This window comes from Streptacidiphilus sp. EB103A, from assembly GCF_041261405.1.
Lineage (GTDB): Bacteria > Actinomycetota > Actinomycetes > Streptomycetales > Streptomycetaceae > Streptacidiphilus.
On the sequence record NZ_JBGCAQ010000014.1, the window covers coordinates 230,685 to 275,317 of the forward strand.

Annotated in this window: 48 protein-coding genes (1 of these 48 only partly in view); 20 read left to right on the forward strand and 28 right to left on the reverse strand. The window is 69.1% G+C overall.

Going from position 1 to position 44,633, the window contains the following annotated elements:
- Positions 1-451, forward strand: the 3' portion of a protein-coding gene (locus tag ABH941_RS23890) for a methyltransferase domain-containing protein (protein ID WP_370131498.1). Its footprint begins 359 nt before the window's first position; 451 of the gene's 810 nt are visible here — the last part of the coding sequence; the start codon falls outside the window, past its left edge; the stop codon is at positions 449-451.
- Between the two features lie 88 nt (positions 452-539).
- Entirely contained in the window at positions 540-1,457 is a 918-nt protein-coding gene (hemC, locus tag ABH941_RS23895) for a hydroxymethylbilane synthase (protein WP_370131499.1), read from the forward strand.
- A 126-nt stretch (positions 1,458-1,583) separates the two neighbouring features.
- Here the strand turns inward: hemC and fxlM are convergent, their stop codons facing one another.
- Both fxlM and ABH941_RS23905 read right to left on the reverse strand, forming a co-directional pair.
- The gene (fxlM, locus tag ABH941_RS23900; RefSeq protein WP_370131500.1) at positions 1,584-2,813 is read right to left on the reverse strand and encodes a methyltransferase, FxLD system; all 1,230 of its coding nucleotides are present in this window, start codon (positions 2,811-2,813) and stop codon (positions 1,584-1,586) included.
- A 391-nt stretch (positions 2,814-3,204) separates the two neighbouring features.
- Entirely contained in the window at positions 3,205-4,959 is a 1,755-nt protein-coding gene (locus tag ABH941_RS23905) for a hypothetical protein (RefSeq protein ID WP_370131501.1), read from the reverse strand.
- A gap of 452 nt (positions 4,960-5,411) precedes the next feature.
- Between ABH941_RS23905 and ABH941_RS23910 the strand changes: the two genes are divergently transcribed.
- Positions 5,412-5,867 carry a hypothetical protein gene (locus tag ABH941_RS23910; RefSeq protein ID WP_370131502.1) on the forward strand — a complete coding sequence of 152 codons (456 nt, stop codon included), beginning with the start codon at positions 5,412-5,414 and terminating at the stop codon, positions 5,865-5,867.
- A 144-nt stretch (positions 5,868-6,011) separates the two neighbouring features.
- On the opposite strand, the gene ABH941_RS23915 is transcribed toward ABH941_RS23910, so the two are convergent.
- Positions 6,012-6,749, reverse strand: a complete 738-nt coding sequence (locus tag ABH941_RS23915; protein WP_370131503.1) for an HAD family hydrolase — start codon at positions 6,747-6,749, stop codon at positions 6,012-6,014.
- 138 nt (positions 6,750-6,887) lie between these two features.
- On the opposite strand from ABH941_RS23915, the gene ABH941_RS23920 reads away from it, so the two are divergent.
- On the forward strand, positions 6,888-7,196 hold the full coding sequence (locus ABH941_RS23920) for a hypothetical protein (protein ID WP_370131504.1): 309 nt from the start codon (positions 6,888-6,890) through the stop codon (positions 7,194-7,196).
- Between the two features lie 134 nt (positions 7,197-7,330).
- Here ABH941_RS23920 and ABH941_RS23925 read toward each other — a convergent pair whose 3' ends face one another.
- The gene (locus ABH941_RS23925; RefSeq protein ID WP_370131505.1) at positions 7,331-7,924 is read right to left on the reverse strand and encodes a PhzF family phenazine biosynthesis protein; all 594 of its coding nucleotides are present in this window, start codon (positions 7,922-7,924) and stop codon (positions 7,331-7,333) included.
- 1 nt (position 7,925) lies between these two features.
- On the opposite strand from ABH941_RS23925, the gene ABH941_RS23930 reads away from it, so the two are divergent.
- A complete protein-coding gene (locus ABH941_RS23930; RefSeq protein ID WP_370131506.1) occupies positions 7,926-8,267 on the forward strand; it encodes a hypothetical protein in 342 nt (113 codons plus the stop codon).
- A gap of 77 nt (positions 8,268-8,344) precedes the next feature.
- Here the strand turns inward: ABH941_RS23930 and ABH941_RS23935 are convergent, their stop codons facing one another.
- Entirely contained in the window at positions 8,345-9,742 is a 1,398-nt protein-coding gene (locus ABH941_RS23935) for a sporulation protein (RefSeq protein WP_370131507.1), read from the reverse strand.
- Positions 9,743-9,953: 211 nt separating this feature from the next.
- Between ABH941_RS23935 and ABH941_RS23940 the strand changes: the two genes are divergently transcribed.
- From ABH941_RS23940 to ABH941_RS23955, 4 genes are all read left to right on the forward strand, one after another.
- Positions 9,954-11,723 carry an asparagine synthetase B gene (locus ABH941_RS23940; RefSeq protein ID WP_370131508.1) on the forward strand — a complete coding sequence of 590 codons (1,770 nt, stop codon included), beginning with the start codon at positions 9,954-9,956 and terminating at the stop codon, positions 11,721-11,723.
- Between the two features lie 28 nt (positions 11,724-11,751).
- On the forward strand, positions 11,752-12,249 hold the full coding sequence (locus ABH941_RS23945) for an NUDIX domain-containing protein (protein WP_370131509.1): 498 nt from the start codon (positions 11,752-11,754) through the stop codon (positions 12,247-12,249).
- A gap of 65 nt (positions 12,250-12,314) precedes the next feature.
- On the forward strand, positions 12,315-13,634 hold the full coding sequence (locus ABH941_RS23950; RefSeq protein WP_370131510.1) for a UDP-glucose/GDP-mannose dehydrogenase family protein: 1,320 nt from the start codon (positions 12,315-12,317) through the stop codon (positions 13,632-13,634).
- A 120-nt stretch (positions 13,635-13,754) separates the two neighbouring features.
- Positions 13,755-14,192, forward strand: coding sequence for a hypothetical protein (locus tag ABH941_RS23955; RefSeq protein ID WP_370131511.1), 438 nt, complete (start codon positions 13,755-13,757; stop codon positions 14,190-14,192).
- Between the two features lie 616 nt (positions 14,193-14,808).
- Here the strand turns inward: ABH941_RS23955 and ABH941_RS23960 are convergent.
- The 7 genes from ABH941_RS23960 to ABH941_RS23990 form a co-directional block, all read right to left on the reverse strand.
- Positions 14,809-15,498, reverse strand: a complete 690-nt coding sequence (locus ABH941_RS23960) for a hypothetical protein (protein WP_370131512.1) — start codon at positions 15,496-15,498, stop codon at positions 14,809-14,811.
- The gene (locus ABH941_RS23965; protein WP_370131513.1) at positions 15,401-16,054 is read right to left on the reverse strand and encodes a hypothetical protein; all 654 of its coding nucleotides are present in this window, start codon (positions 16,052-16,054) and stop codon (positions 15,401-15,403) included. The genes ABH941_RS23960 and ABH941_RS23965 overlap by 98 nt, the downstream gene beginning before the upstream one ends.
- 14 nt (positions 16,055-16,068) lie before the next feature.
- On the reverse strand, positions 16,069-16,479 hold the full coding sequence (locus ABH941_RS23970) for a hypothetical protein (protein WP_370131514.1): 411 nt from the start codon (positions 16,477-16,479) through the stop codon (positions 16,069-16,071).
- A 189-nt stretch (positions 16,480-16,668) separates the two neighbouring features.
- Positions 16,669-17,211, reverse strand: a complete 543-nt coding sequence (locus tag ABH941_RS23975; protein WP_370131549.1) for a hypothetical protein — start codon at positions 17,209-17,211, stop codon at positions 16,669-16,671.
- The gene (locus ABH941_RS23980) at positions 17,144-18,043 is read right to left on the reverse strand and encodes a PhzF family phenazine biosynthesis protein (protein ID WP_370131548.1); all 900 of its coding nucleotides are present in this window, start codon (positions 18,041-18,043) and stop codon (positions 17,144-17,146) included. Before ABH941_RS23980 ends, ABH941_RS23975 begins: the two co-directional genes overlap by 68 nt.
- Positions 18,044-18,186: 143 nt before the next feature.
- The gene (locus ABH941_RS23985) at positions 18,187-18,432 is read right to left on the reverse strand and encodes a PhzF family phenazine biosynthesis protein (protein WP_370131516.1); all 246 of its coding nucleotides are present in this window, start codon (positions 18,430-18,432) and stop codon (positions 18,187-18,189) included.
- 66 nt (positions 18,433-18,498) lie between these two features.
- Positions 18,499-19,071 (reverse strand): hypothetical protein, encoded by a 573-nt coding sequence (locus tag ABH941_RS23990; RefSeq protein ID WP_370131518.1) that lies wholly within the window; start codon positions 19,069-19,071, stop codon positions 18,499-18,501.
- Positions 19,072-19,273: 202 nt separating this feature from the next.
- On the opposite strand from ABH941_RS23990, the gene ABH941_RS23995 reads away from it, so the two are divergent.
- The 3 genes from ABH941_RS23995 (at position 19,274) to ABH941_RS24005 (ending at position 23,345) form a co-directional block, all read left to right on the forward strand.
- Positions 19,274-20,335 (forward strand): XRE family transcriptional regulator, encoded by a 1,062-nt coding sequence (locus ABH941_RS23995; protein ID WP_370131519.1) that lies wholly within the window; start codon positions 19,274-19,276, stop codon positions 20,333-20,335.
- A gap of 366 nt (positions 20,336-20,701) precedes the next feature.
- Positions 20,702-22,429, forward strand: a complete 1,728-nt coding sequence (locus tag ABH941_RS24000) for a hypothetical protein (protein ID WP_370131520.1) — start codon at positions 20,702-20,704, stop codon at positions 22,427-22,429.
- 118 nt (positions 22,430-22,547) lie between these two features.
- Entirely contained in the window at positions 22,548-23,345 is a 798-nt protein-coding gene (locus tag ABH941_RS24005; protein ID WP_370131521.1) for a class I SAM-dependent methyltransferase, read from the forward strand.
- 106 nt (positions 23,346-23,451) lie between these two features.
- Here ABH941_RS24005 and ABH941_RS24010 read toward each other — a convergent pair whose 3' ends face one another.
- The 6 genes from ABH941_RS24010 to ABH941_RS24035 all read right to left on the reverse strand — a co-directional run bounded on the left by ABH941_RS24010 (position 23,452) and on the right by ABH941_RS24035 (position 27,723).
- Positions 23,452-24,333 carry a protein phosphatase 2C domain-containing protein gene (locus ABH941_RS24010; RefSeq protein ID WP_370131522.1) on the reverse strand — a complete coding sequence of 294 codons (882 nt, stop codon included), beginning with the start codon at positions 24,331-24,333 and terminating at the stop codon, positions 23,452-23,454.
- Positions 24,334-24,415: 82 nt separating this feature from the next.
- Positions 24,416-25,195: a 7-carboxy-7-deazaguanine synthase QueE gene (locus tag ABH941_RS24015; RefSeq protein WP_370131523.1), complete on the reverse strand. Its 780-nt coding sequence runs from the start codon at positions 25,193-25,195 to the stop codon at positions 24,416-24,418.
- Complete coding sequence (locus tag ABH941_RS24020; RefSeq protein ID WP_370131524.1) at positions 25,192-25,509, reverse strand: hypothetical protein; 318 nt, start codon at positions 25,507-25,509, stop codon at positions 25,192-25,194. Before ABH941_RS24020 ends, ABH941_RS24015 begins: the two co-directional genes overlap by 4 nt.
- A gap of 509 nt (positions 25,510-26,018) precedes the next feature.
- Entirely contained in the window at positions 26,019-26,408 is a 390-nt protein-coding gene (locus tag ABH941_RS24025) for a hypothetical protein (protein ID WP_370131525.1), read from the reverse strand.
- Between the two features lie 124 nt (positions 26,409-26,532).
- Positions 26,533-27,039, reverse strand: a complete 507-nt coding sequence (locus ABH941_RS24030; RefSeq protein WP_370131526.1) for an AAA family ATPase — start codon at positions 27,037-27,039, stop codon at positions 26,533-26,535.
- 189 nt (positions 27,040-27,228) lie between these two features.
- On the reverse strand, positions 27,229-27,723 hold the full coding sequence (locus tag ABH941_RS24035; RefSeq protein WP_370131527.1) for an ATP-binding protein: 495 nt from the start codon (positions 27,721-27,723) through the stop codon (positions 27,229-27,231).
- Between the two features lie 838 nt (positions 27,724-28,561).
- On the opposite strand from ABH941_RS24035, the gene ABH941_RS24040 reads away from it, so the two are divergent.
- The gene (locus tag ABH941_RS24040) at positions 28,562-29,569 is read left to right on the forward strand and encodes a hypothetical protein (RefSeq protein ID WP_370131528.1); all 1,008 of its coding nucleotides are present in this window, start codon (positions 28,562-28,564) and stop codon (positions 29,567-29,569) included.
- A gap of 25 nt (positions 29,570-29,594) precedes the next feature.
- Positions 29,595-30,155 (forward strand): GNAT family N-acetyltransferase, encoded by a 561-nt coding sequence (locus tag ABH941_RS24045; RefSeq protein WP_370131529.1) that lies wholly within the window; start codon positions 29,595-29,597, stop codon positions 30,153-30,155.
- Positions 30,156-30,404: 249 nt separating this feature from the next.
- Here ABH941_RS24045 and ABH941_RS24050 read toward each other — a convergent pair whose 3' ends face one another.
- The gene (locus tag ABH941_RS24050) at positions 30,405-31,250 is read right to left on the reverse strand and encodes a hypothetical protein (protein WP_370131530.1); all 846 of its coding nucleotides are present in this window, start codon (positions 31,248-31,250) and stop codon (positions 30,405-30,407) included.
- 415 nt (positions 31,251-31,665) lie between these two features.
- On the opposite strand from ABH941_RS24050, the gene ABH941_RS24055 reads away from it, so the two are divergent.
- The 3 genes from ABH941_RS24055 (at position 31,666) to ABH941_RS24065 (ending at position 33,018) form a co-directional block, all read left to right on the forward strand.
- Positions 31,666-32,301, forward strand: coding sequence for a 2'-5' RNA ligase family protein (locus tag ABH941_RS24055; protein ID WP_370131531.1), 636 nt, complete (start codon positions 31,666-31,668; stop codon positions 32,299-32,301).
- A 152-nt stretch (positions 32,302-32,453) separates the two neighbouring features.
- Positions 32,454-32,714 carry a hypothetical protein gene (locus ABH941_RS24060; RefSeq protein ID WP_370131532.1) on the forward strand — a complete coding sequence of 87 codons (261 nt, stop codon included), beginning with the start codon at positions 32,454-32,456 and terminating at the stop codon, positions 32,712-32,714.
- A complete protein-coding gene (locus tag ABH941_RS24065; protein ID WP_370131533.1) occupies positions 32,707-33,018 on the forward strand; it encodes a hypothetical protein in 312 nt (103 codons plus the stop codon). The genes ABH941_RS24060 and ABH941_RS24065 overlap by 8 nt, the downstream gene beginning before the upstream one ends.
- Here the strand turns inward: ABH941_RS24065 and ABH941_RS24070 are convergent.
- From ABH941_RS24070 to gltX, 5 genes are all read right to left on the reverse strand, one after another.
- Positions 32,955-33,965 (reverse strand): tetratricopeptide repeat protein, encoded by a 1,011-nt coding sequence (locus ABH941_RS24070; RefSeq protein ID WP_370131534.1) that lies wholly within the window; start codon positions 33,963-33,965, stop codon positions 32,955-32,957. The two genes, ABH941_RS24065 and ABH941_RS24070, sit on opposite strands and share 64 nt — an antisense overlap.
- Before the next feature lie 14 nt (positions 33,966-33,979).
- Entirely contained in the window at positions 33,980-34,270 is a 291-nt protein-coding gene (locus tag ABH941_RS24075) for a helix-turn-helix domain-containing protein (protein ID WP_370131535.1), read from the reverse strand.
- A gap of 356 nt (positions 34,271-34,626) precedes the next feature.
- Positions 34,627-35,613 carry a phosphotransferase family protein gene (locus ABH941_RS24080; protein WP_370131536.1) on the reverse strand — a complete coding sequence of 329 codons (987 nt, stop codon included), beginning with the start codon at positions 35,611-35,613 and terminating at the stop codon, positions 34,627-34,629.
- 369 nt (positions 35,614-35,982) lie between these two features.
- The gene (locus tag ABH941_RS24085) at positions 35,983-37,005 is read right to left on the reverse strand and encodes an aminoacyl--tRNA ligase-related protein (protein WP_370131537.1); all 1,023 of its coding nucleotides are present in this window, start codon (positions 37,003-37,005) and stop codon (positions 35,983-35,985) included.
- A gap of 622 nt (positions 37,006-37,627) precedes the next feature.
- A complete protein-coding gene (gene gltX / locus ABH941_RS24090; RefSeq protein ID WP_370131538.1) occupies positions 37,628-38,992 on the reverse strand; it encodes a glutamate--tRNA ligase in 1,365 nt (454 codons plus the stop codon).
- A 371-nt stretch (positions 38,993-39,363) separates the two neighbouring features.
- Between gltX and argS the strand changes: the two genes are divergently transcribed.
- Positions 39,364-41,136 (forward strand): arginine--tRNA ligase, encoded by a 1,773-nt coding sequence (argS, locus tag ABH941_RS24095; RefSeq protein ID WP_370131539.1) that lies wholly within the window; start codon positions 39,364-39,366, stop codon positions 41,134-41,136.
- 102 nt (positions 41,137-41,238) lie between these two features.
- Here argS and ABH941_RS24100 read toward each other — a convergent pair whose 3' ends face one another.
- The 4 genes from ABH941_RS24100 to ABH941_RS24115 all read right to left on the reverse strand — a co-directional run bounded on the left by ABH941_RS24100 (position 41,239) and on the right by ABH941_RS24115 (position 43,056).
- Positions 41,239-41,694 carry an NUDIX domain-containing protein gene (locus ABH941_RS24100; protein ID WP_370131540.1) on the reverse strand — a complete coding sequence of 152 codons (456 nt, stop codon included), beginning with the start codon at positions 41,692-41,694 and terminating at the stop codon, positions 41,239-41,241.
- Positions 41,695-41,698: 4 nt separating this feature from the next.
- Positions 41,699-42,070, reverse strand: a complete 372-nt coding sequence (locus tag ABH941_RS24105; RefSeq protein ID WP_370131541.1) for a hypothetical protein — start codon at positions 42,068-42,070, stop codon at positions 41,699-41,701.
- 93 nt (positions 42,071-42,163) lie between these two features.
- Positions 42,164-42,784, reverse strand: a complete 621-nt coding sequence (locus ABH941_RS24110) for a restriction endonuclease (RefSeq protein WP_370131542.1) — start codon at positions 42,782-42,784, stop codon at positions 42,164-42,166.
- 62 nt (positions 42,785-42,846) lie between these two features.
- Positions 42,847-43,056 carry a hypothetical protein gene (locus ABH941_RS24115; RefSeq protein WP_370131543.1) on the reverse strand — a complete coding sequence of 70 codons (210 nt, stop codon included), beginning with the start codon at positions 43,054-43,056 and terminating at the stop codon, positions 42,847-42,849.
- A 454-nt stretch (positions 43,057-43,510) separates the two neighbouring features.
- On the opposite strand from ABH941_RS24115, the gene ABH941_RS24120 reads away from it, so the two are divergent.
- Positions 43,511-43,681: a hypothetical protein gene (locus tag ABH941_RS24120; protein ID WP_370131544.1), complete on the forward strand. Its 171-nt coding sequence runs from the start codon at positions 43,511-43,513 to the stop codon at positions 43,679-43,681.
- A 126-nt stretch (positions 43,682-43,807) separates the two neighbouring features.
- Positions 43,808-44,596, forward strand: a complete 789-nt coding sequence (locus ABH941_RS24125) for a phosphotransferase enzyme family protein (RefSeq protein WP_370131545.1) — start codon at positions 43,808-43,810, stop codon at positions 44,594-44,596.
- Positions 44,597-44,633: the final 37 nt, after the last annotated feature.

Here is a 44,633-nt window from a genome sequence, read left to right on the forward strand (position 1 = left end):
GCAGCACCTGCCCGACCCGGCCGCCGCCCTGCAGGAGATGATCCGCGTCGTACGGCCCGGCGGCCGCCTCGCCCTGGCCGACCCGGACTACGACACCCAGGTCCTGGACATCACCGACCAGCACCTCGCCCGCCGCGTCCTGCGCTACCGCGCCGACCACCTCCTGCGCAACGGCACCCTCGCCCACCAGCACGCCGGGCTCATGGCAGCCCGCGCCATGAGCGACATCACCGTCGAACCCCACACCCTGATCGTGCGCGACCCCCGCGCAGCGGACAACGTGATGGGCCTGCGAACCTGGGCCCAGCACGCCGCCGAGCACGGCCACCTCACCCCCGCCGACGTCGACCGCTTCACCACCCAGCTCGACGCGGCAGTCGCCGGGCACCGCTTCCTCTACTCGGTCACCCTGTTCCTCACCGCCGGCACCGTGACCGGCCCGGGCCGGTGAGGCCGTCCCGACACGCTGTTGGCAAGACCGCAGCAGAGCCGGCGCTAGCGTGGTCGAAAACAGGGCGTCAGATACCGGAGGATCGGCCGTGATCGTAGTTGTCGTCGGCAGCAGGGGATCAGACCTGGCCTGCGCCCAGGTACAAGAGGTCCTGACAGCACTGAAGACGCTGCGCCCCGACGTCCGCTTCCGCCACCAGATCATCGTCGAAGCCGGTGACAGCGACACCTCCTCCTCCCTGTCGGCGGTCTCCCAGGCCAACGGCGGCGCCGCTTTCGCCAACGCCCAGGAGGAAGCGCTTCTGCGTGGTCGCGTCGACCTGGTGGTCCACTCGCTCAAGGACCTCCCCACCACAGCGACCCGGGGACTGACCCTGCTCCCGCCGCCCACCCGCGCGGAAGTCCGCGACGCCCTGTGCGGATCCACCCTCGCCGCCCTGCCGGCCGGAGCCCGGGTCGGTACCAGCGCCCAACGCCGGATCGCCCAGCTGCTCCGAGCCCGACCCGACGTGCAACCGGTGCCCATTCGCGGCAACGTGCCGCCGCGCCTTGCCAAGATGGAATCGCAGAACCTGGATGCCGTTCTCCTCGCGGCAGCCGGACTGCAGCGCCTGGACCTGCAGGACCGCATCGGAGAACTGCTCTCGCTGGACACCTTCTTGCCGGCCCCGGGCCAGGGGGCCCTGGGCATCCAGATCCGATCCGAGGACACCACGACCCGCGACGTCCTCGACGGCTACGGCGACGCCAAGACCTTCGCCGAGGTCCGCGCCGAACGAGGCATGCTCCACGAGCTCCACGGCGGCTGCGCGGTACCGATCGGCGCCTACGCGATCCACCGGGACGGATCGCTGCTGCTGCGCGGCCAAGTGACCTCCCTGGATGGACGGATCCAGGTCGCCGGGCAGGTAGTGGGAACCCCGGAGGAGCCGGAGAAGCTGGGCCATCAGCTGGCCCGGCAACTCCTCGACGCCGGAGCGGAGGACATCCTCGCCGCGATCCGCTGACGCTGCTGAATCCCTTCGACCATGGGGGAGCGCCAGCTCTGCCGCAGGTGGCACACCGATCGCCACTATGGCTGCCGCGCCGGGGCGCCGTCCTCACCCCAGGGCCGGTGGCGGTAGCCCCTTCGATCAGTGCTCCGACCAGACCACCGTGATGCGGTGACCGGACCGTTCCGCGATGACTCGGCCGGGTACGTGCGAGGCGGGACCCTGCGCGCGATACACCTCGATGCGGTGCCGCCCGCGATCTCGCAGCTCCGCGGACCAGAACCTGATCCGGGAGGCGACCTCCTCGGCGAAGCCCAGCCCACTGGGCCCGTGGGACACCACCGCGATCTCGTACGGCTCCCCATCACCGCCCAGACCTCGACGGTTGGCGAGATACCCCAGATCCGCACCGCGTTGGAAGCCGGGCCCACCCCATCCGAGCAGCGGCTGGAGCGTCTTCGCGGCGGCTCCGGCCGTCACATTGATCTTGGTGAACCCGGGAACAGCGGAGTCGGCCATCAGCCGGAGGTGAAGGTCCTCCCATCCGGGGCCGTCATCGACGACCACACCGGTCCACACCACCTCGCGCGGCACCGCCAGCGCCTGGTCGAGTATGCCCGGGTCCACCGCACGCTCGTCCTCCAGCACCAGGGTCACCGCGCCGTCGCTACTGGAGACTCTGCGGACCGGCCGGGCCCCAGGACCGGTCACCGGGACGAAGCCGCACGTCTCGACCGACCGGCTGACCCAATGGTCACCCGACCGCTCCAGAGCCACTGACATCGGCCACGGAAGCCGCAAGGGCACGACCAGACGCCCTCCGGGTGCGAGCTGCGCCAACCATTCCTCGGCGATGTCGAACGCGCCGGCCGTGATGACGATGCGATCGAACGGCGCCCGGTCCGGCGCTCCGGCACGCCCGTCGCCGCAGCGCACCAGGACATGCCCGAACCCGGCGGCCTCCAGCAGCCGCCGGGCGCGGTCTGCGATCTCCCGGTCGATCTCCACGGTCGTCACCTGCCCGCTGGAGCCAACGAGTTCAGCTACCACGGCAGCGTTGTAGCCGACCGATCCGACCTCGAGCACCTGGTCCCCAGGGCGGACTTCCAACTGCTCCAGCATCGCCGCGACGACTACCGGGGCGGAGGCAGAACTGACGGTGTTCCCCTGGGCATCGGACTTGAGCCTGACAGCATGATAGGGATCATGCGCTTGCTCGGCCGTCGCCTCCGGGACGAACGGGTGCCGCGGCGTTCGACGCATCGCCTCAACAAAGCCCGGAGTGCGGAGGACCTTGTGCCGCTGAAGAACGTCGACCATCTGCGAGCGCAGGTGGAGATCGGAGGCGGAGGCGGCCACGACGGAGTCCATGCGGGAAGTCTCCCAGCCCGGCATGCCACGGGAGGCACGAACCGTACCGCCGACACGAGGACAGAGTCCGCACCTCTGCCGCCCGCCCCGCCCCGGACCCGGGCTCACGCCCGCAGACTCTCGGAGGCCACAGCCGCGCGGCTCCCCGTACAGCTGACAGGCCCCTCGCGGAGACCTTCGCTGAAAGCCACAGCCCGGTAGGCACAGCACCCGTCAGAACACGCATCGCTCTGCGGATGAGAGGGAGGCCATGGCCAAGCCGGTGGCGAAGACCGCCCTCAGGAACAGCAGGGCGGAAGGGTCACGAGGCCAGGACCGACGGCACCCCGCCCCTCGCCTGGCGAGGGGGTTGGGAGGTGCCTGCGGGCACCGCCGTCCTCGCGGTCCTCTGCTACTTCCGCTTGCGCTTCGAGGTTCGCCGCGGTTGTTGCCGCACCACATTGCTGCGGTCGGGGCGCGGCGCCCCGGTCGAGGGTGTGGCGCCTCCCACGATCACGGACAGCCGCTCACGCAGGGCGCTGGCCTGGGCAGCGGAGGTGACGTCCGCCGGGGCCTCCAGCAGATGTTGCTTGAGGACAGCGAGGACGTCGATCTCCCATACGGCCCGCTCGAACGCTCCCTTGGCCAGAGGGCTCTGCTCGGGGGCGTAGAGCTGATCGAGGAACGCCAGCGCTTCCTCGTCCCTGATCTCCGTGATCATTTCACGGTCGGGGATGAGCAGGGCTCTCGCTTCGCTCTCCTTGATCTCGCTGATCAGGGCGAGGCGGGCGGCCTCCCGCGAGCGGTAGACCCTCGGATGACACGCCAGCCAACCGGCAGTGGCCGCGAAGGCCAGCAGTCCGGCCGGGCCATGAACAGTAGCGGGCGCGAACTCGGCACCGCCTGCGCGGTCGCCCTTCATGGACCGCAGCACCTTCTGTGCGGCACCGCGGTGCTCGGCGGGCGCGTACCGGGCGACCAGGTCGGCCGCACCCTCAGACGCCTCCTTGTCGGTAATGAAGGCACCGTGCAGTTCGGCCCGATAGAAGTAGGCATTGGCCTTGGCCATTACCTGCTCGCAGGGGAACTGGAAGCGCGGGAGCGAGTAGGGGAGCCGTCCAGGGTCGTCGTCCCACGATTGGATCCGGGCCAGGACCGCGGCGAGCGCAGGCCGCTCACCGTCGATGAACGCCAGCACGGCACGCAGGGCCAGGGCGTACATCCGGCCGGTCCGCTCCACCATCTGCGGCGGCAGATGCTCCATCAAACCCGCCACGGTGGCGCGCACCTCCTCCTGCTCGCTGCTCAACACCACCGTGCTGGTGCGCTCGGCGACCCGGTCCGCCCTGCGGGAGGGCAGGCTGCGGGTCGTGCCGATCATCGCGGCCATCTCGAGCAGGAGCGAGGTCTGCTGATCGAGCGTCCGCTCGTCGAACGTGCGCTGCACGCGGCGCATCTGCTTGGGGACACCGCCGTGCACAGCTTCGACAGCATCATGCGGCAGCCCGGAGACGGGAAGATCGTTCGCGCCGGCCGGCACCTTGAAGTGGCTGAGGTAGCGGGGCGACATCATGGAGGCGGCCACCCGGGCCCACAGTTGCCACAGCTCGGCGCCGCACCCTTCCGTCTCCACGAGGCGCCTGATGCGCTCCAACACGGCTTCTCCGGCCTGGGCGTCCGTCATCACGCAGATCGTCCATGCCGCGCTACTGACCCAGGAGGCGTCGGCCTGCTCGGCGAGGCGAGCGTGATTGCCGTCCTCCTCCAGGAGCTCGTCCAGACCGCCCGCTTGGCGCAGGTACCCCGCGACCACCGGTGCCCAACTGGCCAGCAGGGACGCCCGCTCGAACTCCGTCAGAGCTGAGGCCCAGCGGGTGCATGCGGTCTGCAGCTCCTGCGGTCCGGCGGCAACAGCGCTGCCGGCCAACTCCTGGACCGCTCGCGGGCCCCCGGGGTCGGCGTCGAAGGCGGCGAGCAGGCCCGAGCAGTCACCGGTCGCCGCCGTCGTGATCTGCATCCACGCGGCCAGGAGCTGCGCCGTCCCGGCCGCATCGTGGGCCACACCGCCCTCGGCCAGCAACGCAGCCGAAGACCATGCCTCCAGCGAGTGGATCACGGTGTCGGTCAGCTGACGCGCGTCGCCGTACTGGGCAAGTCGAAGCAACATAAGCGGTTGTCGTTCCCCCGGGAGTGGTTCCACGGCCGGTCCATCGGATGGCCGCGGATCGGACGGTGCGACGGGGCTGCCGCACCAGGCTTGATTCCCTGCTGCCAGGGAATCCATACGCGCCGCCGTTGCCCTGTCCACCATCGGTGAGACGCTCCGACCTGACTGACGAGCGCGGGGAGCTCGCGTCGAGAGCGGAAGGCAGACTGAAAATCATGACAGTGACGGCTCACCGCAGCCTCCCACAGGGCCGACGCCGGCGGGCAGGGTACCCATGCACTCGAGTCACTCGGGGCACGCGCACCCCGCTTCCGCGTCGGGGCGGCTGCCTCGGGCGAAATGCGCACAGCGTTCCCTGGCCGTTCCCGTTCCCACACGCAGGAGCTTGCAGGTCCCCTAGCCTGGCGGTGATCGCGGCCGACCACGGACGGACACTGGAGAGGAACCCGCCGATGGACAACGACAATGCGCGGAAGACGCAGAACAGCCAGACCGGGCGGGCCGTGCAGAGCCGCAGCCCGTACGGCACCGGACAGGACGCGGACCAGGACCAGGACAGGCTTCAGATCGACACCTCCGGCTTGGAGCCCGCCGCCGTACTCGTCGCGCTCTACCGGTACGCGACGATCGGCGGCGTCCTGTGGCAGAACGGTCTGCCAGTAGCGCACGTCACCGAACTGACAGTCCAGGAAGCCCGCGATCTCTTCGCCGACGCCGCCGAGAGCCCGGACAACGGACCCCTGCAGGCAGTCAGCAGCGACGGGTGGTGGGTCGACTACCTCAAGGGCGTCCCGATCAAGTCGACCTTCTACCCCGACACCGTCGACGCCACCGGCTTCGACAGGGAGTACAAAGCGGGAAACGCGAGAGCGGCCATCGAGCAACTGAAGGCCGGCGTGTACGAGTAGCCCTGGAGCAGACCCACCGCACCGGTGCCCTTGGCCTCATCCGGATGACCGCTCTTGGAGGTGCCCCGGGAGGCGTGGGCCAAGATCCGTACAGTCGGCTTCCCCGCAGATGCTGCGATCCTGGCCGCTCCGGGGGAGCTGCGGTCAGTGTTCGGAAGGCGCCCCGGGGCAGCTGACCGCCCTGGCGACTGCCGGCGCGAGTCCCTGCGGGCGCTCGTGGATGGGAAGCGGGTCGACCAGGATCGTGCGGATGCCCAGAACCTGGCCGCCGACATCCGCCACTGGGCTGTCGCCGACCATCAGCGTCTTTTCAGGGTCCACCCCGATCCGACGGCAAGCGATCTCGAAAAGCCGTGGATCCGGCTTGCGCACCCCCGCCTCGTAGGAGAAGACGCAGTCGTCCAAGAGGTCGAGCAGCCCGGCACCGGACAGGACGGGCCGTAGATCCCAACCGATGTTGCTGACGACACAGGTCCGCAGTCCGGCCTCACGCAGCAGTCCCAGGGCTGAGACCGCGTCAGGGTAAGGCAACCACGATGAAGGACGCATGTGCCACTCGTAGAGTGCGTCGGCGGCTTTCGGCCAGGGCAGCCCACCGCAGGCGTCGATCAGTCCGAGGTAGACCTCCCGGTGAACATCCGGGGCGAGAGAGCGATGCCACCAGGCCGCCAGACGAGCACCCGTCAGGTCAGCCGGCCGACGTCCGCCCGGCAGGCGGGCACTGTGTGCTGCCCGGCGCGCCCAGGCGTGCCGTTCCGACTCCGGCACGTCGAGGCCCGCCTCGGCTAGCGACTCGTTCACCCACTGCTCGGCGCCGGCCAGGACCTCCAGCGTGCCCGCGAAGTCCAACAGCACGCCCTCGAAGCTCAGTTCCATGGCCATGACGGGATCGTAGGTCTGTGCGGAGTATCGCGGGGCAGATCGGCAGCAGCCGGCCAAGACCCGGATCCAGCGTCGCGGAGACCTGTGCTGCAGCACGCGCTCTGGCGCCCGCCACCGCGATGCGGCAGGCTGTCGCCCATGGTTGAGGGGATCCTGCTGTTCGCGGCCTGCGCTGTAGCCCTGTTCGCCCTGGTCCGCCGCTTCGGCTATCCGCGACGGCTCGATGACCAAACCCTGAGGCTGATGCTGGCCGCTGCCTGTCTGCTCGGCGCCGCAGCCGGCGTTATCGCCGGATCGGCCCGGATGGCCTCACCGCCGACCTGTGCGTTCATCTACCTGATCTTCATCTGGTTCCTGTGTCGCGGCGGCGACCCGGTCGGCCTTGCCCACCGACTCCTTCGCCTCAGGCCCGAGCAGCGGACGGTCTCGCTGACCAAGAAGCCCTGAGCGGTGCGGATGCCTGTCGGCAGGGACCGCACACCGAGCCCCGACCCCTCATGAAGCGCACCCACCTGAGAACCGGTCCTGAGTCCAGGCATCCCTGCCGTGCTGTCCGGCGCCCGTTCCCAGAAGCATCCGGATCAAGCGGTTCTGCCGCCGCCCTCCAACGGCCGCACCGGAGCGGTCAGATTCAGTTGCCCAGAACCGACCAGGCACACTCCGCCGCCGACACGAATCGAGCGGATCTCGTTATGTGTCGCCGCCGCCTCGGCGTACAGAATGGAGGGCCTGCCCACAGCCTCGCCCTGGCTGAGTGTGATCTGCGCACCGGAGGCGAGGAGCTGATGGCGCGCCAAGTGCGCGGCGAGCGGAACGGCCGCAGACCCGCACGCGGGATCCTCGGGCAGCCTGTCGTAGGGCGAGAACATCCGCGTGACCGCCGTCCTGTCACCGGTCAGCGCGAACACATTGATCCGAGCTCGACCAGGGCCGGCTGCCCGGCCGAGTGCTGGGAAGTCTGTCAGGATCGCGCGGACCGCCTCGGGAGACTCAGCCATCACGAACAAGTGGGGGATGCCGGCGTCGTACAGCATGGGGAGCACGCTGGACGGCAGTCCCAGGACAGCAAGGAGTTCCTTGGCCTGGTCCCCCGGGGCGAGGGACGTTCTCGGCAGCGGCTGATCCATCCACGCGGTGAACCGGCTCTCGGCCCGGCGCCGGATGGACACCGGCACGATGCCGACGTTCGTCTCGATCCGCAGAGCGGCCGCCCTGGCGGCCGAGGCCGGCGTCCATCGAATGGCCCTGCTCAAACGGCACGCCGGCCTCAAGAACGAGTTCTACGAACGCGTCCGTACGGAAACGGCCCAGACCCCGGAAGCCGAACAGCGGCTGAGGCAAACCGTGGTGGAGCTGAAGAAGACCGTCGCCAACCAGAGGAAGGAGATCCTGGAACTGCGCGAGGCGCTCTGCCAGCTCACCCTCGCGAGCGCGGTCCTCCTCGTACAGCAACCCGCCCCGGTGCAGTCTTCGGAGCCTTCAGAGAACATCGTTCCGATCCGACCGCCCAAGCCCTGAGACCTGCACGTCCGAAGTTGCCTCCCCGGGGCACCCGATCGGGGGAGCTCTTGGGAGGCGAGAGGATTGACAAGTGATCAGGCAGCCATCCCGAGGTCCTTGTGGGTGCGGTGGAGAAAGTCGCGGACGGCGGGTTCGCGACGCCAGGGGGCCAGGGCGGTATTGAACTCACGGACGTAGTCCAGGGCGCGGGTGGACTTGACGGCGGCGAGGATGTCGACGGCCTGGTTGCCGAGCTTCAACCCGTGGTCCAGATCCTTGGCTTGCAGATGGGCGGCGCCGACGATGGCCAGGCGCATGCCCACCGAGCGGGTGAAGACGCCGGGGGCCATGGCGGTGGCCTGCGCGTTCCAGGCCAGGGCGGCTTTGGGGTTCTTCAGGTCGCGGAAGACCTCGGCGGCGTCGGCGGACAGCCGGGCGTGGTTGTAGAAGTCAATCCATCCGGGTTCCTCACTGCCGGGCCGGGCCTGGCCAAGGAGGGTCTCGGAGGCGGCCAGGGCCTTGGAGGCGGCGCGCGGGTTGCCGTCGCGGGCGTGGGCGCGGGCCTCGATGAGCTTGGTGAACGCCAGCACCCGGGGGGCGGCGGTGTCCTTGGCCCGCTCGAAGGCGCCCTGGGTCATGTCGATGGCCTCGCCGGCGAAGCCCCGCAGCAGGGCCTGCATCGCCATGGTGGTCAGGACATAGCAGCCGAGCTGGACATCCCCGCCGGCCCGCGCGAGGCGGAGGGCCTGGATGAAGTGGCGTTGGGCGGCGTCGTGCTGGCCGACGTCGAACGCGGTCCAGCCGGCCAGGCGGGAGAGCTCGGAGGTGACGGAGAACAGCTCGCGGCCGATGTCGTCGCTGAAGCTGCCGCCCAGCAGCGGGGCCGCGCGTTTCCGCAGGCAGTCGGTGACGGAGCTGGCCTTCCAGTTCCCGCCGCCGTATTTCGAGTCCCAGTGCCGCGCGTGGTCAGCGGCCGAGCGCAGTTCGTCCAGGTCGGTGCGGCCGACCCGTAATCCGCCGCGGTGGTCGGCGGTGGTGTCGGCGGGACTGACCAGCCAGCGGGTCACCGGCGTGGTGAACGCGGTGATGGCGAAGGTGGATCCGGTCAGGAAGTCGCGGCGGTTCACGGAACTCCAGAGCGAGGTGGCGACGCGCACGGCGTCAGCGGGGTCTCGCGGGAAATCCAACCCCACTGAGGCGTCCGGTGTCTCGCTCTCGCTCATACCGATCTCGGAACAGTCCACCGGTCGGCCCAGCCGTTCACCGATGGTCTGCGCGATCAGCTTGGGCACCGGCCACTTGGGGGTCATACCGCGCTGGCGCCAGTTGCCGACCGAGGTATGCGAGTAGTCGGCGTCCAAGCCGGCCGCCCGCGCGAGCTGGTTCACGCGGTGGGCCAGCGCGTTTCTGCTGGCCCCGCGGGCTTCGCATGCCTCGACGAGCCTGGTCAGGTCTAGGTTCGGCGGCTTCTTGCGGCGGGCGGTCGACGCCACAATGTCCCCCTCAAGCTGGTTGTTCTCGCAGCGAGTTACCGAGGGTATTGCCTCCGCAGCGGCGCGTGAACCGCCTTCACAAGCTGCAAGCCCCCTTGCAAGCCCTGCCCGCACGATCGCCGGCACGGTTCCCTGAAGGTCCAGGTCGTGTCCGGGACGGCACCCTCCTCCCGGACACGGCCGCTGACCTTCACACTTGGGGGTGAACCAGATGTGCGGAATCGCAGGACTGGCCGGACCGGACGCAACCCGTCACGAGGCCACCGTCGCCGCCATGGGACGCGCACAGCACCACCGGGGACCTGACGGCACCGCCCACGCCCGCGCCGCCGACGGGCGGGCAGTGCTGGCGATGAACACCCTGCGGATCGTCTCGCAGACCGTGACGCCGGGGCCCTACTGCGACTCGGTCACCGGGCTGCTGGTCACCTTCAACGGCGAGATCTACAACTACCTGCAGCTGGCGAAGGCATGGGGCATCGAGCTGGCGGCCGGGGAGAGCGACGCGCACCTGCTGCTGCGGGCCTGGGCCAAGATCGGCCCCTCCTGCCTGGAAGGGCTGGACGGGATGTTCGCCCTGGCCGTCCATGATCCGCGCACCGGGACCCTGTTCCTGGCGCGGGACCGACTCGGCGAGAAGCCGCTCTACTGGCGCCTGGACGGCGGCCGGCTCGCGTTCGCCTCCGAGGTCAGCACCCTGACCGGCTACGGGTCCGCGCCGGTGGTGATGCGCCCGGAGATGACCGCGATCGAGACCTGCACCGGCGTCGACACACCCTTCCAGGGCATCCAGCTGCTGGCCCCGGCGACCCTGCTGACGTTCGACGTCGCGACGGGGTCGATCGACCAGCGCCTCTGGTGGGACCTGGCCGCCGGCACTGCGCTGGACAGCGCGGACTACCGGCCGGCGCTGGCGAAGTTCTCCGTCGCCCTGGCCGAGCACCTGCCGCTGCGAGCCCCCGGCGTCGACTTCGCGCTCCTGCTGTCGGGCGGCCTTGACTCGGCGATGCTGGCCTACGTGATGCGTCCTCAGGTCTGCGTCACCGTCCGCTACCCCGGCCAGGACCGCCTGGACGAGTCCGCCGTCGCGGCGCTGGTCGCCAAGGACATCGGCGCGGAACTCGTGGTCGTCGAGCCCACGGCGGCCGACTTCCGGGCCGAGCTGCCGGCGATCATGTCGGCCCTGGACTACCCGATGGGCAACGCGTCCACGTTCTCCGAGCACATGGCCTACAAGAAGGTCGCCGAACTGGGCCTGCGGGTCGTGGTCGGCGGCCTGGGGCCGGACGAGCTGCTGATGGGCTACGTCCGCCATGCGCTGGTGCTGTTCGGCCCGGAGGCGGTGCTAGCCGCCGGGCTGGAGTCCTACCGGCCGCTGGCAGCCAAGCTGATCCGGGCCGCCGGACGGCCGCTGGACCCGGTAGAGGCGATCACCCGGCTGATCCTGCGCGGCCCCGACACCGACGGGCAGGTCCGCTGCCTGGTCGCCGGCGCCCTCGCCCGGGCGGGCGGGGACCTGGCCCGCGGGCTGACCCTGGCGGACCTGGCCACCTCCTGGCGTCCGCTGGTGCTGACCAGCGACAAGCTCGCGGCCGCGTTCGGCCTGGAACGCCGATCCCCCTACCTGGCCCGCGAGATCGTCGAACTCGCCTACCGGCTCCCGACCGCCCACAAGATCACCGATCCGGCGGCGGGCAAGCGGATCCTGCGCGACACCGCCCGCACCCTCGGCCTTCCCCCCGAGGTCTGGGCGGCCCGCGACAAGCTCGGCTTCGCCTCCCCGGTCCCAGCCTGGCTCGGCGGCGAGTTCAAGGACTGGGCCGACCAGCAGATCACCCGGGCACTGACCGCCCGCCCCGACCCGGTGCGGCCCCTGTTGCAAGCAGGGCTCGCCCAGGGCGGGCGGTTCGACCGGAGCCGGATGCTCGCGGTGATGGCAGCCGCCTCCTTTTCCCCCGAACCGGTGAGGGCAGCCGCATGACCACCACGCGGGCCTCTACGTTGGGCCGGTGCACGAGTACCCAGCCACTTCAGCCCCTGCCAGCACCTCGCGGAACCAATCCGCAGGTTCAGGCACTTCGGACACTGCCCCGGCGCGCTGGCCGCGCCCTCAGGGAGCGGTCGCGATCATCACCAATGGTAGCGGCGAGCTGCTGCTGCACCTGCGCGACGACATCGAGGGCATCGCCTGGCCGGGCCACTGGTCCCTGCTCGGCGGCGGCTGCGACCCCGGCGAGGGGACCGCCGAGGCCATCACCCGCGAGCTCGAGGAGGAAGCCGGCCTGGAGGTCGACTGCCTTCGCCGCCTGTTCGAGACCGTCGACCAGGACGGCTCCGGGCAGCTGATCACGTTCTTCTCCGCCCACTGGGACGGCGACGAACAGGCACTGCCGCTGACGGAGGGCGTCAAGCTGCAGTTCTTCGCCCCCGACCACCTGCCCGCCCTGACTATCCCGCCGTACATCCGCGACGGCATCCACCGCCACCTGCGCACCCGGCACACCTGACCGCCCCGTCCTCGGGGAGAGGGAAGCCAGCAGGCCGGACCACCCCTTCGGAAGGAAACACGCACGTGAAGCTCACCGTCGTCGGCTGCGGCTACCTGGGCGCCACCCACGCCGCCTGCATGGCCGAGCTCGGCCACGAGGTCCTGGGCATGGACACCGACCTCGACAAGGTCAACTCCCTCCAGGACGGCCGGGCCCCCTTCTTCGAACAGGGCCTGGACGACCTGCTGGCCAAACACACCGCATCGGGCCGGCTGCAGTTCACCGCCTCCTACGCCGAGGCCGCCGACTACGCCGACGTCCACTTCATCGGCGTCGGCACCCCGCAGATGCCCGGCGAGAACGCCTACGACCTGACAGCCCTGTTCACCGCAGTGCGCCGCCTGGTCGGCCGCATCGACCGCCCCACCCTGATCGTCGGCAAGTCCACCGTCCCCGTCGGCACCTCCAACCGCCTGACCGACCTGATCCACGAACACGCCCCCACCCCCGAGCTGGTCAAGCTGGCCTGGAACCCCGAGTTCCTGCGCGAGTCCCACGCCATCGACGACACCCTGCGGCCCGACCGCCTCGTCTTCGGGTTCCAGGACGGCGACACCACCAGCCCCGCAATCCTCACCGAGGTCTACCAGCAGCTGCTGGACGCCAAAGTCCCGCTGATCAGCACCGACATGGCCACCGCCGAGCTGGCGAAGTCCGCCGCGAACGCCTTCCTCGCCACGAAGATCTCCTTCATCAACGCCATGGCCGAGGTCTGCGAAGCCTCCGGAGCCGACGTCCACCAGCTCGCCGAGGCGCTGCGGATGGACCCGCGGGTCGGCCCCGGCGGCATGCGCCCGGGCCTCGGGTTCGGTGGCGGCTGCCTGCCCAAGGACATCCGCGGCTTCATGGCCCGCGCTGGCGAACTGGGTGCCGACCAGGCGCTGACCTTCCTGCGCGAGGTCGACGCGATCAACAAGCGCCGCCGCACCCGCATGGTCGACCTCGCCCGCGAGGAGTGCGACAGCACCCTGCGCGGCAAGCGCATCACCGTCTGGGGCGCCGCGTTCAAGCCCGGCACCGACGACATCCGCGACTCGCCCGCCCTCGACGTCGCCGAACACCTGTTCCGACTGGGCGCGGACGTCACCGTCCACGACTTCCAGGCCCTGGACAACGCCGTCAAGGCCCACCCGCAGCTGACCTACGTCCCCGATCCGGTCGAGGCTTGCGAGGGCGCGGACCTGCTGCTGCACCTGACCGAGTGTCCCCAGTACGCCTCCATCGACCCCGCCGCCCTGACCGCTCGGGTGAACGCCGCTTGCGTCCTGGACGGCCGCGACGGCCTGGACCCCGCCCAGTGGCGCGAGGCCGGCTGGACCTACCGCGCCCTGGGACGCCCCTGAACGACCCCACAGTCTCCCTCCCGGGGCCTCGCCGAGGCCCCGGGAGGGCAGCGCGACCGGCTCCACGGAGGGTGCACCAGCGGTGGAGCCGCTGACCGTCCATGCGAGAGGCAGCAACCCGTGACCGCACAGATGGAACGCACCCGCTCCCAGGAGCTCGTCTCCGAGGAACTGTTCACCAGCATCGTCGACCAGGTCGCCCGCGACTCCGGCGTCGAGCACGACCGCGCCGTCCGCCAGGTCGGCGAAGCCCTGAAGTACTTGCAGCTGGTCGCCGACAACCCCGGTGCCGGCTACGCGGTCTCGCCCGAGGTCGACCACGGCTGGCACGGCTTCATCCTCCACACCCGCGCCTACCAGCAGTTCTGCAAGGAACTGACCAGCGGATCCTTCATCCACCACGACCCCACCCCCAACTACGGCACCCCCAAGAAGGTCGGCGAGACCGTCGCGGCCATGTGCGCCTCGGGCATGCGCGTCGACCACGAGATCTGGGACGGAACCTCGTCCTGCTCGTGCTGCAAGCCCGCCACCCCCTGCAGCAGCAGCATCGCCTGAGCACTGGCCCGAGCAATGCCGGATAGGTCAGCGGGTCGGTCCGCGCCTGGACCGACCCGTGTGACTCGTGAGATATCCGGTGGTTGAGCACTCGGTTTGGCGGACGACGTGCTCAGCGCCCGGGGCACCACAATGTCGAGACTCTCAGCCGCCCCGCCCCGGCCGCCCAGCAGCCGAACAGCGCAAACCCGCAGCCGTCTACGGGCGTGAGTAGTTCCGGTACAGGAATTCACGATGAGAAGGATCATGGTCCGGACCGGCCAGGACACCGACTGCCATCGTCACCCCAATGCCGCGCCGGTCGTTGCAAGGACGAACCCCTGCGCTGCGTATGGCGCCCCGAACGAAGGACACCTTGTGGATGTAGAAGGACATCTTGTAGATGTAGAGCAGTGGAACCGGCTCTACCCGGTCGGCACAACGGTTGCGGCCTATCCTGGCGCACGCCACGAGGACCCTGCCTACCGCTGCGGCGGTGTCCGGCTCGACACTCGTACCCGGGCCAGGGCCTGGCAGGCCCACGGCCGCGCGGTGGTCATGGTTGAAGGGCACTCCGCGTGGATCGCTCTGAGCCACGTCGACCCTGAGACCATGCTCTCCACCGACGACCCCGCGATCACCGTGTCTGTTGCTTGAGCGCTTCGTAGCGTGCTCGGGCCTTGATGAACTCGGCGTCGGTGCCGCCGGCGTCTGGGTGGGCCGCGGCCATTGCCGCCTTCGCCTCCTTGAGCGAGGCCGCTGGTTCCGGTGGGCGGATGCCGGAACTCAGTGAGGGCTCTTCGGCGTAGAGGTGGAACTCGGGTGACCACCAGCCGGCGGAGCGGTTGTAGACCTCTCCGTCCGATTCGAGCTGCTGGCGGTCGACGTAGCCCAGCAGCGGCGCGCTCTCCCCGACGGCTTCGCGGCGCACGTAGTAGATCCGCTTCGCGGTGGTCTTCGCGATGCGGAACGCGACGATCTTCTGCGGCTGGTCGCTGTTGTCGTCGCAGCCGCGGTGAAACACCCCGTAGAGGTAGCGGACCACCCCGGCCCCGGTGCCCGAGCCGGAGGTGAGCTTGCGCTTGGCGGTGTTGACCTCCTTGAGTAGGTCGGTCGCCAGGCTGTGCCGGCAGTAGACGTCGGCAGGCTCGCCGGAGGTCAGCTCGTCGGCGGCTTTCCGGGCCCGGTCCAGGGCGGAGACCTCGGTGTCGGCCCAGTCGTACCGCCGCTCACCGTCGATCTGGGACGCCGCCCAGAACCAGCGGTGCCCGCTGCGGCACCGGCCCCAGAAGACCAGCGCTCTCTCGGCGGTGGGCGAGGTGGTCACGCGCCCTCACCCCGGGGAACCAGGCGTAGGTGGGGACCATCGCCGGGTTCGGGGGCGATGAGCTCGCTGGCGAGGTGCTGGGCCATCGCCATCTTCGGCAGCTTGAACTGCCCGGCGATGGCAAGCAGTTCCTGGACCAGGCGCTCGTCCTGCCGGGGATCTCCTGGCCTGGGTAGTTGGCCCGTTCCAGCAACTGCTCGACGAACGTCTGCAGAGTGAAGTGGGCGGGTCGCCGGTCGACGGTCCCGCCGGTCGGCGTGGCGTCGGCGAGGGCCTGGGCGAGGCTGCCGTCGCGGCGGGCGGCCACCGCGAGGGCGGCCCAGGCCCGGAGCGCGTAGCCGCGCATCAGGCACAGCTCGCGGTCGCGAAGGGTCAGGAAGCGCTCGTGGACGTCCATCATGGAGGCGATGGAGGCACGGACCTCGGTGACGGCCGGGCCGTCCGCCCACATCACCTGCCAGCAGCGGCCACCGGCCCATTCCATCCCGAAGTCGGTCTTGGTGTCCTGCGAGAGCCACAGGGCGAGCTGCCGGGCCTCGGTGCTGCGGTTGCTCATCGCATGGCCTCCGATCAGTGCTGGTGGCGGGCCAGGTCGTCGGCCCGGTGCAGGGCCTGCGTGTAGTAGGAGAACTCGTCCTCGGTCAGGCGGCGCACCGCGTAGCCGGCGCACTGGCTGCACCAGCCCGAGCCGGAGTACGGCAGGTAACCCGGGTCCTGCTGGTGCAGCGGCAGGAACTCGGCCAGGGTGAGCAGTTCGTGGCTCTCGGTGGAGAACTCGTGCTGGTACTGGCAGGTGCCGTGCGATTTGCCGCGCCACTGTCCGGCGCACTGCCCGTGCGGGTCGGTGGCGTAGACCTGGAGGTCGGCGAGCGGGCCAAAACGGCTGGTTGCCCACGGGCCTGCTGGTGTAGCCGCTGGGGTTGTCCACCCAGGGGCTGCCGTCCGAGCTGGTGTGGAAGGCCCACAGTCCGAAACTGGCACCGGAGGCCAGCAGCGCGGTCACCAATGGGTCGTAGCGGTGGCTGCTGTCGATCAGGCGCACATCGCCGTCCGAACCGACCGCGGCGAACCGGGCCCGGCCGTTCTCGCTCAGGCGGCCGATCTGCTCGGCGGCCCCGGCGCGGGTGAGTCGGCGCCGGGCTTCGCGGGTTTCGTGGTCGAGTCCCTCGATCACGGGCGGCTTCCTTCCAGGTCGGCTTCGGTCACGGCCAGTCGCTCGGAGATCAGTTCGCCGCGCTGCCGGGTCTCCTCAGCAGTCAACGACTGGACCGGTCGGCGGATCACGGTCCGCACGGGCCTCGGCAGCGGGACGTCCCCGAGGTCGGTCTGGTCCTCGGCGTCGGCCAGGGCGCGGTAGACGGAGGCCAGCGAGGGGTTGCGGCCCGCGTTCTTGCCGGTCTTGATGACCAGCTTCTTCCTGATCTCGGGGACCGGGGTGCCCTTCGCCTGCAGGGCGCGGGCGAAGGTGAGCATGTCGTCGTCGAAGACCTTCGGCCGGCCGCCGTGGTTGCCGCTGGCAGCGGCGGTCTGCTGGCCCTCCAGGGTCTTCTCCCGGATGTAGTTGCGGTCCAGCTGGGCGGCGACCGCCAGGATCGCGAAGAACATCGAGCCCATGCCGTTGGGGTCGTAGACCCCGGTCAGCGGTCTAGGAGCGGGGGCGGGTGGCAGACGCGGGAAGAAGAAGTTCGCCTCCCCCGATGAGGCAGACCCCACCGCCGACCTTGACCGAGGTGATTTCGTCGAAGGTGCCTTCCGCGTTGGCGTATAGCGTGGAGGGCCTGCCGACTTGGCGGCCCTGGGACAGGGTGATCTCCTGGCCAGAGCGAACCAGGCCATGGCGGACAAGGTGGGCGGCCAGGGGCCCGGCAGCGGATCCGCAAGCGGGATCCTCGGGCACATAGTCGTAGGGTGAAAACATCCTGGTGGTGAACGAAATCCCTTCCCCGGCGAAGCAGTTGATCCTGTTCGTCCCCGCAATCTCACCCAGCAGCTGGAAATTGGGGACGATGGCCTCCACCTCGGCGATCGAGTCGGCCATCAGGTACAGGTGCGGGATCCCGGCGTTGTACACGGTCGCGGGCAGCACGCTGCGGCTGACCCCGAGCGCCTTGAGCAGCGCCTCGGTGGAATCTTCGGGAAACGGACTGATCCTTGGCAGAGGCTGATCCATCCAGGCGTCGTAGTGCCCGGAATCCTGCTGTTCCACCCGAACGGGAACCACGCCCACGTTGGTCTCCAAACGCAGCGCGCGTACCCCCGTACGGTCGTCCTGCGCGGCGAGCACACAGGCGGTGCCGAGAAGTGGGTGCCCAGCAAAATCGATTTCGGTCACACTAGACAGCAGACGTACGCGTGCGTCGCCTCCCGCGCGGGATGGCAGAACGAAAACCGTCTCGGATAGGTTCATCTCGCGCGCGATGGCCTGCATTTCGTCAATGCTGAGTGCCTCCCCGCCGCCGGTGAAGACGGCGAGCTGGTTGCCGGCCAGGGGTACCTCGGTGAAGACGTCGGCCAGTCGATAGGGAAGTCGTTGAGTCGCGTTCATCGTTGCCACGGATTCCTTCCGGGTGAGATCAGCGCCGAGGGACAAGGAGCACACTGCCAGTGTGGTGAGCGCCACGGGACGCAAGCCGGGAACTCCTAACAGCCCACGCGGCGGCCTCCGCGAGGGGCGCCGGTGTACGCCCGTCAGACTGAACACATCGACTTGACAGGGAAGGTCACGGTGGACCACATCTTGACGCGGGCGTCGCCTCCGTCCAGCGCGGGCAGCAGGAAGACGGTCTCGGAGAGGTTCATCTCCAGGGCGATGGCCTGAATCAAGTCGTCATCGGGTGCGGGCCCCTCGTCGGTCAGGAACACCGCCAACTGGTTTCCGCTCAGTACGGTTTCGGCGTCGGTGAAGACATCAGCAAGGGCGTAGGGCAGGCGCACGGAGTGCCTCCAGAGGGTCACGATCAGGACGTCAGATGGACAGTCAGCGGCCGTAGCAGGCCTCCGTCAGTACTCCGTGTCCCCGGTCACGGCGGCCGTCATGGTGGACCTCACCGCGCCGAGGTGAGCCCAGAGCGGTCGGAGTTCGTCCCACAGGCTGAGCGCGTTGCCCTCCCGCTCCCAGTGGGCCGCGTCTTCGTAGCGCAGACGGCCCTCAGCCAGGTCGTCAGTGACGTTCAATCGCCTCGCTGTGCGGGCGATCATGTCTGCTGTCGGCTCCGGCGGAGCAGCATCGTGCCAGGCGGTGAGGAGCCGCTGTGCGTGGGGCAGGAGGGGTTGCGCGCTGCCCAGCCACAGCTCGGCCAGCTCCACTATCGGCGACCCGGGTAGCCGGGCCCGCCCGCAGGGCAGCAGGTCGACTTCCAGGAGTTCGACCGTCCGAGTCAGTGCGTGGAAGCTTTCGGTGTGGAGCCGGTCCCACCAGTTCGCCCCTCGGGGGAAGCCGGCACCCTCCTGTTCGACTTCGCCCATCCGGCGAAGGAAGGTGCTGCCGAACGCAACCTCGTCGGCTGTGGGCAGCCACTGCCGGCGGTTCAGTGATCGTGCGATGTCGTTCAGCCGGTCCGCGGTGACGGTCATGAACGACACCGTAGGAGGAACGAGCAGCGTCGGGCTGAAGAACGCGCGATTCTTGTCGGCGGCCGGAGGAGCATTCCCTCCGGATCCGGCACATGGCGGAGAGTGCGTCAGCGGGAGCGGATCGGTCAACCGATCGGAGTATCCGCGCGCTTTCCTTGGATGCCCACCCTCGATGTGGGTAGTCCCGTACAGGATGAGAGGGGTGGGCCTGGTGCTGGTGCGCCGAAGGACGTTACTCGCGGGCCTGGCGGCGACGGCCGCCATCACGGCAGGCTCGGAGCTGCTGGGTGGCACTGCCGCGCGAGCAGACGACAGCCCGTTCGCCGGGTTGCTGGTGGCGCGGATCCGCAGCGCTCTACTCGGCCCCTGCGGTATCACTGCCGCTGTGCCAACCGCAGGACTGGAGGGCGAGTTCACCCGCGCCCTGGCAGACTTCGACGCCTGCCGCTACGCGGGCCTCGCGGTCCGTCTGCCCCGGCTGATCAGCGCCGGACAATCGATCACCACCGGCAGCAGGACGTCAGGCGACCTTGTACTCCTGGCCAGGACTTACCTGCTGACCACCCGAACACTGGTCAAGGTGGACGAGAACACGGGACTCGGCTGGGTGTCGGCGGAGCGTGCCCGTCAGTGTGCAGAGGCTGGCGGAGACCCGCTCCTTGCCGGCGAATCCGCACGCCAGCTGGCCGTCCTCGCGCGGAGAGCCGGACAGCACTCGGAGGCACTGTCCATCGCACTGTCCGCCGCGGACCAGCCCGATCTTCGCGCCGTTGGCCGGTCTGGAGCCGCCGCCCGCGGTCTGCTGATCCTGTCGGCGTCCTACACGCTGGCACGACAGGGCGACCGAGCCGGCATGCGGGAGCTGACAAACGAAGCCGCGGCGATCGCCCGGGAGCTCGGCGGCACGGTCCTGCTGCGCGGCCACGGCGGGTTCAGCCCGCTGACCGTGGACCTCCATCGAATCGGGGCGGAGGTACATGGCGGCGATCCGCTGGCGGCGCTCGCCGCCGCCCGGTCCATCCCCCTGGCGGCGCTGCCCAGCATCGAGCGCCGCTCCCGCGCCCTTGGCGACATCGCCATCACCTACGAGCGGCTGGGCCGCCGAAGCGATTGTCTACGCACGCTGCTGGCCGCCGAGAGACTCGCCCCTCAGGAGGCCCACACCCGGCCGGCAACCAAGGCCCTGATCTACAGCCTGCTGAGGTCCGGACCCACGTCAACGGACCTGCGGGGCCTCGCTCGACGCAGTGGCGTAATCAGCTGAGGGCCCTGGGTAGCCTGGCAGGACGGGAAGTCGACCGCAGGCGGGATGATGGCTGACGCAGTGCCCCCAAGCCCAGACCCCTGGCAGACCGGCAGGATCTGCACCAAGACGGCGGAGCGTCCGGTTCCGCAAGGGTCGGCCGACCGGCTTGACTGTCAAGACCACCCGGGCATCCAGGGGGCACTACATTCGGGGTGATCACGATGCAGGACGTCAGGTCCCGCGCGGTGGAGCAACCACGGACCCCGGAAGGTACCCGAGCTCCCGTACTCTCCGCGGGGACCGACCGGTGAGCAATCTGCATGACAGGGAAGAGCACTGCCGGGAAGAACGCCCGGCCCGTCAGGAACGAGGCCCAGTACCGGCATGACCGAGCATTCGCTGGCCGACGCAGCCGCTACCCTGCGATCCACGACCCTGACCCTCCTGCGGTCTCCACTCAGCCGGGAGTGCTGGTCCTTCGTCTACGAGCGCGGACATCGATTCACCATGCCGGCGAAGTGGGCGGCGCTGCCGCGCCATCAGCAGATCGAGCAGCTCCTGAAAGCCGAGGACCGCCGCATCGCCAGCGGCACCACGTTCGCCCTCGACAGTGCAGCGGCGCAGGCCGTCAGTGCCGTCGCCCACAACCTGGACTTGCCACTGCCCTTCAGCGCCGAGATCCTCCCCGCGCCGTCGGGCATGATCGTGGCCGCGGATCCGTTGGTCGACCTGGCCTCGGGCACCATGGTGGCCATCAGCTGGGGGCCGCCCATGGACGGGTTCGGCGCCGGGGTGCACCTGACATGGTGGGGGCACGCGAACGCCCAGGATTTCCCCGGTGCCCCGACCGGCCGGGAGGTGATCCTGATGCCCGACTTCGACATGCATCTGCCCTTCGCCCCGCTCGTCGACGCCCGGCTGTGGCATCGCGAGGTCTCCAGCGGAGCCCTGTACTCGCAGGTGCCGCTCCGCGCGGTCGTCGCCGCCTGGTACGCCCTGACCACACCCGGAATCGAAACGGTCGAGCACCGGCCGGCGGCCGTGCACGGCCGCGCCTTGGCCGCGCAGAAGGCCAAGAGCCGCGGTGTGCGGATCGCGACTGCCGCGACCACCGGGGCCGCTGAGGCAGCCATCGTGGCACGCGCCGCGGACTTCGCGGCCCAGCTCCTGACCCCGTCCCCGGACGCTGACAGCCTCACCGGCTTCAACGAGGCCACACCCACCCCGCACACCGCGCCCCACGGTGTCTTCGCGCCCGAACACGACCACCAACTCGACGCGGAGGGACGCCGAACCGCGTTCCTCTACCGGACCGGTGCCGAGCACTGGCACCGGCTAGAACAGGAGGCCGCCCAAACGTACCCGGGCATCTTCGCCCAGTTGGAGGAGCTGAGGGCGCTCGAGCACGGCCAGTGGCGTTCCTGGTGTTGGGTCCCGGGCGAGCGGGTATCGGCGTGGCTGGTCCAGGCGCACGGGGCGACCGTGCGCCGCGCGGTGTGGGACGGGCCGCGGATCGCCGCGCTGGGCGCCTGGCGCAGCGGAGGGCGACACGCCCTGCTGGCCAATCCAACAGCGGAGCCGCACGGCCCGTCGACTCCGGTCCCCGCCGGGCTGCTGGCCGCAATGCCGGCCTGCGGGCTGGGGCTGATCCTGCCGGCAGGTCAGCGAATACGCCTCGCTCTCACCTGCCTGGACGACGGCCTGGCCGGGCGACAGGATCCGGATGACTACGCGGCTGCGAGCAGCGGCCAGTTGGTCGTGGTGTCCGACGAGGGTGAGCGGGCCCGCGGGCTGCGCGAGCTGACGAAGTACTCGATCTTCCTGACCGGGCAGACCCTGCAAGGTGCGGTGAAGGCCACTCAGCAGTACTTCGACCGCGCTGCCGTCCGCAACGGGCAAGCCCCGCAACCGGCCGACGACGCGGGGTGCGCGGAGCACGCCGTCGAGATCGGCTCCTTCACCGGGCCGTTGACGGCCATCTGCGCCTCCGGCGCCGTCCCCGCGGACGTCGGGGCGCTCACGGGGCGCAAGGAACCGGCGCCCTGGCCGCCGGAGCCGAGCCTACTCGCGGAGGTGCAGCTGTGGCGGCTGGCAGGAACCAGCGCGGCATAGCCACGCTCGCGAGCCGTCGCCCCGAGACGCCCCTCTTCGTGAAGCCGTGAACGGGCTCCTGCCGGGGCTGGCCTTGGCGTAGGCTCCGACGATCTGTGGGATGCGCGAGAGGGGCGACGTGAGCACGAAGTTCGCATCGGGTGAGGAACAGTGGCGGGCTCGGCTGGGAACGCTTCGCCAGGTCGTTCGACAGGAGGTGGTAGCCAGGCAGCTCGCGGTCCACCTTCCGGACGCGCCGGCGCTGCGGGTTCTCGACGTGGGCTGCGGCCAGGGAACACAAGCTCTGTACCTCGCGCGCCGTGGCCACGAGGTGGTGGGGTTGGACTCCTCCGTCCAGCTTCTTGGAGACCTGCGCAGGGCTCTGGAGTCCGAGGCTCCCGAGGTCCGTGAGCGTGTCCGGGTGCTCCAGGGAGACATCGGGAATCTCGCGGACCTGTTCGCGCCAGCCAGCTTCGATGCCGTGCTGTGTCAAGGCGTTCTCATGTACTTCGATGATCCACGTCCGGTCCTGACAGCTATCGCGCAGGTGACTGCACCCGGCGGGATCGTGTCGCTGCTGGTGCGCAACGGCAATGCCCTGGCGATGCGGCCGGGCCTGATCGGCGACTGGGACAGCGTTGAACAGGTCTTCGGGGGAACCGCCTACCTCAACCGCATCGGGGTGAGGGCCCGCGCCGACCGCCTGGAAGACCTGACGGCAATGCTCACGGAGGAAGGCCTTCCGGTGCGTGAATGGTACGGCGTTCGGGTCTTCACCGACGCCGCCCCCTCCGAGGCACCGGTACCTCACGAAGAGGAACTGAGCCGATTGCTGGCGTTCGAGGAGCAGGCCGGACGCACTGAGCCGTACCGCCGCGTGGGCGCCCTTCTGCATCTGATCGCCGTACGGCAGGACGGTGGAATGCCGAGCTGCTGAGGTCAGCCAGCACTGGCCTGATGGATGATCAACCCGGTCCGCGCTGCCGAAGATCACCTCGGCGAGCCTCGACACCTCCACGCCCTGCGCAGCGAACCGGAGTCGGTCAGGCGGAGGGCGATGCCAGGCCCCAGAAGACCAGGGCCTTGTCGTCGTGCGGCTTGTACCTGGGATAGAGCACTGCGTTCGGATCCTGGGCCTCCTCCTGATGCACGGAATCGACGACGGACGCGGGGCCGTGACTGCGGCATGCCTCGGCCAGGGACTCCCAGGTGAACATGCCGTACTCATCGACCGCGCAGGAGACGCCGTCGGTGGCGACCAGCACCGCACCGAGCTGATTGCGGTCCCACGAGTGCACCACGGCGTGGCGGCCCGCTTCGGGAATCGCCTCGGCGATCCAGTAGCCGCCCTCACGGTTGACCCACTGCATTTGGTGGGCGCGCAGGTCCTGCAGCAGCCGGCGATGACCGGCATCGAACCCGCCTCCGGATCGCAGCCGCTCCTGGTACTCCTTGAACGCCGCCTGTTGGCCAACCAGCGCGTGGAGCCGACTATCGGTCACCGCGTGCACGACACCCGACAGGTCCTGCGTCACCACCGGACTGTCCCCGAGTACGAGAGCGTCCACGCCGTCCCCGGTCGCCCGCACGATGGCCACCGTCGCCGCCGGCGAGGCCCCTGGAACCAGGCCGTGCCCCTGGACGACCTGGTCGATGGCTACCTCGAGGATCGAAGCGAGCGGAGCGAACGGGTCGCGGACAAGACCTTTCGCGAGGTGCTCGCCCAGGACCTGGACGTACCAGCGGCCGCGCGGTTCCTCGTCGGACACGGTACTGACCCCGTCCAGCACGATCACCGCGTGGTGCCCGACGATCCCGATGAGGTCTTCCGAGGGGCGCTGCACCGAACCTGCCCGCTCTCCCGTCAGAATGGTCGGCGTTCCCTCTGCGTACAGATCCAGCCCGGTGTTGAATTCCTGTGCCATGGCGTCCTCCTGCGGGTGGGTGGGCCTGCGGCCCTGTTCGGGGTGCGTGGATGCGCTGGGGGCGAGGAGCCGACGGGAACGGTCAGCGGATGTTGCTGATCAGGTGCAGTCGGGTACTGACGTTGAAGCCCAGTGCCGTGGCCGCCTTGGTGACCTCGGGCTGGCGAGCCAGAAGCGTGGCCGCGTCGCCGGCTTCGGGCATCATCCACACCCAGTCCGGATCCAGCTGGTGGTCCTGGACGAACCGCGCGGCCTCCTGCACCTGCTCGCGCCCTGCGACGACGAATTTGAAGCAGGCCCGCCCCGCGGCGCAGCGTTCGGCGAACGCAGCGATCACCGGTGGGCGGACGCGGCGCTGCAGCGGGTCGCCACCGCCCATCGCGGAAAGTTTCGGCGAGGCGCTGTAGTGCACGACGTGCCGGTCGGTGCCCTCGGTGGGAATGATCGTGGCGTTGGTCTCGATGTGCACCTTGATGCCCCGTCGGGTGAGCTGCTCCAGCATGGTGACGAACGCGCCGGTCCGCTGCCACAGCAGCGGTTCCCCGCCGGAGATGACGACCATGCGGATGTGCGCGGGGATGGAGTCCATGATCTCGGTGACGGGAGTCTCGGGATTCAGCGCGGGAATGTCGTAGCGGGCGCTGTTCCACGTCCGGCCGGTGTCGCACGGCGGGCAGTGAAGGTTGCAGTAGCCGAGCCGGATGAACGCGCAGGCCCGGCCCGTGAAGGGACCCTCGCCCTGGGCGACTTCGTGCCAGAAGATCTCGTTGACCGGCAGCAGCGTTTCCCGCCTCCTCGCGCGGGCCCTGTGGGGATCGGTGGGCGTCCCGGTGCGGGTGTCGGGACTGGGTGCGGCGGTCACGGCCGATACCCCGCCCACACGCCCGGCTCCGGGCTCACGCGTACCTCCGTCAATCCGGACAGGAGCCGGGCGCCCCCGGTGTACAGGTGCAGGGCCAGGTTCTCGATGGAGGGCGCGCTCCCAAGGACTTCGTCCAGGAAGGAGCCGGTCAACTCGTCTTCGATCCAGGCATGGACCGCCTGCTCCTGATCGGCTTCATCGAGACGGGGCGGGTCGGGGACGTACCTGAGAACGGCCGTGAACGTCTCCTGCGGACTGCCCTGGCGGCGTCTGGCGGTGAAGGAGACCTCTTGCTCCTGATGAAGCCCGATCATGTTGGTGTCCCTTCCACTGGCCAGCGAGGCTATGCCGACGCGCCTCGGGCCGGACTCTCATGCCCGGCCGCAGCGGCGTCAGTCGTGCAGTTGCAAAGATCCTGGCAGGTCCACTCGACCTGCGGGTGATGTCGAGCAAAGCCCCCAACAGTCCGGTCCCGGCGCGGTGTTCGCCGGTGCCGAACGCAGGACATGGTCGGCAGTCACGCAGCTGGACGCCCGGGCCGACGCTCCGGTGGCCACCGGCGGGACGCGACTGTGATGGTCGATGACCCGGGGCCGACGGGGACCTCAGTACCAGTCGGGATCCGTAGGCGTTGATCCTAGATGGGCACTCCGTCCTGCGGTGATGCCTTAGTTGAGCACACGTGGACTCGGTGGCCTGGGCCCGTGGTGATCATTTTCAAGGGATGCTTGCGGAGGGTGCGGGATAGGCGGCGGCGAAGCCACCGCGAGACGGTCAGGTGGCAGGCGGCGCCGGCCCTGGATATCGAGGTGGGCGCGGGCGGTCAGTCGTCAGTGTCGACGTCGGGGTGCGTGAAACGCAGGGGCTTGCCCAGCGACCGGGCGTAGGCGATTTCGGCTCGGGTGCTGGCTCCGATGTAGTCGCCGACTACGAGCACTTCATCAGCGAGCCGGACCTTCGCCCGGTGCAGATCGTCGAGTTGAACCTTCAGCGCCTCGGCGTCGACGGGACCGGACCAAAGCTCCTGTGGCGACTTCATGTCAAAGCCCGGTTTGACGACAATCCTTCCAGCTTTGGTCTCCCGCACATCGGCCTCGATCATCTCGGCCATGAAGCGAGTGGAGCCGCAGATCACGACGATACGCGGGAGGCTCAACAGCTTCTTCGCCTCTGCGAGCTTCTCGTCGGGGGTAAGCAGTTGCGGGTATGACACTGGTTCCTCCTGGACGGAGCAGATCCATCTACACGGGTGGCAGCAGCCCGCCGGGTTTGAAATTGCCGAATTGCCCTAAATTGCCGATCTAGTGCTGAGATGTGGGCTCGATTGCTGAACTAAATCAGTCCCCTACAGGATCCACCGTCTCCTCGCCCTCGTCGTGTGGAACCTCAAATCGGCGATAAAAGTCGTCAAGGGCCGCCTCAGAAACCGCCAGGGAATTGGCGTCCTGGCGCAGGTTCCGCTCCGCCAGCCGACGCAGCAGTTCCTCGCGGGGAACGGGGAAGTAGAGCAACCGCCAACTGCCACCGACCTCCTCGACCAGCTTCTTCCACTCGTCGCGGTCGCGCCGGAGCCACAGCCCGTGATCCAGCACCACGTCACGACCTTGCCCGACAAGCTCGGCCAGGAGTTGGCGGACCTCTGCAACCGCCCCGGCCTCCCGCTCGAAGTAGGAGGCCTCGGGATAGTCGACCCCATAGCGGCCGTGATCCCGCACAACGATCTCATCGACGGACAGCCGAACCAGGCCCGACTGCTCCAGCCGCCGTCTGGCATACGTGGTCTTTCCCGACCCAGTCAGGCCCACCAGCAGGTATGCCACCCCGGCACGCCCGTTCTGATCCACGCGTACTCCTTCGACTCGATCCTGCCTACCGTGACTGTCCCGGGGAACCAGCCTGCCATGCCGGTGGCATCGGGACCGGATCATCGGCCCCCTTCCCGCGGGTCGCATCGGCGCGGGGGCTGCCCTTCGGCGGGGAGGGCACAGGTCAGGCCTTGCCGCGCCGGCCCCTCAGCCCGCGCGGCAAGGAGTTCAAGCCGCCCGTAGTGCGCCGACGTAGATCCTCGGGCGTGCCTTGCGGATCAGGGCGCCGATTACCTCGGCCCGGCACCGCTGGCGTGTCGGAACCGGCTGCGCGGGGAGCCGGCAGGTCGCCCACACCGCCTTGCCGCGGGGCGTGCTGTGGACGCCCCAGCTCGCCGCGTAGGCGTTCACGAGGAACATTCCTCGCCCAGACTCGTCGTCGGGCTCGGCTTCCCGCAGAGCCGGGGTGACGCTGGAGCCGTCCAGGACCTCGACGTACACCTCCTCGCTCCGCGCGCACATGGCGATCGTGAGGAAATCTCCACTGCCGTGCAGGATCGCATTGGTAACCAGCTCGCTGACCAGAAGCGCGAAGGTCGACGCCACCTCCTCGTCGAACTGGAAGCCCCAGGTTCGCAGTTGAGCCACTGTGCCATGTCGCGCCGCGGCGACGGTGGCGGGGGTGGACGCCATGAACCAGCGGGCACCGAACCCGGACGTCATGACGCCTCCTCGCATCCGTCGTCGCCCTCGAACTCCGGGGACCACAGCGGGCTGTCCTCGAACTGCGGCGGCAACAGCCGGGCCGACTGCTGGGCAGGAGCGACGTCCGGGACCTCCGGAACCGCAGCCCAGCGGCGCGTGCCGGAGGCTGCTCCGGCCCGGGGGACGCCTCCGCCAAACGTGCGGCGAGGCAGAGCCTGGGCGGAAGGAGGAGCATATGGGGGCGATGTGGACACGACGGGTCTCCTGGCGGACGGCAGCGGCTGGTGCCGCTGCCCGGCCCGAACGGGGGGTCAGGCCGGGCAGCGGGTCTGTGGTCGGCCGACTCACTCAGCAGGGCAGTGTGCACACGACACGCCGTCAACCGACCCATACACCATCGCCGTCCGACGCCGGCCGAACCAGGGCATGAAGCGGCCATAGACCGGCCACAGACCGGCCGGGGAACTCCGAAGACGGTAGATTTCCCGCCACCTGCTGCACACCGCGCCCGCTTGAGCCCTACGGTGAGTCACATGAGCAGTCAGCAGGGGGAACGGTGAGGACTCCAGGCAACGAAAAGCTGTTCGCGGCGACGGTCGCGAAAGGATGGTTCTCCCAGGAGGCCGCAGCCGACGGCATCAGCGAAGCCGGCCGCGCAGCCTTACGTGACCCAGAATTCACCATCGGGGTGCGCACTTACCGCCGTTGGGAGTCCGACAAGCCCGCGTGGCCGAGACCTCCCCACGCCACGGCGTTACGTGAGGCCTTCGGTCGGGGCCCGGAACACCTCGGCTTCCAAGCACCGGGAGGCATCGAATTTGACGTGGGCTCAGGGGTCGTGCAGATCATCGACCCCGTGAACCGTCGTCAAGCCCTAACCGCCGGCGCGGCCGTCCTCGGCCTGCCCTGGCTCGCCCCGACCTCCGCGTCCGCCGCCCCGGCCCGCGCGCTGGATACCCGCGTCGGCCGCGACGAGATCGACGAGCTACAGGCCACAGCCACCGACCTGGATGCCCTCGATCAGCAGTTCGGCGGCGACCGGCTGTGGCGCGTCGCGCGCTCGCACCTACTGCGGATCCACCAGCTGATAGACCACGGCACCTACACCGAGGACGTCGGGCAGGAACTGCACGTCATCGCCGGTCAGCTCACGACCTCCCTGGGCTGGTACTCGTACGATGCGGGCCGCGCTGTGGAAGCCCGGATGTACTTCTCCGAGGCTCTGAACGCGGCGATGCTCACCGGCGACGAGGCCCTGGCCACGCGCACCCTGTCCAACATGGCCAGGCAGGCCGTGGACCTGGGCAAACCCCGCGAAGCGGTGCGCTTCGCGAAGATCGCCCAGAGCCATGCGGATACATGGGACTCCACCCCGCGGGTTGCTGCACTGCTGGCCATCCGCAAGGCCCAGGGCTACGCGCGCCTTGGCGACGAGATGAACTGCAAAGCCGCCATCCGCCAGGCATGGAAGTCCTTCGATCGCGGCACTGACGAAAAGGACCCCCAGTGGACCTCGTTCCTGAACGAGGCCGAGCTCGTCTGCCTGGAAGGCATGTGCCGCCTGGACCTGGGCCAGAACAAACTCGCGATCCGGCTCCTGGACCGCTCCTCGGCGCTTCAGGACCTTGAGCACTCGCGGAACCGCGGCATGTGCCTGGCCAAGCTCTCCTACGCCGCGCTCCAGGACCGCGACGTGGACCGGACGGTGGCGAGCGCCCGTGAGTCGGTCCAGCTCATCAAGGGAGGCATGACCTCCACCCGCAACCTGCACCAGCTCGTCCTGGTGCGCGACGGCCTGAGCCACTTTCCCCGCCACCTCGAAGCCCAGGACACCGTCGAACTACTCAACCAGCACATCGCCTGAACTACCGAGCTCTGGAGAAGTCCCCGTGCCCGCCCTGCCCGACCTGAATGTCACCCACCATGACCCGACCTCCGCCAAGGCGCTCGCGGAGAGCCTGATCGCTGTGTACGCCGAGGTGTACGACGTGCCCCCATACCTCGATGACCCCTTCTTCTCCGTAGAGACCTACGCCGACCGGCTGCGGACCGCATTCGACATGCACGGCTTCGAGGTCGTTACCGCCGCCCTGGCCGACACTGGACAGCTCGTCGGGTACGTCCACGGCGTTACCCTGCCCGCCGACAAGCCATGGTGGATCTCCCTGGGCGACCGGCGCCCCGCCGACGCCCTTGCCGCTGCCGAGGCCGACCAGGTGTTCTGGCTCCGCGAGATCATGGTCCTGCCCGCCTTCGGGAACCGGGGCATCGGCCGCGCGCTGCACGACTCCGTCGTCGCCGGCCGGGCGGAGCCGTGGACGACCCTGACCTGCATCACCGACAACCAACCGGCCCGCGACGCCTACCCCCGCTGGGGCTACGAGGTGATCGGCCCCATCCGGCACGCCCCTGAATCCCCGCTGTACGACGCGATGATCCTTAGGCCCTGAGTCCAGGGCGGCACTCGCCCCAACCCTGCATGATGTGCATGCACCGTCATCCATCCGATCGCCCAGTCGCGGCACCGGAGCCACCGGCCCGCGCTTCCTCTGCTTCAACGCATTGAGCCGAGGGGGATCCTCGCGATGGAGTCCCATGTGATGGTCTTGGCCTCGGCATCAGCGAATACGTCACGGGCCACCGGATCTCACGATCTTGTCCCCTCCGCTCCGATGCAATCCTCGGTCCGCCTCTCGGCGTCAGGGATTCCTGGAGGACGCGCGTCCCGTGGTGCGGGCAAGCAGGGTCCTGACGTGCAGAGCGGCGTGCAGGTTGCGGGAGGAGCCGGTGGCGGTGGCGACCGCGAGGGCCTGGGAGAGGAGGTGGGCTGCGGCCTCCGGTTCCCCTGACGCGGTGTAGGCGTGGGCGCTGGCGGTGAGGACCTCGGCTGATCCGCGGACCATGGTGGGGGGCCAGGCGGCGCGGGCCTGGTCGAGTGCGGTGCGGCTGCGCAGGAATAGCGAGGGGGTATCGCCGCCGAGGCGGGTGAGGGTATGGCCGGTCCATTTGCCCAGTTCGGCGGCGCTGAGGTAGCCGATGTACGGGGGGACCTCTCCGTCGTCGGCGCGTTCCAGGAGTGTCCAGGCGGTGTTGAGATCGGCGCTCGCCGCTCGCGCGTCGCCCAGACAGGCGTGATGGTACGCGCGTACGGCCCGCAGCCAGGACCGGACCGCGGGGTGGGCTCGCTGATCGGCGAGGCGCAAGGCCTTGTAGGCCAGGGCGAGGGCTTGGCGGTGATGGCCCTGGTTGGCGAGGATCCGGCTCATCTGGCCCAGGAGGTTGGCGCAGGACGCGACGTCGCCGGCCTCCTGGGCGTGTTCGGCGGCCCGCTGGTAGTGGCAGGCAGCAGTGTCGGCCATGCCGAGGTCGTAGGTCAGGAAGCCGACGAAGCCCCCGGTATCGGCGGCCAGCGCCGCGGTCTGCCGCCGGGCGGCGCTGGTGCGGGCGGTGGCGTGCCAGGCCAGGACCTGGCGGTGGTGCTCGACGGCGGGGGCATAGACCGCGGCGCTGGCCGCACAGGTTGTCGAGTCTGCCGTGGGCCGCACGCAATGCGAGGTGAGCTTCCATCAGCTCCTGTCCGCCACTCAGCTGTTCGGCTGTCGCCAGACCCGCGACCGCGGCGACGCCGCCGGTGATGAGGAAGTCTCTGCGCCGCACGTCGTCCCACTCTCCGAAGAGGTTGTCCACGGTGCCAGGCACGCCCTGGCCGGCATTTCCATCATCGCCGTCTCAGGACTCGGTGGCGAGACGCACCAACTGGCCCTCTGTGCGCAGACACGAACACAGGGGGCGTTATGCCGGAAACCGGTCGGGAGACCTTCGCCGAGGTGCTCCGGAGTCTGCGCGGCGAACCCTCTCTGCACGAGCTGGGACGGCCGTCCTCCCTGCGGTCTGGAGCTTGAGCTTCAACTTCCCCAATCAGCCTCACGTTGAGGGGTAGAGTCGGTACGTTGACTCGCCATGAGGCCGTTTGTATACCAGCAGGGCCAGGACACTTGGGACGCGGGTTCCCTCGTTCACGCCTACGTGGCCGTAGATTTCGGACACCATCCGGAGCTGTTAGAACTCGTGCGCGGTGTCCGTGCCGCGACTGGGGACGACCCGCTCACCCATGTCGGCGACGACTGGTTCCACATCACGCTCTACCAGCTGAGCGAGACGCCCGCCTCGAAGATCACTGATGCTGAGCGGCAGGCCCTCGCCGCTGAGCTGACCACGCAGCTTCGGGCTGTCGACCCCTTCACGATCACCGCGGGCAGCCCGCTCGCGTACGGCACCGGCATCATCTTCGACCTCGGACCGGACGAGCCGCTGAACGCCCTACGCAACGCCACGACCAGGGCCTTCGAGAACGTGCGAGGACCAGAGGCGACGTCCTACGACACCGGCGTGCTGCACCTGACCGAGTCGTACGCAACCGCCGAAGTCACCCTGGACCACTACCACCAGATCCACCGTCGCCTGCGACGGGTCCGGCCCAGCCACGCGCCGCTGCACATCGCCAGCGTGCAACTGGTCGACGTCTTGGCCAACAGCGAGCAGAAGACCATCACCTGGAAGACCCTTGCGGAGATTCCGCTAGGCGACCGGGCGTAGCCCGTACGACGATGTCGGCGCGGGACGACGGTATCGAAGGCCGCGGCGCAACCACGACCCGGACCTATTTGAGCGTATCTGCGCCCCAGAGTGCGGATGGCTGGACCGGGTGGGAAGACCCCGCCGAGCTGCGGGTTCGGCTGGACGTAGCAGTGGAGGAGATCGCCGGGCTGCGTGAGGAGAACACGCGGCTTCGCTCCCTCCTCGGCCCGGTAGCGGACTCAGTCCCGGCCCACGACGCCGAGTCCGAGGAGGCCTCGCCGCAGCTCGTGCCGGAGCCGGTGGTCGTGCTACTGCAGATGCTGTCGCCATCGGGACTGCCCTACGCGGACGCCTCCTCGGGCGGGCAGGAGAAGTTGGCTCTGTTCCGGGCCCTGTTCGTGGGGCGGTCCGATGTCTTCGCCCGTGGGTGAACAAGAAGGGCCGGTCCGGGGGGAGCTGGTAACGCAGAAGCCGCCGTGGGAACTGCGCGAGGGGGAGGAGCGGGTGCTGCCGACGCTGTCGGACCAGGCGATGTACGACCACCTGACCCGCCCCGAGCCGCGTACGGAGAAGAAGTTCGAGAAGCTGCACGCGGGACTGTACCCGCTGCTGCTGGACGACACCTGCCAACTGCTGGCCTGCGACTTCCACCGGATCTGGGCGCGAGTTCCCTATTCGAGGGCTGATGCGCGTTCGTCCAGTTCCTCGACTCCGGGTACGTCCCGTAGCCGGTAGAGGCGGGCGCGAATGTCGTGGACGGCGTCCTTGACCTTGATGGAGCGGATGCCGTCCGCGCAGTCGAGGAAGTCGGTCCAGGAGGCGAGGGCGCCGTCCACGTCGTCCTGGCGGAGCCGGACGGTGCCGAGGTCGGCGAGGACGATGGCGCGGGTGCGCCGGCGGTCGAGGCCGTGGATGTCGAGTGCGTGGTGGAGGTGGTCCTGGGCGCTGGTGTAGTCGCTGAGCTGGGCCAGGATCATCCCGGCTTCGTGGGCCCAGCGGCCGATGCTGTAGTGCGAGGCCCAGGAGTCGCTGGGGGCGCCGGTGGCGCGCTCGATGGATGTCTGCGAGTTGGTGAGCGAGCGGGTGGCGGTGGGCCGGTCACCGTCCAGGGCGGCGGCGTTAGCGAGGGTGGCCTGGTAGTAGGCAACCGCGCGGGGGTCGTCCAGGTTCTTGGCCTGGTTGACGCAGTCCTCGGCTATCCGCACGGCGGTCGTACGGAAGCCGAGGTCTATGGCCTGGACAGCGAGTCCGCGCAGGGCGGTGGCGGCGAGTTCGGCGTCGCTGGCCTCGGAGGCCAGTCGGAAGGAGTGCGCGTAGTACTGCTGGGCAGCGTCCTGGTTGCCCTCGTCCTGGGCCATCCAGCCAGCCAGGTGGACGAGCTGGGAGGTGGCGGCGAACAGGTCGCGGCCGACGGCTTCGGTCCACGTGCCGTCCAGCCACGGGGCGACGTCCTCGTGGAGGTAGCGGACGGCAAGGTGGCGGGCGTGTCCGCCGCCGAGCTCAGCCGCAGCGTCGCCGAGGGACTTGGTCATCTGCCGGACGGCCGCGACTTCGCCCCGGCCGACCTGGACCGTCCCTGCGGATTTCAGGCGGACACGGCGGAGAAGGCCCTCCGGATCGGGCAGTCCCAGGGCCGCGAGCGCGTACGCGCTGGAGGCGGCCACGAATCCCCGGCGATCCACCACGTCCCTCCGGCTCAGCTCGATGACGAGTCCACCGTATCGCCCGGCGCCGGGTCTTCCGGCGCGGTTGGCGAACCATCACCCGGATCGGGTAGCCGCAGCTCCAGGACCTCGACCAGGTACGGCAACCAGTACGTCGGGACGCGTCCACCGAGTTCCCACCGCGAGACCTGGTCACGCCCTGGACCGGCGGCTCCCTTGCCCTCGGCCTTGCCGAGCTCCTGCCCGAGCCGTGGCTGCGACCAGCCCCTCTTCTTCCACGCGGCCCTGATGAGGGCCCCGATCGGTGCGGTAGCCGCTGACACGGCACCCTCCCCTTGGCCTGCCAGGCCGACGCTGGCCGACAAATGGCCGACAAATGGCCGACGACTGGCCTACACCCTGGCAGCTTCTGCTCCTACGTGCACGGTCGTTGACTGAGAGTCAACTGCTGACGGTCGGCCAGGACGCTCGTTGGCCCGGCGGCTCGTGCCCCACCCCTCGAGGTTCAGGAGGCAGGTCGTGCGCATCCTCGTTGACGGATTGGACATGTCGGGCAAGACCACCCTGGTCACCACGCTCGTCAAGACACTCGAGGCCCGGGGGTGAAGATGCCGTGGTCGGGGAGTGAATCAGAGCGTCCGCGTTGAGCCTTCATGCTGGGCCACGGCAGCTACGGGAGTCAGAGATCCCAATGCCGCCGTTCGGCCAGCCAGCGCAGCACCACCTCCCCACTCCAGGTCTGGTGCTGGCGCAGCCACGGGGAGCCGAAGTCGGGGGTCGGCTTGGCCCCAGAGGAGATGAAGTAGCCGCTGATCGCTGCCAGCGCGGAGTCCAACTGCTCGGGTGTCGCGGTGCGGGCGGCGGGGTGGGCGGTGAACAGGGCGGATGCGTTGTAGCCGTCGGCGTGCGCGGTGGCGAGCAGCAGGGTGAGGTCGAACCAGGGGGCTCCCAGGGTGGGCCAGTTCCAGTCGCAGATCGACGCTTCGCCGGCAGGGCCGATAAGTACGTTGTCGCGGCGTAGGTCGTGGTGCAGGACGGACTCGCCGGCGGTGTCCTTGGCCCAGCTGGATTCCAGGTCGGCCAGCGGGCCGATCAGGGAGCGGGGGAGCCAGCGGGGCAGGCTATTTGCCTGGCCGGTGTTGCTGGCGCGCTGGCGCCACTCGTCGAAGTCCCCCTCTTCGTGTAAGGGCTTCAATCCCAGGTCGAGCAGGGCCTGCGAGGGTTGGGCGAGTGCTTCGGCGGTCTGTGTGCAGGCTTCCAGGGTGGCGGCGAGCTCGTGGGACTGCCATGGATCCGTCGGCATCCGCGCGTGGTCGAGGGTGTCGAATGCCAGGACTACCCAGGTGTCGGCCTCCTCGATCCACCTCAGCCGGGGCGCCGGCACACCGGGCGGTAGTGCCTGGTTGATCAGCGCCTCCCGGCTGTAGCAGGAGGCGATGAACGGGTGGGTCGCCCCGTCGACCGCCTTGACGAACTGCCTTCCTGCGGGTCCTTCGAGGACGGCGGCGAAGCCTGGGGTGAAGCCGCCGCCTGCCACCGGCCCGGGTTCTACCGGGCCGCCGAGCTGTTGTTCGACGATCCTTCGTACATGCTGGGGAAGATCGGTCCAGGCCGGCCGCACTGCGGTGGAGTCGTAGCGCGGCCGGGGCGTGAGCGTGGTCTGCATGCGGTCATGGTGATGGGTCAGTTCTGAAGATCGCTATCGAGTTTTCCTGTGCCAGGGACCCAGGTTGGCAGCCTCGTGGGCCCCTTGGCGGTCGTCGTGGTAACGCGGCCGTCAAGGGGCCGGTGGCAGGTCCGTGCACCCCAGCCACGGCTGGAGCACCTCGGGGACGCGAACAGTTCCGTCGGGTTGCTGGTTCTGTTCAAGGATCGCCGGAAGCAGGCGGCTGGTGGCCAGGCCCGAGGCGTTGAGCGTGTGGACGAAGACGGGCTTGCCGTCGGCGGGACGGTAGCGGATGGCGCCGCGGCGCGCTTGGTAGTCGCGGGCGTTGGAGACGGAGCTGACCTCGACGTAGGTGTTGATGCTGGGGAGCTAGACCTCGATGTCGAAGGCCTTGGCCATCGCGGAAGTCGTGTCTCCTGCAGCCAACTGGGTGACTCGGTAGTGCAGGCCGAGGTCTGCCACCAACTGCTCAGCCTTTCGAAGGAGCTCCTGATGGGCTGCCTCGGAGGCGTCGGGCCGTACGAACTGGAACATCTCGACCTTGTCGAACTGGTGCCCGCGCAGGGTTCCGCGTTCGGAGGCGCGGTAGCCGCCGATCTCCTTGCGGTAGCAGGGCGAGTAGGCGAAGTACTTTCGCGGCAGTTCGGCGTCAGTCAGGGTCTCGTCCCGGTGGAGGTTGACCAGCGCAGTCTCCGAGGTCGGCAGCAGGAACCGGCGTGGCCCGCTTTCGCCGGGCTCGACGACGAAGACCTCGTCGGCGAACTTGGGGAACTGGCCAGCTGTGTACCCGGCCTCGTAGGTGAGCAGGTGTGGAGGCAGGATGAACTCGTAGCCGTCGCGAAGATGGGCCTGGACGAAGAAGTTGAGAAGCGCCCACTCGAGCAGGGCTCCGTTGCCGCGGTAGATCCAGTGGCCGGTGCCGCCCAGCTTCACGCCCCGCTCGTAGTCGATCAGCCCCAGTCGCTGGGCGAGGTCGATGTGGTCCCTGGGGTCGAAGGGGAACGCCGGCGGGTGCCCGGCCGTGCGCAGGACCTTGTTGTTCTCCTTGCCGCCGGCGACCACGTCGTCGTCGGGCAGGTTCGGCAGCTCATCGAGGAAGGCGCCCCGGGCGGCCTCCAGCGCAGCGAGACGCTCCTCCGACTGGACTAGGTCGGCGCCGACCGCCTTCGCTTGTGTACGCAGAGCGGCGATTTCCCCGTCGGCGCGCCGGAGCCGGGCGACCTCAGCAGAGATCTGCCTGCGCTCGCCGCGCAGGTCGTCCACTGCGGTGCGCGCCTGACGGTACTCCTGGTCGAGCTTGAGGAACGATGCGAGGTCGACCTGCAGGCCGCGTTTGGCCAAGGCATGCTGCACACGCTCAGGGTGTTCGCGGATCAGGGTGATGTCCAACATGGGCAGTGGCTCCGCTCGGGTGGTCGATCTTCGACGTGATCCCTTGGGAGCGCGGGCGAGAGGGGACTCGCGGTGCCACCGCGCCTTCGCCGCCAACAGGTGGCGGCCTCGACTCGGCTCGGTCACGGGAGCCACTCGGCGGGGCATTGGGCTGTGCGGCCGTTCCTCCCCGCACTCCGGAGGGGATTCACCCCGGGGTGCGATGCTGCCCTCTCAGCTACCGGCAGCTCTCTCAGCTCGCATGATCCCGCGGCTACTCGTCTCCATCAACGCGTTGGCCCGAGAATAGGGCGGCCCGGCTCGGTCCAGCAACGAAGATACTCAGCGTGGTGCGGAAATTCCTTCGCCATTGCGCGACGCGTGGATCTTCCTCGGAGAGTTCGCCAATGTGGTTGCAGCCATGGCGGGCGGCTCACGGGCGGCGCCGTTCAGGCGCGTGGTAGCCCCACGCTGGACACCGTTGGGCCCGGTCCAGGACGCCCCTGGGTATAGGGAAACTGGTAGAGCTCATAGCGCATGCCGAGGGCCGACCTCGCATGGCAGCACCGAAACGTGATAGCACTCCGGGGAGATCACAGCCGCACAGCCGCCCAACGGTGCCGCGCCGGGAGCGCCGAGACGCTCACGGCTCCAGGCGGCCCAGGGCCGCGTCGATCCGAGCCAGGACCCGCTCACGGGCCAGCGCCTCAAGGGACTCGAACAGCGGCAGGCCCACCGTGCGCCCGGTAGTCGCCACCCGGATCGGGGCCTGAGCCTTGCCCAGCTTCAGACCATTCTTCTCGCTGACCGCCTCCAGGACGGCCTTCAGCTGCTCCGCCTGCCAGGTCGCGTCGGCCAGCCCCGCGCGGGCGTCGCGCAGAATATCGGGCGCACCAGCCTTCATCGCCTTCGCCCACGCCGTCTCGTCGTTCACCGGCTCGTCCAAGAACAGGAAGTCGACGTAGGCGGTGATCTCCGACAGGATCGTGATCCTGGTCTGCGCGAGCGGTGCGACGGTGTCGAAGAGCACCTGGTCGAACGCGTCCGGCGACCAGGTGGCGTGCGGGAGCGTCAGCCACGGTGCGCAGGCGGCGGCGAAGTCGGCCGGGGCCAGCGCGCGGATGTACTCGCCGTTGAACGCAGCCAGCTTCTTCACATCGAAGAACGCGGAGGAGCCGTTGACGGCCTTGATGTCGAACAGCTGCTCCAGCTCCGGATAGGGGCGGATCTCGCGGTCCTCGCCCGGGCCCCAGCCCAGCAGCATCAGGTAGTTGACCATCGCCTCGGGCAGGTAGCCCTCGGCGAGGTAGTCCTCCAACGCGACCTTGTCGCGGCGCTTGGACAGCTTCTGCCGCCTCTCGTTCACGATCACCGGCAGGTGCGCCCACACCGGCGGCGTCGCGCCCAGCGCCTCCCACAGCAGCTGCTGCTTCGGGGTGTTCGACAGGTGCTCCTCGCCCCGGATCACCTGGGTGATGCCCTCGTCCAGGTCATCAACGACGTTGGCAATCAGGAACACCGGCGAACCGTCACCCCGAGCGATCACGAAGTCCTCGATCGCCGAGTTAGGGAACGCCGGCTCACCACGGATCAGGTCCACCACCACGGTCGTGCCCTCGTCCGGGGTGCGGAACCGCAGCGCCCGCCCCGCCTCGTACGTCAGCCCCCGGTCACGGCAGAAGCCGTCGTAGCCGAGCTGCACGGAACCGGTGCGCTCAGCGACCTGCTCACGGGTGCAGTCGCAGTAGTACGCACGCCCGGCGGCCAGCAGCTGCAGCCCCGCCTCCTTGTGCCGCTCCGCGTTCTGCGACTGGAAGTACGGGCCCTCGAACGCCGGGTCGGAGTCGCTGATGCCGATAGCGGCGAGCGCGCTGACGATTCCGTCGACCCACTCCGGCTGGTTCCGCGCGCCGTCGGTGTCCTCGATCCGCAGCACGAACGTGCCGCCCGACTGTCGCGCCACCGCCCAGTTGTAGAGAGCCGAGCGGGCACCCCCGACGTGGAACATGCCAGTCGGAGAAGGGGCGAAACGAACACGAACCGGGGCAGCAGACATAGAGGAATCCTAGCGATTTCCTGGTCGCACGTGCTCCAGCAATCACTCCCGCGCACAGGCTCGCGACCCTCGGGGAGACGGCCAGGGTGATCACCGTCTCGGAGCCGGCCATAGCCTTTCGTCGGATGGTGCGTGGAGGTCGTCGAAATGTCGGTGGATCCGGAGAAGCAATCCGCCCTACCGTGGGAGCGTTGGGGCGCAGGCCTCTGGCCGAGGTCCACAGCCTGGCTGCACAGGGTTCGGCTGCGTTACCCCCTTACGGCAGCTGGCGTGCTTGCTCCCTTCAGACAATCCGGTCTTCTCATGGAAACGGCCCAGCTCCTATGCCCACGGTTCCCTCGCTCGCCGCAGCAGTCCACCAGCGCGTCGCCGACGCCATCACCGCCGCTCTGCCCGAGGGCGAGGCACCAGCGTCCGTGGACCCCCAGCTGCGACGAAGCGACCGGGCCGACTTCCAAGCCAACGGAATCCTCGGCATGGCCAAGCAGCGCAAGAGCAATCCGCGCGAGCTCGGCGCCCTCGTCCTGGAGCACCTGCGCGACGACGACGTGATCGCCGCCCGCGAGCTGTCCGGTCCCGGGTTCCTGAACCTGACGATCACCGACTCCGCGATCACCTCCCGGGTCGCCGCCCGCTCGGCCGACGCGCGCCTGGGCACTCCCACCAGCCAGCGGCCCGGCACCACGGTCATCGACTACAGCCAGCCGAACATCGCCAAGGAGATGCACGTCGGCCACCTGCGCTCGACCATCATCGGCGACGCCCTCACCCGGATCCTTGAGTTCGGCGGCGAGAAGGTCGTCCGCCGCAACCACATCGGCGACTGGGGCACCCAGTTCGGGATGCTGATCCAGTTCCTGGCCGAGCACCCTGAACAGGACCAGGACGCGGATCCCGCCGCAGAGTCCGACGGGCCTTCGATGTCGCGGCTCAACCGAATCTACCGTGCCTCACGGGTTCTGTTCGACAGCGATCCGGAGTTCACCGACCGGTCCCGTAAGCGTCTGGTCGCCCTCCAGTCCGGCGACCCGCAGACCCTCGCCGTCTGGGAAGAGATGGTCCAGGAGTCCAAGCGCTACTTCGAAGCCGTCTACCAGCGCCTGGACGTCCTGCTGGAGGACGCTGACGCGGTCGGCGAGAGCGCCTACAACCCGATGCTCGCCCAGGTGTGCGAGGACTTGGAGAACTCCGGCGTCGCCGTGCGCTCCGAGGGCGCGCTGTGCGTGTTCTTCGACGACATCAAGGACCCTGACGGCCGGCCCTTGCCGCTGATCGTCCAGAAGAGCGACGGCGGATACGGGTACGCGACCTCCGACCTCGCCGCCATCCGCGACCGCGTCGACGTCCTGGGCGCAGCCCGCATGCTCTACGTCGTGGACGCCCGTCAGGCGCTGCACTTCCGGATGGTCTTCGCCGCCGCCCGCCGCGTCGGCTGGCTGCCCGAATCAGTGGACGCCCTGCACCTGCCGTTCGGCACGGTCCTGGGGAAGAACGGCAAACCGTTCAAGACCCGCTCGGGCGACACCGTACGACTGATGGACCTCCTCGACGAAGCAGTCGACCGCGCCCGCACCGTCGTCGCCGAGAAGAGCCCCCACCTGGCCGAGGAGGAGCTGGACGTACGCGCCCGCCAGGTCGGCGTCGGCGCGGTCAAGTACGCCGACCTCTCCACCTCCCGGACCCGCGACTACGTCTTCGACGCGGACCGCATGGTCTCCACGACCGGCGACACCGGTACCTACCTCCAGTACGCCAACGCCCGCATCCAGTCGATCCTGCGCAAGGCCCCCGAGGACATCGCTCCCGCCGCGCACCCCGAGATCGCCCTGGAGCCGGCCGAGCGCGCTCTGGGACTGCTACTCGACGAGTTCGGCGAGACTCTCGCCCAGGTCACCGACTCCTACGAGCCGCACCGCCTGTGCGCCTATCTCTACGCGGTGGCCTCGGCCTTCGCGACCTTCTACGAGAAGTGCCCCGTACTCAAGGCCCCCAGCCGGGCGGTCACCGAGAACCGACTCCTACTCTGCAGGCTGGCCGGACAGACCCTCACCACCGGCATGAACCTGCTTGGCATCACCGCCCCCGAGCAGCTTTAGCCAAGTCGGTGGCAGCGCGGTCCCGCGATTGCGCTGCCACAGTCTGCGGCCGACTGCCGGGCTCATCGGCTGCCGTCCGCTTCTGTGACGGGACAGGTGACTTCAGTCGGACAGCCGTCCCAGCAGGGCGCCTTGACCGGACTGGAGGATGTGGGCCGCCTCCAGCGGGATCCAGAAGCACTCGAAGGGAGTGGGCTCCTGCTCGCCGTCGTGGTCCTCCTGGCTGATCCATCGCTCTGGGGTGGGCTCGGTCAGTTCCAGGTGGAAGACGTGTCGGTGCTGGATCTCGAGCCGGTACGGACTGATGTCGTACTCGGTCTCGCCCAGTTTGCGAACGATCTTGAAGCCGTCCAGGCCCGTCTCCTCCCGGACCTCGCGCATGGCGGCTGCCTCCGGGGTCTCCCCGGGCCGAATGCTGCCGGCAGGGACCTGGATGCCGACCTCCTCGTAGCTGTAGTCGGTGTGCCGGAACACCAGCAGGCGCCCGTCGTGCACTACGTAGACGAGGACCTTTTCCTTGGTGACCTTCTCGGGCACCGCGACAACCTGCGCCTGCATGAGTTCAATCCGTCCAGTCGAGTTGGGAGTCGGGGAAGCCGATGCTGCGGGCGTGCTGGGTCGTCTGCTCGCGGCCGGCTCGGTCGCCTCGGCTGTAGCGGAAGACCTTGCCTGGGAAGACGACGTAGACGTCGCTGTCGGTGTGGAAGTCGGCGTACCAGCCGGGTGCGTCCAGGATCTCGGCGAACCGCGCGGCGAGCTGGTCGGCCTCGACCTGCTCAGCACGAAAGTTGATCAGTGTCCACGCCTTCGGCTGGTCCGCAGTCGCGTCTGTGGCGGCTACCCGCCGCACGCTGTCCAGTGTCAGTGGAATTCCGGACAGCTCTGCGCCGAGCTTGATGCTCTCCGCGATCAGCACACCCTCGATCATGCCCATGGTGCTGAACGCTACCGGTGACGGCTCCCTGTAGCTGATGACTGACCGGCGAATGTGGCGGCGGGAGGAGACCGGTCCCGCCGCGATGCCTCGTCAGGCGGCCTTGCGGCCAAGGGTCCGCCTGCGGGCGGCCACCGGGAGACGGAGGAGGTCCGGCAGCGGTGTGCCGTGCTCAGCCCACAGGCGTAGCCGGTCCCGGTCCACCCAGTGGACGTGGTGCTTCTCGCCCCATGCCTTCGCGTCCCGGGTGAAGGAGCCGTTGGTGACCACGACAGCGAATCTCGCGCCGTGTACGGGTCCGGCGGTCCCGTTCACCTGGTACATGACCTGGGAGCCGACCTTGCCGCCAACCTTTGTGTGCTTGGCCTGCAGGACGATCCGGCCCCGAAGGGGATCCTCGGCGATGACGTCGGCGGCCTGGTCGCCCTGCTGGCCGACCTGGCGGGCGGTGCAGCCGTCGCGGATCATCAGGTCGCGCAGCGCGAACTCGAACTGCTGGTCGTCAAGCGCGTCAATCTCGGTGAGCGTGAGCCGCAACCGTGCCAGGTGCTCGGCACGACGGCGGTCGGCCGCGACCCGTCGCCGCAGCCGCAGCGCCCCCACGACCAAGGCGCCTGCCATCAGGGCGGCCAGGATCGGCCAGCCGGCGACGAGCAGGCGTCCCAGGACAGCGGCTGCCTGGACGAGCCACACCAGCAGGACGAGCACGATCACTCCTGCTGCGACCCGTTCACCGGCACCCCGGGGCATTCGCCAGCGGCGCCTGCGCCGTGCCATCAGTGTCCAACCGCGGCAGAAGCCGACGCGGACGCGGAGGGGCTGGGCGGGGTGGTCGTGCTGCCGGCGGCCGTGCCCCCAAGGTGGGTGACGACCCAGAAGCCAGCGACGGCGATGGCGGCGATCACCCAGCCGCTGGTCTTCTTCCGGCCCGACCCCGGGTTGCGCCGTACGTGGCTGCGGACAGTGTGGAACCCGGGATCGGGCATCGACTTCCCCCTCAAAGCGGCAGGACACCCGACGCGTCCTGTCATTAGGTTCATTGGAGCAGCGGCCTCCGACAATTCCTGACGGATCATCATTGCTGGGTGCTGCCCAGAGCTGGGAATCAGCCAGCAGCACTCCGTCGTGGAGCAATGCCCGCGCCAAGTCGCCGGAGAACGGAGTCATGGCGCTGACCAGGAGTGACATAGGATGCCCGTTGAGTAGTTGCCTCTGCTGCCGTTCTCGCCGGATTTGCGAGGTCCGGGCGCCCTTCGGCCGTTGAGCTGCGGCGATCGGAGGATCACGGTCGTGGACGATAGTTGTCGTGAATATGGCAGTTCCCGGGCCGCACGCGGACGCCGGAACACCCGACATCAGCCAGCGGCCGCTGCCCGATATCCGTGCGTCCGCTTCTGCCACGGTCCGACGTGCGGGCCCCTGGGCCGAACTCCGGCCGGGGTGTGGCGCTCTCTGATCTACGAGGCTCGGCACAGCGGCACGATCCGGCTGGAGAGCCACCGTCTCGGCAACACGGGCGGCATGAACGACAGGTACGGCGCGATGGCGGCCATCCTGGTGGCGGCATCGGTCTGGGCGCCTGACTCGCCCGCCCGGGTCAGGGGCCTGTAGTGCGTTCGACCTCGCACTGCAGCATCCGCAGTTCGACCTTGAAACCTCCTGCGGGCCAGCCGCATCTGACAAGACCCCGATCTGCCAATGCAACAATCTTGCCCATCCCGACCTTAGAGGAAGTCCATGCCCCCCGAGTCGTTCCCCCACCTCACCCACGCCGCTCAGCTGGCCCTGCTCGACCGCACGACCCGGGCCGCGCTGACCGAGCACTACGGCCTCGACGGCTCCCATGTTCTGATGGAGGTCCAGCAGTACGAGGACAACGCGGTCTGGCGCGTCACCCCTCCCGGCCATCCCTCTTTCGCCGCCCGCCTGTCCGTACGTGACGGCCGCCCCGCCCACCAGCAGCGTAGCGAGATGCGGTGGCTGGAGAGCCTCGCCCAGGCCAGCACGGTTGCGATCCCCGAACCGGTCACCAGCAGCGACGGGCAGTACGTCGTGGACGTCGAGGTCCCCGGCCACGACGAGCCCTCCACCTTGGCCGTGCTGCACTGGCTCCCGGGCACCGCGGAACCCCCCTACCGTCGACCAGGCGTGGCCGAGGACATGGGAAGCGCCACCGCCCACCTTCACGCGAACGCCGCCGCCGTGCCGATGTCGGAGTTCGACCGGCCGACCTGGGACGCCGAGACCATTCTGCTCAAGGGCCACGCCCTGACCGATCCGCAAGCGGCACGGCAACTGGGGACCGAAGGGCTGGCCGCGCTCCGCGAGCTGGCCGACCGGATCACTCCGGCTCTCGCCGAGGGCGGCCAGGCGGATCGCGGGCGCATCCACGGCGACCTGCATCGCGAGAACATGATCGAGCTGCCCGGCGGCGGCGTCGGCATCATCGACTTCGACGACTGCGGAACCGGTGTGTTGACCGAACTAACTTCGCTGTTTATGCAGGTCAGGGGCTATGTCTGCTAGCGTCCCGCCATGCCCGATGAACGCCGTCCCGGAAGGG

Bases quoted from the DNA above. Each gene is read 5' to 3' on its own strand.
- fxlM (WP_370131500.1), bottom strand. From the start codon at position 2,813: ATGGACTCCGTCGTGGCCGCCTCCGCCTCCGATCTCCACCTGCGCTCG.
- ABH941_RS23905 (WP_370131501.1), bottom strand. From the start codon at position 4,959: ATGTTGCTTCGACTTGCCCAGTACGGCGACGCGCGTCAGCTGACCGAC.
- ABH941_RS23910 (WP_370131502.1), top strand. From the start codon at position 5,412: ATGGACAACGACAATGCGCGGAAGACGCAGAACAGCCAGACCGGGCGG.
- ABH941_RS23915 (WP_370131503.1), bottom strand. From the start codon at position 6,749: ATGGCCATGGAACTGAGCTTCGAGGGCGTGCTGTTGGACTTCGCGGGC.
- ABH941_RS23920 (WP_370131504.1), top strand. From the start codon at position 6,888: ATGGTTGAGGGGATCCTGCTGTTCGCGGCCTGCGCTGTAGCCCTGTTC.
- ABH941_RS23930 (WP_370131506.1), top strand. From the start codon at position 7,926: ATGCCGACGTTCGTCTCGATCCGCAGAGCGGCCGCCCTGGCGGCCGAG.
- ABH941_RS23940 (WP_370131508.1), top strand. From the start codon at position 9,954: ATGTGCGGAATCGCAGGACTGGCCGGACCGGACGCAACCCGTCACGAG.
- ABH941_RS23965 (WP_370131513.1), bottom strand. From the start codon at position 16,054: ATGAGCAACCGCAGCACCGAGGCCCGGCAGCTCGCCCTGTGGCTCTCG.
- ABH941_RS23980 (WP_370131548.1), bottom strand. From the start codon at position 18,043: ATGAACGCGACTCAACGACTTCCCTATCGACTGGCCGACGTCTTCACC.
- ABH941_RS23990 (WP_370131518.1), bottom strand. From the start codon at position 19,071: ATGACCGTCACCGCGGACCGGCTGAACGACATCGCACGATCACTGAAC.
- ABH941_RS24000 (WP_370131520.1), top strand. From the start codon at position 20,702: ATGACCGAGCATTCGCTGGCCGACGCAGCCGCTACCCTGCGATCCACG.
- ABH941_RS24010 (WP_370131522.1), bottom strand. From the start codon at position 24,333: ATGGCACAGGAATTCAACACCGGGCTGGATCTGTACGCAGAGGGAACG.
- ABH941_RS24020 (WP_370131524.1), bottom strand. From the start codon at position 25,509: ATGATCGGGCTTCATCAGGAGCAAGAGGTCTCCTTCACCGCCAGACGC.
- ABH941_RS24035 (WP_370131527.1), bottom strand. From the start codon at position 27,723: ATGACGTCCGGGTTCGGTGCCCGCTGGTTCATGGCGTCCACCCCCGCC.
- ABH941_RS24055 (WP_370131531.1), top strand. From the start codon at position 31,666: ATGAGGCCGTTTGTATACCAGCAGGGCCAGGACACTTGGGACGCGGGT.
- ABH941_RS24080 (WP_370131536.1), bottom strand. From the start codon at position 35,613: ATGCAGACCACGCTCACGCCCCGGCCGCGCTACGACTCCACCGCAGTG.
- ABH941_RS24085 (WP_370131537.1), bottom strand. From the start codon at position 37,005: ATGTTGGACATCACCCTGATCCGCGAACACCCTGAGCGTGTGCAGCAT.
- gltX (WP_370131538.1), bottom strand. From the start codon at position 38,992: ATGTTCCACGTCGGGGGTGCCCGCTCGGCTCTCTACAACTGGGCGGTG.
- argS (WP_370131539.1), top strand. From the start codon at position 39,364: ATGCCCACGGTTCCCTCGCTCGCCGCAGCAGTCCACCAGCGCGTCGCC.
- ABH941_RS24100 (WP_370131540.1), bottom strand. From the start codon at position 41,694: ATGCAGGCGCAGGTTGTCGCGGTGCCCGAGAAGGTCACCAAGGAAAAG.
- ABH941_RS24105 (WP_370131541.1), bottom strand. From the start codon at position 42,070: ATGGGCATGATCGAGGGTGTGCTGATCGCGGAGAGCATCAAGCTCGGC.
- ABH941_RS24115 (WP_370131543.1), bottom strand. From the start codon at position 43,056: ATGCCCGATCCCGGGTTCCACACTGTCCGCAGCCACGTACGGCGCAAC.
- ABH941_RS24125 (WP_370131545.1), top strand. From the start codon at position 43,808: ATGCCCCCCGAGTCGTTCCCCCACCTCACCCACGCCGCTCAGCTGGCC.